This window comes from Ningiella ruwaisensis, assembly GCF_004798935.1.
GTDB lineage: Bacteria > Pseudomonadota > Gammaproteobacteria > Enterobacterales > Alteromonadaceae > Glaciecola > Glaciecola ruwaisensis.
Genome location: NZ_RAHT01000001.1, coordinates 230,687 through 288,357, shown reverse-complemented (window position 1 = coordinate 288,357; position 57,671 = coordinate 230,687). Strand labels below are relative to the sequence as shown.

Sequence of the window (57,671 nt, the reverse complement as noted above, 5' to 3'; positions counted from 1 at the left end):
CATTGTTTGACTGAAGCTGCGAATTGTATTGATCAAACCACGCAACAATATTACCTACTTTTTGAATCAGATGACTAGGGCGTGCTGCAATCCCGTGAGACGCGCCAGGAATGCGAACCATCACCGACGGAATTTCTTGCAGACGCAAAGCGTGGTAATACTGCTCAGTTTCGCTGATCGGCGTGCGGTAGTCTGCATCCCCTGTTAACAGCATCGTAGGTGTTTTAACATTGCCGACCAAAGACAAAGGCGAATATTTCCAAAGGTGATCTTTCACTTCCCATGGCATACCCGGCATCCAGTATTGCGTAAAAAACGGATACATATCCGCAGTAAGCGCAAAGCTTAACCAGTTAATTACGGGTTTTGCCACTACGGCGGCTGAAAAACGGTCGGTTTTTCCAATACTCCACGCGGTGAGCACGCCACCGCCAGAACCACCCGTAATAAACAGATTATCTTGGTCAATGTTTGAGCTTGCTATGGCAGCGTCTACCGCATCCATCAGGTCATTGTAGTCTTCAGAAGGATAATTATGGTGAATGGTGTTGCCAAATTCTTCGCCATAAGACGAGCTGCCGCGAGGGTTTGACCACAATACTGCGTAACCTTTTGCAGCCATTAGTTGAACTTCCATCGAAAAGGTATCGCCGTAGGCAGCATGCGGACCACCGTGAATTTCCAATATTAGTGGATACTGATGCTTGATGTCTTTTTTATAGCCTGGGGGATAGGCAATCCACGCGTCGATATTGCGACCATCTACACTTGATGTAACGCTTAGCTTTTCAATCACAGCCGTTTCGATATGAGCAAATACATCTGAATTCAGATCACTAAGCTGCGTTCGCTTATTACCGTTAATTAAGAAAAGATCGCCAGGTTGATTGCTGTTGTCTTGCACAATCACAATGTCACCATTTTCAGCCAATGCAAAATCGCCACTTGTATAAGGCCTGCCTATGGATTGTCCGCCCAAATTGGCCTCAAGTTTCTTAAGTTTTCCACTTAAACTTAATTCGGCAAGCTTCGTTTCACCGCCATCAATGTAGCTGAACACGATATCGTCACCTTGGTATTGAATATCCTGAATTTGACGATCTAAATCAGGCGTAAGGGATTTGGCATCTTTAGGAGAGTCAAGCGGGGCTATCATAATTTGGCTGACTTGATATGCCAGTTTTCTATCATTGACCCACTCGAAAATAAGCTTTTCACCGTCTTCACTGATGATGGGGTTGGATTCTGGGCCTGCAAAGTCTGTTACTTGCTCAATTGCAGAGGTATCAATGTTCACACTAAAAATATTGGACTGATTTGGATTTAACTCCCAATTTGCTTCTCGCTGTGCGCTAAAATAAATGAGCGGCTTTTCGCTATGCCAAGCAAGTTGCCCCTGATGATGAAAATCGCCGCTTGTAATCTGACGAGGAGTGCCGCCGTCACTTGGAACGACGTAGAGCTGATTATAGCCGTTTTTAACATACCCGCCGCCGTCTCGTCGATAGAGAGTTTTATCAACCACTTGAGCGCTACCCGCCCAGTTGGCTCCTTCAGGTTTTGCCGGTAAGTCACTAAATATTTGACTAGGCTTACCTGGCGTGAACATTGAAAATGCCAGTTGTTCACCTGAGGGTGACCAAGTTATGTTGCTTGGTGATTCGGCTAAGCTGGTCAGTTTTGTCAGGCTAAGGTTATCCAGATAAAGGGTAAATATTTGCGGCCCTTGACTGTCGTTTGCCACAAACGCTATGCGGTCGCCACTAGGGGAGAGCACCGCATTTCTAGGGTTGCTGGCTTCACTATTTCCAAGCAGAAGTGGTGTATGTCGCTTGGTTTTGAGGTCAATTTTCCAAAGCGCAGTCTGACGCGCATCTTTCATAATATCCATATGCTGACGCTCGTAAATGATTTGCTTGGCGTCTTTCGTAAAGATTGGATTTGCAGCAAATTCCAAATCGAATACATCCGCATAGTCTAATCGTGCTTCAGCTAATACCGACTCCATCTTGCTTTTACTGGCGTTTTGCTGGGAGCCTGTTTCTTGCGCATAGGCAGACACAACTAGCGAGGCTGAGAATAATAAATTCGCACCTATAGCCAAGCCTTTCAGGAACTTATTGATGATTGTTGGCGTTGTTTTATTCTTGAACGTTCTATTCTTGTACATTTTATGCTGAGTTTGATAGTTGGCGAGCATTAAACTTTCCTTAAACGCTATGATTGAGTGATTTGAAATTGCTATAAAATTTACTGGCTAATGGTTTCATACATTAAATTGGAAAGTATAGCTTGTAATAAATCGAAGAGAAAAACAAAGCACAATTAATTTTGCCAATTGGGTGTATATGCAAAATCAACCAACACAAACTAGCGCATCATCGTTATCTCCATCAGCAGCGATATCATCAATGCCGGCTGCAAGACCACATATTTCGCCACAACATGCGAATGCTGATCATAGCACTCAGGCAATGACTGAAGTGGCTTTAGGCTTATCCATGGCTTTTTTTGCTCTATTGATTCTGGCGCTCATTTCAATGGGAAGTGGATTGGATGCCGGAGCTATGCGCGCCGCATCATCAGATGAAAAACATGATACAAATGCAGATGCGTCGCTGCGCTACCAAAAAGGTATCTATCTCGAAAAGGAGTTAACACCAGATTTAAGAAAAGATGCAGAGCAAATGAATGAAGGAGAAAGACAAGAGAGTAAGCGCTCAACACTTGCGCTAAAGGATAATCAATTGTTTATTGTTTTTGCAAATGAGCAGTTTTTTGATGCCAACTTACAGCCAATAAAGCCTGAACAGCTTGCTAATGATCAGTCATTGGTGCTGGCTGTGTCACCGGAACTCTCTTTTGACAAACTCTTGACGCTCAAGTCTCGCTTTACTCAACAAGATATTCATATTACCGCTTTAAACGAACAATGGTTAAATGCTCTCGCACAAAGACATGATGCTGGCTTTCCTTAAAGCAGATGAAAAAAGACAATAAAACGCAGCATGACGGCGAATAGCAAATCAGGAACCGCTTATGAAAATTAGAAGTTATGTGTTCATCATTACCTTTTGCTTTGTACTCGCGACGGTTTTATTTATTTTCCGCAGTTTTTTTATTAATAGTCAAAGCGATATTTATAGCGATAGTTTTGCACATAATTTAAAGCATCAGCGCTCACAAGCGAATTTACAAGCGCACAGTAACAAAGAACTAGAGGCGCATCTCAAGCGCTTGTCTACGCTAAAAATGCAAAATGCGTTGCGCTTTACGTCTGCACAGAGTCAGTCTCAAGATACCGCTCGACTGCAGAACAATCCGATAAAACACGAAGAGTATAGAACTAAAGTTTACGACGCTATTGACGAACAAACCGATGCAGAAGTCTATGCAGAAAAAAATGCGGAAGCCAATGCGGAAATTTCTGCAAAAATCTTGCAGTGGGAAGGCCGCTTTCTTCATCCTGATACAATCCATCATTAGGCACAATAAAAAACTGCCGTAAGTAAACTTTTGCAAGTAGCCAAATATAAAACTAAGTCAAATCAGCATGAATTTTGCTTGTATTGATAAATAAGCGCCAAATAAGCACTAAATAATCATTCACCAAAAAAGATGCAAAAATATAAGCCTACGTATTCTTTGAGGTGAACGGTATAATCTGCCTACAGCAGACAGTATTTATTCTTGCGAGCAAATTGAGTATTAAGCGAAAAGACTACCAAGATTTACAACACCTAAAAGTTAGCGACGATTGTGAGGTGCTAAAAGCGCAGCATATTCTGTCGGGTCAGTGGCACGTCTTAAAAAAAGCAAAGACCGAAGCTGGACGAGTCAAACTGCATCGGGAAGTATTGGCACTCAGGCAAATAAAAGACAGCGGCATCGCGCTTGAACCACTTGATGCTGTGAATGATGAACACGGGACCAGTCTCATTATATACCCCTTTGTTGAGCTAACACTTCGACAATTCATCCAAGATGGAAGCAAAAACACTGCATTTGAGGCGCAAAGCATTCTGCGTTTATGCCTTGATCTTGTGCAGCAGGTAATAAAATTGCATGCCTTAGGCTGGCGACATGGAGATTTGCATCCTGGCAACATTGTTATTGTTGAACAGAAGCCCAGGCTGATTGATTTTGCTAACAGTTGGAAGGAAGACGATAAGCAACTGGGCCCAAAGCCAATAAATTATGGCGCGCGGCCTTATGCCGCGCCAGAAAAGCATTCACAAATAGTTGGTTCTGAAACGGCGGAAGAGCAGGCGGAAGTTTATAACCTTAGCGCGATCATCGCTGCTGTTTTGGGACGTTTTACTTATGTAAGAGAGCGACAGGATCTAATAAGACATTTAGACCAATCACCCGTCGCAATCTTGCCTGATCTTTTGAAACTACTTCATAAAGGTCTGTCAGTAGACGCCAAGTCAAGATTCTCAAACCCCGCTGATTTATATGAAGCACTATATGAAGCGCTCAATGAAGCGCTCGGCAGCTTCATTGACACCCAGGTTGAACCTTCAATAGAGCCAAAGCTAAAAAATAGCAAGCGAGGTCAATTTTTAGCGGCGCTAGACAGTCTTTACGAGCTACCTTTAGACAAGAAAAACGCATCCTTTAGCGCGGGATTTGATGAACTAGAAACACAAGCGCTTAACCTTAATTTTACGCTACGTGAAAGTGAGCAAGTTGCCCAGCTTAAAAACGCATTAGAAAAGCATATTTTGCAGCACGGCAAAGTAGAGGACAAAGCAGCTAAAAAATACGCCAGGCAATTTCTTGGTGAAATAAGCGATGAGCAAAAAGCCCTTATTTTAAATAATCTCCTTGAGACCTTGCCAGAGATAGAGGCGGCATCAACGAATAAGTCACCCGGAAAAACACTCTTATCTATAATGATTTTAGGCGCGATTTGCCTTACATATCTGGCAAGTGTTTATCTGCTTGGACAAAGTCACTTTATTACAAAAACTCAAAACGATGTGTCTAACACTGCTGTTAAGCAAGATATATCAGCGAGCAGAGCGCCAGCGCCCTCGCCATCTCATTTTTCTGTATTACCTGAAACAGGCGAACTGCCGCAAAAGAGCGAAGCGCTTATTCGTTTTATGATTTCAGCGCCTCCTTCTCAATATACCCCTGCTCATAATAAAAGCGCCCGGCATTCAGACATAGAAATAAGCTTTATGCGTATTGCCTACGAGCAGGCACTCCCGCAAGACAAGAATGGAAAGGAACTGGGAGCCTCTAACGCGTCATCGAGTGCAAAGTATTTTTATGTCATGACAGAAGAGGTCAGTCAGGCATTGTGGCAAAGCTGTGTTGATGCGGGGGCGTGTGCAAATCGTCGCCTTGTATCCACTTCAGCCGAACGTCAGAATTTGCAGTTGGCAATGCATCCCGTGGTAAACGTGAGTTGGTATGACATTAGCAATGGGTTTTTACCATGGATAAATAAAATCCTGCAAAATCAACTGAACGAGAGGTTCTCATCTGCCTCTTCATCTGCCTCTTCTTTTGCCCGGGCTCAGCTTGCTTTGCCGACTATGCAGGAATGGTTGCGCTTTGCCTACGATCCAATCATTGCAAATAATCAGGGTAAGCAGCGACTAAAAATTGCGCCAAGCACCCATTGCGCAGATTGCCAAGGAGCATCAGGTTATACAAGCGATTCAGAAGAAGAACTCACGACGCTGCCGATAAATAGTTTAAAGGCAAATTCACTGGGTCTATATCATGTACATGGAAATGTGCAGGAGTGGTTGCAAGACTGTTGGCAAGACGTCAAACTACAGTTAGAAAGATGCGATCAAGCACCTGCAGTCGGTGGTCATTGGATGCAAAATAAACAAGCGATTGAACAACAACCCTATCAACGATTACTTAAATCAGCGCGTTCGATTAGTACTGGATTCCGATTGGTCATCCGTGATGGTAATGAATAGTTTCTCCTTCGTACGCAAAGTGTATTTTGTAGTTGCTCTGCTGTTTTGTTGCGTGCATGCAAACGCAAAAAACTGGCAGGTGATGCTTATTCCGAGCGCTCAAACTTTGCCTGAAAACACGGGCACCCCCCTAAATAAAACGCCAGTTGAGCCTCTAGCACCGAGCTATTCAATTATGCGAACGGAGCTGGAAGCCGCGTTACTGAAAGATTTAAATCGTGTTATCAGCCCGTCTCGCGTGTTTGAAAGTTGTGAACGCAGCCTATGTGGTGCCGACTCAAAAAAAGCCCTTGTTCAAGCTGTACAAACTGGCGTACCAGAGCTCGAATTGCTCATTGTGTTTGCGCTTTCTGAAGGCACTGATCATGATTCTTCTTTTATTATGAGCGCAGAGCTTATTGATCCGCTGTCTTTTCAGATTCTGCATTCCTTGCAAATTCCTATTTTAAGTAGTGGACAAACAAAACCTTCGCAAGCGGCTATAAAAAGCATCAGCGCAGATTTGGGCTCCTTAATTGCTCGAACACTGAAGCAGAAAAATCGAGAGCAACAATTTAAGCTAACGCTTGAAGGTTTTACTTTGGACGAAATTGCGCCGCTAAGTACCTATGTTCTCACCCGAACACAAAATGTAGATATGCGTTTGATCAGGAGTCAGAAAAAAGACGGCTTATTGAGCAACATGTTTCCCATTATGCAAACACAGTTTTCCGTTGCAACACGTATGACGCCCGCACAGTTTAACTTGTTGATCATGGAATATTTCAGCCAACAGGACATCGATGTCGTAAGTGAATATCAACGAGATACTGCGATATTTTCATTGGCGCGGATAGGCAATCCCTATTTGCCTTCTTTCGTTTCGAGCATCGTTTTGTTTCTTGTACTGATTTTGATACTTGCCATGCTGGTAAAACGCCAGATGTACCATTACCGTTTAGCTAGCTTTGCAGATCGTAAATCGGTAGACCAATGGTTAGAAACCTATAACAGCGTCAGTTCGCCGTGGTATTTTCTTCAACGTAAGTGGGGGAAGCAACTGGGATATTGGCAGCGTCTGCAGCGTGAATCCAACGACTTGTCAAAACAGGCTAAGATTTTTTATGAAGCGGGAGATGTCACTACCGCCAAATTGTTTATCAGCAAATCTTTAAACTTAAATAACGATGATAAACAGGCACGAAAACTTCTGAGCAAAATAGAAGAACATGCTCAGTCGAAAATGGATTTAAACGAAAAAGAACAAGCTGCCAGAAACAAAGTGGCAAAAGCAGTTAATAACTATCGGGCTAATAAACCTTTAAAAGCATTGCGCCAGGCCTATCAGGCACTCGCTGAAATTGCAGATGAAAAACAGCTAAAACGTCAACATAAGGCCGTCAAACGACTGATCAAAAAGTTAAATTATGAATGTTCTCAACACCAGTCGTCCCTTTTCTTTACTGGTATGGGCAATTCAGAAACTGTCCTTATCACACGTTCTCCGCGTCTACAGATTGGGCGATACGCAAATAATACATCTGAGCTAATGGTGATAGGAGAAGATAAGTCGATATTTGAGCTTAATCACAAGGCGCTTTCACGACTTGGTAAGCAGTGCGTCGTTTTTTACCAACATTCTGATCATGAACATTCTGCTTGTGAAAATTCTGGCTTTTTTATTCAGGATGAGGGGAGTACTAACGGCACTTTTCTTAACTCAAAAGCGCTCGAAGATGAGTGCGCTCGGCCCTTAAACAATGGCGATACAATTCTGTTGGGAGATAGCAGTGAATTAAAAGCGGTAAAACTGACGTGCCATATTCAGGCCTCACATCAGAATCTGCATTTACGCGTAGATACTCTCATGCAGCAAACCGTTGATTTAGCCGATTTAGTTAAAATATGGCCAGACTATATCAAAGCGATGCAATCATCTGTTTTGATGACCCAAACTCCTTTACTACTGTGTTTTGATTCAAACGAACAAAAATTTACCTGGCTCTCTGAAGACAGCCTTCAATCTCGAACTCACTTGCATGCATTGCTTCTGCTCTCTTTAGGTGAGTCAGCAAGTATTTCTCCAGTTTTACAGGAGGCAAATTCAGATGCAAACATTGAGGTGAATGGAGAACTATTGTTAGGCAAAGTTCCGCTTATTTTACCGTGTGAGATAAAATGGCAAGAGCGACGCGTCAGGCTAGAGCATGCTAGCTATAGGAAGCGTGTGTAGATGAGCAGTACGCTTAATTCAAATCCGCAAGAAAGCTCGTCTTTTATTTATTGCAGTGAAACCTTGCAAGGGGAATTTGCATTACTCAAAGAAATCACTTTTTTTCAGACCAAAAACGATTGTCAGCGCAGCAAAAGGTCAAGCAAAGAGCATCATTACGAAGAAGATAAGCGCAGCATTTTTCATAACAGAAAATTTAGTGAGCGCAGCGTTAAGCTTCTAGCCCAACATATTGTGTGTCGTCATTATGCCAATTTGAGCTACGAACTGGCGCACTGGATGTGGGCGGTTGTGAACATTTCCATTGACGAAGACGCGCAAAGTGCTTTGTTTAACTGTTTCTATCTGGAAGAAAACGTGACATCTCAGCGGGCGCTCGCGTTTTTGCGGTCTAGACTCACAAAAACAAATAATGCCTGTAAGTTGTCCTCTGCATCGGTTTTACTGGTGGATGATAAAACGGACGAAGCATCAAGGCATTTAAGCGCAGATGGGAAAAATTCAAAAATGTTGAAAATAAGTATTCATCAACATGTGTTTTATTTACACCTGTCTCGCATCAATCTGCTTGCCTGCTTTGTAGAGTGGTTGCTTGGTTTTGTCCATGATGCCTTTTTCACATGGTCAAGCGAATTGGATGGAAGAGGATTAAATGCAATACAGGCTACAGCTAAACGCATTCAAAAAGATGTGTATGAGTATTTGAAAATGCATTTGCAAGGGGCTAAAGCCTTGTCGAAGTATCAAAAAATGCAGTCTTTTTTGCAGCAGCAGTCGAGCGGCGTTTTTGATGATGATTTAATTTTGCGCTTTTGGCTGCAGCATCATGCCCAAGAGGGATTTACGCGTTTTACTACCGTGGTAAATGATATCTTTCAATATGAAATTAGTCAGGAAACGGCTGCACTTCAGTCAGCGCATCATTTTGCGCAGCAGTTTAATCACAATGATACAGGCAACGAGCATCGAAACTCGCTGCCAGAGTCTGAACATGCTTTAAAGATCTACTCTGACGCTGTTATACATGAGTTAGAAGAAGGACAGACAGGTGCACAGAGTTTTTCAAGCTTACAGACGCTAGAAAACGAACGATTTGATATAGAAGCATTAACGCAGGTACCAAAAATGCTTAGCAAACAACAATCAGCACGCTTTGTATTGATGGCTGAGTTTCCTCGGCAAGTTAGCCGTTTTCCGCTAAGCTACTTGCGCTTTATCGCATTTTCTAAACTACAATCTGCACATATTCAGTCGCTTCGAAACAAACAGCCATTAGACAATGATTCTTTAAATGCGCGTTGGCTTGAGACCGAGGACTATTTGTCTGTTGCTAGAAAATGTGCCGCTCAAATACAGGTGAATTTTCAGACTTTATTGTCGATTTTTTATATTTTGCGACAACAAATAGAAACAAAAAACGCCCATCAAAGCGCTCCCTTACTACTAGAGTTTGTTTGTGAACATCAGGAACTTCTGGACTTTTTGATTGAGAAAGTTGATTTTCAGGAGCAAGTGCCTACCCTAGAAGATGTGAACAACAATTCAAAACTCTTTGAACTTATTATGAACTCTGAGCCTCTCATAGTCGCACTTAAACAGGCTTTTGCAAAGAATAATCGACAGGGATTTACACCCGACTCGATATTAAAGGATGTCAATGCGTATATTGATAGTGCACTTTTGTTAGGACGTTTAAGCGCGGTATTAAAGCGGTTTTTGCATAAAAACCGACCTTTATTAAATGATAGTGAAAGCCTGCAGGCAAAATTCCTTGCTGACGGTTGCATACTTGTAGATGAGCTATCAAAAGGAATAACACATGACTAGGCAGCAGAACCCAAATTCGAATAAAAATAATGCGCTTGAGACCTGCGCAAAAGCAAGCTTTTTAGCTTTAAAAGGTATGCAAGACTTAAGTGATGCAAGTTCGAATTCAGCAGATTTGCTTAGCTATTCACAGATTGTTCATGCCGTTCTCTCACCTGCAAGGCCTTCAGCAAAGAATGTCCTTACGATCATCAATCGAGATTTAGGTTTGCGGCGCAAATACCTGAATGTACTTAAGCAATGTGCAAAAGCAGAGGGACCGATGCAAGTGGCCGCCTCTACACATTGTGACGATTCACAAGCCTTGACTCAAAAAGAAATGATAAGGCATGAAGCAGAATTTGATGTAAGCGCCCATACACGTGACAATGGCGATGTGCAACTTATCGTCACTCTGCAAGCCAGTCTCCAGCATGAACAAGACACAATCCATCTGTTTATAGAAAGTAATCAAAATCAAACAATGCCTCAGAGCGCAAATGCATATGACCTGGATAAATCCATCATGCACCTTCAACTAAGCATAAAAAGTCAGGGTGTTTTTGAAACCAATTTGTCTCCAGCCCAAATTGAGTCGAATTTGATTTTCCATATTTTTGATGTTAATTCACATCTATATTTGCTGTATTAGGGTTTCATGCTTCCACTCGTTCACGTATTTATTGCAACAACTCACGGTTTAGTAAAAATTCAGCAAATAAGAGCCCGCACAGGTGATGCACTTGCGTCGTTTGTCAGTATCGCAAATAGTGCGCGAGTCAGTAAAATCACGCCTCAGTTCAGGGAATTTGTTGATCCTCAAACGAGCCCTGTCGCCAGCTATTTTTCCAAAGACAGTCACCATATGATTATCGATAAAGATATTCAAACCGGTGAAAGCTGGCAATTGGCTTGTTGTATCGCTCAACGACTTTCTCTATTATCGCGCCTTGCAGAATCGCCAGTACAAGCAAGTGATTCGATTATTATTGCTACCGGTCAAGTAGATCACAAAGGCGCAAGGGTTGCTATGATTTCCCATTTAGCGCAAAAGTGTTTACAGGCCCAATCAACTATTCTTTCTTGGCAGAAGATGGGATGTGACATCCGGTTTTTTGTACCAAATGAAAATTTAAGGCAACCTTTACCCGACATACGCTTTTCTCTTAGCGGCGTGTCTTCTTTGAGCGAGGTTGAGGCGTATTTTGTTGAAAGGGCGTGGTTGGCAGAGAGTGAAGTCTATATGCTTGGCTCAAAGGCGTTTGCAGAAAAAATGGCACCACCAAGAAACGCATTAGCACTCGCTGAAATTTCAAAAGGAATTTCCAAAGCAATTTCAAAAGCACCGTCTATGCGACGTCTGCTAAACCAAAACAGGAACAAAACTATTGCTCCTAAATCAGTCATTTTAAAAGGAACAGATACTAAGGGGACGAGTCGTGTAATGCCCAACAAGCGAAAGCTGGCATTTATGACTTTATCCGTTTTATTTTTACTTGTTTTGATGTTAGTCGGCGCCTGGTTTGGGCAAAATGCGCCTCCCAGTACTCATCTTGATTACGCGATTGACCTTGCAGGTAATTGTGATAATACATCCAGCCTAGCGCTTGTTAATCAGCATCAAGCGTCTCAACCTGCTGCAATTCAGGAGTTTCAGTCACTGAATCTTGATAATTTGTGTGAGCTTCATGTGCGATTTGAAAATCTGGAAAATATACCGGCTGATGTTGTACTGGTTAGCGATTCTTACCTAGCCTTGCCACTGGAAAAAACAGACGAAGCGACTTGGGAAATCCCACTTCCTGAATTTAAAGAAGCCAATCGTCGCTATATCTTACTGGTGCTCCCAGAGACGTTTGATGCAGCCGATATACAAAGCCTGAATAATTATCTGGAAACGCTCTATGAGCAAGGATTAACCGTTAACATAGAGCATTTGGCTAATTGGAGCACAAAACAATCTTTGTCTGTGAATTTTATCCAGCAGGAATTGGTTAAAGGGTAGTCTGGCTGTTTGCATTACATCAAAAGAAGTCATGCTTATAAAATCACATTAAGCAGTGTTACTATATATTCTCGTAATTACGCATCTCATACAGAACCACGGAGAAATCAGCATCGAGTATTCAAATCTTATACAATGGTGTGCAATTATTATTGAGCTTATAGGCTTAGTGTTGATCACTGTCGAACTCTATTTTCCCAAGACCTCTGAATTCCTTAAAGATACGTTTGAAGAAACCAAGCCCAAGTTTATGAGAAACAAGACAGCTTGGATAGGGAGTTTTATCTTTTTTTGGATTGCAGCAGTGCTTAGCCTGTCTGCCTGGGACCCTTCAATGCTATTTTTTGCCAATGTATTTTTTAGTGCAATTACTGCCTTAGTGCTTCTCATATTGAGCATCAGTAAAGTGCTTGTACGCTTAGGCGTTGTGCTCGGTCGGGGAAACTCTGTAGGAGGCGTTGGATTAGTCTTGGCACTAATCGGTTTTTCAATAGAACTTATGCAATTGGTATAAGTTGGTCGTTTTTAAAAAGGCGCGGAGTCCTAAAACTAAACATATAGTGAATTTCTGTTTATGGCATCGCAAGTTGTTATGTCCAAGATGCTTAATAGACGGGGTTTTTTTCACTCATTTTCTAGTATTTTTATAAAATCAAAAAAATTTGCCAAACGGTTTCATACCCCTAATTGTATTTCAAACGATATAGTAACAGGGGACTTCCATGCTTCGTTTTACCTCCAACCGCAGCTTCACTGAGCTAAGTACATTGGGGAAAAATCTCAACAAAATGTTACGCGCTTTGTGTTCCGGCAATTGGCGCTATTTACGCTCGGCAAGTGTAATCTTTTTAAGTGCAAGTTTCTTAAGTGCCTGCGGCAGTACACAAGTGCCGCAAAGTGCCGTAGTTGAGCAGGCTTTTCCAGTGGGTCAAAGGCTCGATACGCAATGTGTCGAGCAAGTAAAAGCGCGCGAAAAAGGCATTCAAAGTAGCGAAAGTCATGCGCAATATCTTGCGCTTGCAAATCAGGCTCAGCGCTGCTTGCAGGGTATTCGATTTTTCGCGCAGCATCCCGATAATCAAGAAGCGATGAGGCTTAACGCGCTTTCAGTTGTTAATTTTATAAAAGGGGGAGACCTTGATGCAGCCAATCGCTCATTAACCCGCTTTAAACAGCGATTTGCACAGCAAGATCTTGTGTTTGAGGATTACACCTCTTTTATCGATACCGCTACGGCCATGCTAAACCCTGATTTAAACGCAAGACAACTTGCCATGCTTAATATCAATCCTGTTTTGCGCAATGAATTATCACGCACGCGCCAATGGTCAATGCAATAACTTAGGATCATCTTATGTCTATATTTAACCAATATTTTATTAAGCCTAAGACTGGCAAGGTTCTGCTCTTGGCTTCTTTCGCGTTGTTAACAAATGCAAATGCTTTTGCGCAAACACAAACGCCAAATAACTGGGAGCCTGTTGCAGCTGAATCTCTCATCGAGCTGCCCGCCAATCTCATTGAGAAGCGAATCCAACAAGATTTTAATATGTCTGCAAGTGCAAGTGCTTTGCTAAAACTCGAACAGTCTATTGCGCAGCAGAGTGCGCAAATAAAGGCGCTTCAAAGCGTTGTTGCTGATGCTGCTCAAGGTGAAATGATTGACGATAAAGTTAATCTGGTTCAGCTAAAATCTAATTTTTTAGATGATATGCAGCAAGGCCATGAACTCAGACGGGATGCTCTGGATAAAAAAATCGGCTTGTATCAGAAGGTCTTAAACAAGTTATACGACGCGTCCAATCGGGCCAGAAACCAAGAAACCTTTGTGCTTAAAAAACAGCAGGAGGCTGCTCGTAAGCGTATGGAAAAAGTAATGGAAGAGGTTGACCAAAGCTTTGCTGCGCAAGGGTTTACCGAGCAAAGTCCTTATGCGAATGAGTTTGCACAAAATCTGGCAAAGATTGAGCAGCTAAAAGCAAAAATATCAGAACATCAGGCGAATATGTCGGCAAAAGTTGATGGCATAGAGGTAACGACAGAAGAATACATTCGTCAGCTATTAATTCAGGCTTCGAGCGAACAGTCCTTATTGGATCAAGAGGGTTTAATGCTGAGCTACATGAGTAAATTGGTCGCGCTTGATGCACAGGCTCTCGAATATGCAATTGCCGAGCAGTCTTTAGAAAATGACGACTACGCGCAGCCAATGATAACTCCTGCAAACGCTGTCGACTTATTCCTCTAAAAGGTGTCATAGCGGCTGTCTTTGGATGAAATGGTTTGGATAAATACGTCTTGGAGAAACAAAATGAATATGCAAAAACAAAAGTGCGGCGACTTGGCGAAGACAAAGCACTTAGCTTTAACACAAACAACAAAAACGTATCGCTCGCTTGTGCAGTTGTGCATGCTAGCCATCGTCAGTTTAGGTATGAACGCTCCATCTCTTGCTGACGATAATATTTTATCGTTAAGCAATTTGGAGCGAGAGCGAGCTGCGCTGATTAATGACCTCCTAAATCCGGCGCTGGATATTGAACAGCGTATCGCCCGACTCGATAAACGGGAGCGACAGCTTACCGATATGGAGCGTATGGTGATCCGCGATGAGCGTTTGCTTAACTCAAATCACCATCTTGTTAAACGTGCCTTTGCTAACTATGAACTAACTTTTTTGGTTCACGCAGGGGCTGAAAGCAAACAAAACGCAACTTCACAATGGTTGAAGCAAGTGAGCTTTGACTCGCAAGATATCTTTAAGGCTAAAGCGGGTTATCGTTAATGTCTGTTTTAAAGCGCAGTAGCCCAGTATCTGTTTTATATGGCGTATTGGGTATTAGCATTATTATTTTGGCGCTTGCCAGTTTTGTTACGCAATTGACACTCCCTGAGCTGATTGCTCATGCGCAGCGCTTGTTTGGCGTAGGTTTTATAGTGATTTACCTTGCTTTGCTAACGTGTTTTGCATTTGCGATTTTTAAGCTGCATCACCAGGATTCAACGACCTTGTGGACAGAAACAGGCTTACAGGCGGCGAATGGGATTTCTACACTCGCGCTTACTTTTACATTATTGGGTATTAGTTTGGGTATTGGTAGTTTGTCTGAACAAACGCTGACGCCTGAAAGCGTGCACAGCATTATTCAAAGCTTGACCAAACAATTTTCAATGGCGTTTATGACGACTGTGGTCGGTTTGCCTACCGCGTTTATCTGTCGGGCCTGGATAGGGATTTTGTCTGCCAAACACCTTGAAAAGTCTCAGGCGCAGGAGCATCACGCTTTTATTGATTGGCAACAGGAATCAAAGATATGAAAATTTTATTTTTTGTCGTTACCTTAACCGGATTCATTTATCTGCTTTTCACCGCTGTTAATGATACGGCTTTGACTGATATCGATAGTATCGACCACGCGCTAACAAAAAACGATATTGCGATGTTTGATACCTCAGCATCGGCACATTCTGACAAGCCCAGTCAAAATGAGCAGGAAAAAACGCAATATTTAGAAAATCAGTTAAAGGCTCAAGCTGAGCAGATTAAAGGCTTACAAGCGTCCATCCAGACCTTGAAAGTGAAAAACGAGGTGCTTGAAACGACTGTCAATAATCTTAAAACACAAATACCAGAGCCCGCGCAAAACACAATGGCGCTACAGACACCTTCGCCGATGGCAAGACCGAATCTTCAAACTTCTGTTCTCCCTGTTTCAGGAGCGGCAGTTTCAGGAGCAACAGAAGCATTCAATAAAAATGATTCTGACGATGCTAGCGAGATACTGTTAGAGCCCCTTAACACAAAAAACACGCAGGAGCAGAAACGTTTAGAGCAACAGGCAACATTGCGAGAGCTTGCAGAGCGACGCCAGATTGCCGCTATCCATATGATTCGATAGCTAGCAGGTAAAATCGAAATAGATAATCCGAAATGAACAAGCTATTTGACATAAGTAAGCAAGACTCGCGTTGGGCGTTGGCGAGTCTTTTACTCGTAGTTTGTTTTGTGTTTTTAGGTGAGATAATAGTCGAATTAAGACACCTGCCCGAAGCGTCACCTGAAATGGAATATCAGCTGCAGGAGAGCTTTGAAGAAGCTGACCAAGAGCCAACAGCGCTCGCTTTAAATTATCAAGTTCAATCAAACCCACCTCAAAGCAAATTATCGCTTTTCAGTAATTTTGAGCTTCCGCCTGCACCTTTTATTGTGAGACCTGCAGCTTCAAACCCTTTAGCTTCAGAGCCATCAATTCAAGGTTCAGAGCAATACGATGATCCAACAATAACGGAGATAATTAACGCTCGGGCATCGCAAGTATCCCGGTATGAGAAATCGTCTGCTACTACGATATATGCAGAATCAGAACAAAAAAATGCTAGTGAGCATGTTGATAAGATTGAAGCAAGTCTGCATAAAGCCAACATGACTATACACTTGCCAGAGAACCCTTACGAGCGCGAAAAAATTTACCGAGTGCTATATGAGTGCGTTGGTGTGGGTTTAGCGTCTGTTAACAAGAGAGGCGAGGGGATTGAGGCATCTTATGAATTGATGCCTCTAAGTGCATTACCTAAACAAAAGAGTAAACTTCTGCGAAATTTATCGGGCATTATTTCAAACAAAGAACAACAGTTAAAAGCTGCCTATGCGCCACGTTCACGAGTTGTCAGAGTATATCCGGCATCCTTTGATCGTTTACTGTCTATGTTTATTGCACATCATTTGCAAGATGAGCCGTTAAAACACTTGTCAGCACGATATGCGCTAGTGGGTCGTCAGTTGCGGATACGCGACATACGCCTAAATAATAGTTTCATTGATGGAGAGTGGACACTTTACAATGGTCTTTCTCATGCATGCGTCATATAATTCGGATGCTCAAATAAGCTAAGATAATAAGATACAGGAGGCTCATATTAAAACCTCAGGTCGAAAAGTGAAAAAGCTTAAAACTTGCAGTGATGCTTGCCGGTCGCTCGTGCTATGCGGGCTCATGCTTGCAGCTAGTGCCAATGTGCAGGCTGTTGACGTCTCTGAAGGTTATGTCATCACCTTTGACAATTTTTCTCCTGTACAAGTGAATCAGGTGATGGTTTATGCCACACGTTTTAGCGACTACGAGCAATATGAAATTCTTATGCAGCGCGGCAAAGATACAAAAATGCATTATTTGTCTGAAATTCAGGCACCGCTTTTAAGTCACAATTTTCAACAGACCTTTGAAGAACTGAACTGGGAAGTGATTAGCCAGCAAGAAGCTAATCAATATCAATTTAGTTTTGTAGGTGAAAAACCGAAACCCATTCCGTACCGTGTTTGGTAGCGTTTAAAGCCTTCATCCATTTTTAAGGTACTTTTCTGACTAAGCTTGTCTAAACGATAAGCGAAATCAAAAATAAACTGCCAATTAAGATAGGTTGGTGCAATAAGTAAATTGACAAGCTATGTTGCCCCGGCCAAATCAAACAAGTTTTAATGCTGTTCGTGCTAATTTTTGCAAAGCTTGCCTTGAGCGGATCGTTTTTTAAGATTGTAGAATGCCCTAAGCTGATACCAAAAAACACCATGCCTAACCAGGGGATAGGCGCAACGTAATCATTGGTATAGTGTGGTAAGTTTTCGAAGAAGAGCCGAAAAGGAAAACGATTTGTCAGATATTGAAAGCTGGCAAGTGCAAAGCACAGAAGACCTAAACTAAGGCTAAGAAGCGGTTTGCGAACAAAAGCGATGGTGACAAGACTTGCAAAGGCCAGAAAGTGAAGCACGCCAAAAAATATCCAGTGTTCATTGATAAAAATGTAGCTTCCTACAGAAATAAGCAAAGCAGATAGCGCAATTTGCAAGACACGGGTGATAAATTTACGCGCATTGAATTGTTGCGAGTGCGCAAAGACCAAAGATACACCTAAACATAGGAAAAACAAGGTGATAATTACCCACCTGAATTCTCGCCAGGGTGAGCCATCTGGTATATCCCACTTTACATATCCAAATAGCTTTAAATCGTAGATGAAATGGAAAATGACCATCGCAGCGATGGCAACAGTGCGGGTAATGTCCAAAGTAATATTACGTTGCATACACCGCTAAAATAACAAAAAAAATGCCCTGTTGATACGTTTATCAGCAGGGCATTTTGCTTATAGTGTTTGCTTTACTCCATTTCTTCTTCTGGAACAGGGCCTAAAGCATCAGCACTTAATATTAATTGCGGACCATCACCTTCCATATCACCATCAACGGCCAGGGCAGTATATACATCCCCTCCGTTTAGGCTTAATACGTCGGTCTCAAGGGCAACTGTTTTGGTGCCAGCTGGTGTTACAGAAACAACATAATCACCCGGCGCCAGTTGCACATATCCCGTGCTTACCAAACCTTCAGCAGAATAAGGTACTTCTGTGAACGCTGGGCTTGCCTCGTCAATTTCCCCGTCTGCCGTTACATAAATATCAACAGCTGGAGTAGAAGGAGAAGCGTGGAAGATGCGCACTTGTGCAGCCGTTGCAAGGGGGCGAACATCATCAACAGCTACATCAAGATTGATGGTAGCAGGGTCTGATGTCAACATTCCGTTGGCAATTGCGGTGTAACGAACACCTGGCATTACGCTTAAGGCAACATCGTTAATTGCCACAACTGAGTTATCTGCATCAGCAACGACATCAATGACATAATCGCCGCCAGCGACTTCAATGTATTGCGTTACGCCTTTAAACGGCGCAGCGTCAAACAATACAATATCGTCGCCTTGGGGGACAACGGCAAGTACATCTACAGCAGGTGCATCAGCAACAGCGTGAATGGCGCGGACTTCCGCAGGTGTTGCTGCATCTAAAATCACCGATGATGCGCTACCGTCTGCAACGACCAAGGATACAGGGGATGAACCTGCTCCCACATTTTCTGTTGCGCTAATAAGTAAGTCAGCTCCGGCAGGTAGCGGCACTGTTCCAGAGTCAAATACTACCGTGCTTGCGTCGCCTGCTGGTGTAATGCGGATTCGATAATCACCCGCCGGTACTTCTACCTGACCGGTGTTATCTTTAAACGCTAATGTAGCAAGCGGTTGGGCACTCATTAAATCGTCATCCGGTGCGGTGACATAAACATCAACTGTGGGTGCGTCAGGTGCCGCGTGAAGCACTTGCGCGCGTACGTTGCCATCACCAACGTCAGTTTCATCGTTAACAATTAAGAATGCCTCAAGATTCGCCGTATCACCAATGGCAACAACGTTGTATTCTTTGTCTTCTTCAATAGTAGCGTCAACGGTTAGAACTGTAGCACTTCCTCCGGGCGTTTCTGCGCGAACATTGATCGTATATGAGTTAGACACCAGTTCAATAAAGCCTGATGCTTGCTGGTAGTCTAGGTCCTGCAATGCCGCTATTGCTGTACTTCCACTAAAGATATCAACCACAGGCGCATCTGGAGAAGCATGGATAACACGGACTTCCCCGGTTGTTTGCACAGGTGGTGTGGTTATTGGCGTGAAGTCATCATCATCATCGCTGTCGAAACAGCCTGAAATTGATAAACTAAGTAGTGTCAGTGCAGATAAGCTTATTGTTTTTTTCATAACATCCTCTTTAAGTTGTATTGTACTCTGCACATAGAAATACACTCGTTATGAGTCAATGGTTTAAAACGAATGTTAATAAAAGATTAAACTTTGTTAATGAATTGACGCTTAAAAACTATTTGTCTGCAGAACGGGTAGTTTATATGTAAATGATAGCTGTTAGATTCTTGATTTCGCATGGTACTAAAGCAGCATTAGAAGGTAATTATGCTCCCAAACTCGCAAGAACTCTGGTTTCTGCCACTTGGCGGAACCGGAGAAATAGGTATGAATCTCAATCTTTACGGTCATAGCCAACAATTTATTATGGTAGATTGTGGTGCAAGCTTTCAATCGCCTCTGGATATGGCAGACGAACATAATCCAAAAGCAAAGCGCTATGACGTTGTTATGCCCGACGCTAGCTTTATAGAAGCACGTAAAGATAATTTATGTGCAATAGTGCTCACGCATGCACATGAAGATCACATCGGCGCGGTGACTGAAATTTGGCCAAATTTAAGATGTCCAATTTATGCCAGCGCATTTACAGCTGAAGTTCTGCGCCGCAAATTTTATCAGCAGGGTATCTACGAAGATTTACCTATTGTTGAAGTTTTGCCCAACATGCAGTTGGACATTGGTCCATTTACGGTAAAGTGGCTAGATATCACCCATTCTCTGCCTGAGCCACAAGCCTTGCTTATTGATACGCCGCTAGGCAGTATTTTCCACACTGCTGACTGGAAAATTGATTATGACCCTGTCATTGGCAATGCCTTTGATAAGCATAAATTTAGTCGATTAGCTGATCAAAATATCCTGGCCATGGTTTGCGACTCAACCAACGCTGTTAAAGAAGGGTTTTCGACTTCTGAAAAAGCGTGCGAGCAAGGATTGGGCGAGATTATTTCAAAAGCAAAGGGCAGAGTACTGGTCACTTGTTTTGCAAGCAATATCGCAAGGTTGATCACGCTGGTTCGCATTGCCAATATGACAAATCGCTATGTGGCTCTTTTTGGTCGTTCACTGGAGAATATGGTGAGTGTGGCAAGACGCTGTGGCATATGGCCTGAAGATGCAAAATTGACTCACCGTCGTCACATAGGTTATCTGCCCAGACACGAGGTGTTAATCATTGCAACGGGAAGTCAGGGAGAGCCTCGAGCCGCATTATCCCGTATGGCGCAAAATGCTTACCGCGATTGCGATCTGGATGAGGGCGACACGGTTATCTTCAGCAGTATTGTGATCCCGGGTAATGAAGCACCGATTTCTAAAGTCGTAAACCTATTAAAAGACAGAAATATAGACGTGTATCAGTCTGAAACGTGTGAGCAGACTATTCATGCCAGCGGTCATCCCAACAGAGAAGATCTTAAGCAGATGTATCGCTGGGTAAAGCCCGCTATAGCGATCCCTGTGCACGGTGAAGCCGAGCACATGCAAGCTAATGCAAACGCTGCGAGAGAGGCGGGTGTAGCAAAACAAATGCTTGGGTTTAATGGAGATTTATTTATCCTTAAACCAACGAGGCAAATAAAACGAAAATTTGTAAAGACGGGACGTGTAGCGATTGAAAATCGCTAAATTCAAGGTTTTAGCTAGCCTTAGATAGATATATAGGTATAAATGCGTATATAGTTGCCTTAACAAAGTCATTTACAATAAGCATCACAGAGAGTTTTAATCGATAAAGGAGTTGACCAAAGCGTGCATATATTTGCTGTTTATGTGCTCATTTGTAAATCTATGATGAGCGTATTTGCTTACCGACTGAAACCATCCAAGCCGGGTTTGTCGCTGATGTCGCTTTTTCTTCTCTTTATCGCTTCAAACAGTCTTGCTCAAACTGTCATTCCAGACTATTCACCCAGTATTCAAGCCCCAAAATTGTCTTACCTTGACACAAGTAATGGCTTAAGCCAGGACTCAATTGAAGCTTTGCACGTGGACCAGGAAGGCTTTTTATGGCTAGGTACTGATGAGGGACTTGACAGGTATGACGGGTATAATTTCCTGCAAGTGTCAGGTAGTGACGGTATGCTTATCGGCAATTCCGTTTATTTTATATACGAGCACAATGAACGGTATTTTTATTTATCTACTGCACTGTCTGGAATCGTAAAGCTTGACAAAAAAACCGGTGAGACGTTTGAGGTATTAAAACGACCCTATCGCTTTGATGAAGACTGGTCACAGTACTCTGACGCGATCATTTCGTATAGTGAGAATGAAATATTAATCGCGCTTAATGAAGATATTTTCTTATTGGACACAAATGATGATACCTACCAAAAAATCTATTCTTTCAGCGATCAGCAAATTAACGCCGCTGAATCTATCCGAACCATTTTTTTAAGAGATACGCTTTTATATATCGGTACAACGCAAAATCTTTGGGTGCACGATCTAAACACTGATATTAGCTATCGTTTGCGTCATGTGCCCAATCCTAACGAAGTAAATTCAAATATTAAATTACTTTATTCTCCCAACAATGAATCACTCTGGGTTGGCACCGTTGAAGGCTTATACGCGATGTCTTTTGAAGAAATTGAACGTCATCTTTATGAACACTGGGATGCACCTGCAATAGAGGTTATTGACCCAATTCGCAATATTTGGGACATCGTGGAAGTTGGCGAAAATGATATTTATATAGGAACGGATAAAGGTCTATTTCTAACAAATAAGGATAACTGGGAATTCACCTACCTGTTTGGCCTGATTAAACATTTTGAAATTATTTCTCACCCTGACGTGATGCATTTGGCCCTGGATAAAAGCAAACAATTATGGATAGGTACCTTCAGAAGCGGCGCAATGCTGTGGGCGCCGCAAAGTCGAGATTTTACAAACGTCTATTCAGCCGTTTTCAATACGCCAGAGGCCAACTTAAGCAATAACGTGGTACTGAGTTTACATCAGCAGAATGCAGATTCACTGTGGGTTGGGACCGCAAATGGACTGAATGAATACCGGCTCTCAGATGGTCGAATTAATAGCTTTGAAACGACAAACATTAATGATGCTGCATATTCCAGTTCACACATTTATCAGATAGAGCGTGCGTCAAACGACCGACTATGGGTTTTAAATGGCGAGCGCCTGCAGGAGTTTGATACGCAATCCGGGCAATATCTGTCTAACGAGCGTTTTTCACCCAATATTCAGACCATATTGAAGGATTATATTTACTCTTTTTATTATCAGCAGCCCGATATTTTATGGGCAACAGTTCCTGACGGCATTTATCGAATCAACCTTCGTTTACAAACAAGCGAGCTGTTTGCGTTGCCTGGCCAGGAAATAAACACGCAAGATGCAAGTGCTGATCATCTGATTATTTTGGGTAAAGATGACTACTCTCAGAAGCTTTTTATTTCGGGGCCGGCCAGCTTGTGGCAACTTGATACGACAACATATGAATTTACTTTGTTGCACAGCTCTTCGTCAGAGGGAGCAAGCCGCGCTACTATCGTCAATAGTTTTGTTCGTGATAATCAAAATGATTTGTGGATAGCGTACTCAGGTGTAGGTCTATATCACTTAAATAAAGACACGATGCAAACCAAAGCGTTTTACAATAAAAACACGCTGTTGCCTTCTAATATTGTGTACGATCTTGCTGTAGACGAAAATAACAACATCTGGTTCTCTTCGCATTCAGGTATTCATTCTTTTCATGCTGAGCGCCTTACCCTTAAAAGCTATGGCTTCTTGCAAGGTTTAGCTTCTTCAGAGTTTAACGATGGTGCATTTGAGCTATTATCAGATAAGCGCTTTGCATATGGGGGGAATCTGGGGTTTGCGCTTTTCAATCCTGAGAAGCTTCAAAGTTCAGCAGATAAGCGCGTATTTAAACCCGTCATCACAGAAGTCAGGCTCGCGACCCGGCCTTTAAATGTTTCTTACAGTAATTTAGATGGCGAAAAAATTGAATTAAAGCCTGACGATCTTGGCTTATCATTGCGTTTCTCCAACTTGAATTTCAACTTATCGATTGCGGATAGATTTCGTTATCGAATAAAAAGCGATGATAAAGTCGTAAACTATCCGCCTGTCACGAGCAATGAAATAGTATTACCGGCCCTTAGCCCGGGTGACTACACCATTGAAATATTCGATGCTGCACTGGATACAAGCCTATTAAAAAACAGCGATTATTATGCCAGCTTACGTGTCAGCGTGCCGTATCCGCCGTTTGCTTCACCTTTTGCCTTTGTGTTGTATGCATTGCTTGTGGCCAGTTTGCTGGCTTTATATATGTATCGTCGTCACCGCACACAAACAATAATAAACAGGGCCAATGAGAAGGTAAAAGATTACAACACCAAGCTGGTCAATGCTCTTCAGGCAAGTAATACGAGTATTTGGGAGTGGCATAGTGCAACAAATACAACATCAGCATCACGATTAACTGACGAGCTGGGATTTGACTTTGAATCCGTTTCATTAGAACAATATATTCAAAAAATTCACCCTGATGATAAGCAGACCTTCATTGATAAGTGGAACGACTTTATTGAGCAATATGACGACCAGTTTGATGTGACTTATCGCGTGATGGCGAAAAATGACAAACCTCAATGGTACCGAGACGTAGCAAGCCTTCAAACGCAATCTGACGGAAGCTTAATTGTAAGCGGGACGTATAATAACCTGACTGCCTCGGTGGCAGGGCGAGAAAAGCTTAAGGTGTTCGGTGAGGCGTTTAACAACACCCGAGACTGGGTACTGATATTCGATAAACACCTCAGGCCAATCGCAGCAAACCCGTCATTTATGAAAGCCTTTAACGTAAATCCTCGACATCAGCTTGGACCTCAGATAAAGCGCGCCAATAAAGAGTATGAAGAGGAATTAAAACTACTTTCTAATCGTATGCTGAGTCTCAAGGCAGGTGAAAGCTGGAAGACAGAAGCCAATCTGCAGATGCAAAATAGAAGCATGACGGTGCTGGCGGATATAAAAGCAGTGCAGAAGCGTGATTCCAACACGCAGATTGATCATTACCTGTGTATTTTTACTGATATTACCGAACAAATTGCAGCTCAGAATGAACTGCAAAAATTATCTAATTACGATTTACTGACAGGCTTGGTGAATAGAGGCCTGCTTCGTGAAAGGCTAAAACAATCAATGCACTTTGCAAAAAGAAGGCATGAAAAGCTTGCGATCCTGTTTTTGGACCTAGATCGATTCAAGCCGATTAACGACAATTTCGGGCATGAAGCTGGCGATAAAGTCCTTATTGAAATTGGCAGACGTTTACAGACAAAATTCAGAGAGCAGGATACAGTTGCCCGTTTTGGCTCAGATGAATTTGTAATAGTACTTAGCGAAGCAAATCAAAAAGGCAATGTGCTCAGCATCGCGCAAGATATTATTCAGTTGCTAACTAAACCCATTTCTCTGGGTAGTCAAAATATTGAACTGTCGGTCAGTATTGGCGTAGCGATGTATCCCGACGACGCTATTGACGCTGATAATCTGATTCGAAATGCCGACATTGCTATGTTTGAAGCAAAATCTCGCGGCAGTAATCAGGTTGAGTTTTTCCACGAGGATATGAACAAGAAGGCACATGAGGATATTGTGCTTGAGAATCGCCTGAAAGTGGCTGTGATGCAAAACCAGCTCACCAATTATTATCAACCAATTATTGATTTGCACACAGGAAAAACAGCGGGTTTTGAGTTGCTGTTAAGATGGTTCGATAACGATAAGCTGATTCCGCCAAATACCTTTATTCCAATTGCGGAACGAAACGGTAGCATTTTTAAATCGACCGAAAACGCCATCGAACAGGCCTTAATTGATATGCGTAGCTGGACTGCTAAAGGATTTGACGGCTACGTGGCGGTTAATCTATCTGCTAAACATTTTCGTCAGAAGTTTGATACTCAGATCATTAAGCAGTCGCTTCGAAAACACGGCTTGCCGCTATCGTGTATTCGCTTTGAAATTACTGAAAGCCTGTTAATGGAAAACAGCCAGGACAGCATTGCTTATCTCAAGGATTTGCAGTCAGAAGGATTTAAAATCTCCCTCGATGATTTTGGTACAGGTTATTCTTCGCTCAAATATGTCAAAGACTTCCCAATCGATGTCTTAAAAATAGATAAATCATTCACCGATGATGTGTTGACAGATGCATCTACCAAATCAATTGTTTATTCCACGTTAATCATGTCTGAATTGCTTAAAATATCGACTGTTGTAGAAGGGATCGAAACCCGGGAGCAAGTTGAATATTTTCAAAGCACCAAGTGCCGATTGTTGCAGGGGTATTATTTTTCTCGGCCGGTGGCGGTTAATGATACGTATCAGATGCTTTCTAAGCAGTGGCTAGAGGCTAAAGCCAGCGCTGGTAAAAATATTGTCAATTTTCGAAACGATGGGCTGGACAAGTTTTGAGCATGCTGAATGGTTTTTAACCGAAATTCTTACTTTATGAAATTATCACTAAAAAAACTTCGTTATTATCATTAAAAATCAGTTGTTAATAATGAGCAAACTTGCATTAATATGCGTATGTGAATGCAATGTAAATTTTTTGAGAATAAATCGGAATGGTCATGCCTTTAGATAATTTAGATCTTGGTCGAACAAATATGCAGTCTGTTAACGTCACATCGCCGTTAGCAAAATTATACGAATGGGAAAAAAAGCACCCGAGCCAACACTATATGACGCAGCCTCTTGCAAATGGAGAAAAGCGTACTTATACCTGGGCTCAAACTGCTTTAGAAGCACGAAAAGTCGCGGCCCGCTTGCGTACCTTCGGATTTGAGCCTGGTACACGCATTGCGATCCTCGCTAAAAACTCAGCGGAATGGGTGATCAGCGATCTGGGAATCATGATGGCGGGGTGTGTGTCGGTGCCTATTTTTGCAACAGCAGGAGCTGACACCATTGCATATGTCCTTGAGCATGCAAATTGCCCCTTAATGTTCATCGGCAAACTGGACAGCACTGATGCGGTAGAAGAGGTGTTACAAAAAAGCAATATAAAAACGGTTGCCTTTCCCTATGATGGGACACCAGGCGAACAAGCTTGGTCAGACTTTATCAAGATTGAAGCGATGCAAGCCAGTCCAAGTGTGGACATGAACGACATTATGACCATTATCTACACCTCGGGTAGTACCGGTCAGCCCAAAGGTGTTGTTCATACTTACAATACAATTTGTTGGGCCGCGGAAAACTCTCTAAATGCGCTGAGCGTCTCAGATCAAGATCGCGTGATGAGCTATTTACCGCTAGCGCATATCACCGAACGTGTGTTAGTCGAACTGGCAAGTTTTTACTCTGGCATGACCTTGCATTTTGTTGAATCACTGGACACCTTTACTCGCGATGTAAAACATTGTGAACCTACTCTGTTTATTTCTGTTCCCCGCTTGTGGACAAAATTCCAGATGGGAGTGTTGGCAAAAGTACCTCAAAAGAAATTAAACTTTTTACTGAGTATTCCGTTTGTTGGCAAAAAAGTAGCCGCCAAAATACGCAGTGAACTTGGCCTTGGTTCTGCTCGTTTATGGGCATCAGGTTCAGCACCTCTGGCGCCGGCAACAATTGAATGGTTTAGTAAAATTGGCGTCAACATCTCTGAAGGCTGGGGAATGACAGAAAACTCCGCCTATGGCACAAGCTCGGTTCCATTTAGAGCCGATAAAATCGGTTCTATTGGACGGGCATATGAGGGGGTTGACTTACGAATTGCTGAAGATGGCGAAATTCAGGTTAAATCACCTTGCAACATGGTTGGGTATTACAAAGATCAAGAAAAAACCAGTGGGGTTTTTACCAACGATGGATATCTGCGAACGGGCGATAAGGGCGAGATAGACGCCGAGGGCTATGTCAGGATAACAGGTCGATTAAAAGATATATTCAAAACAGAAAAGGGCAAATATGTCACGCCCGCCCCCATCGAAGCAAAAATTATGGAAAATCCAATCGTAGAACAAGTATGCGTAACGGGGACTAATTTGCCTCAGCCTATCGCGCTGCTGGTACTATCAGAAGATGCTCGTGCGCAAAACAAGGAAGAAATTTCGGTGTCGCTAAAGTCGACTCTTGAAAAAGTAAATGCAAAACTGGAAAGCCATCAGAAATTAGACCGGATCGTGGTCTTTTTAGAGGAATGGTCTATCGAAAATGACTTGTTGACCCCGACATTGAAAGTTAAGCGCCACGTCATTGAAGAACGCTTTAAGCCGGTAATTCTGGGCGATTACTCTGACCAGATTGTGTGGCATAGTAACTAGTTTTTAGCGTAGCCATATTTTCATTTCTCATATCCACAGGCAGACACGGATGTCTGCGTATTTAATAATCATGTATTAATATTCATACCATAGCCAGTTAATCCCAATGGTACATTCCGCCCGGAACACCATAGGGGAACATAAACATGTTGAAAACTTTTAAAGTCACGATGGCAAGCGCGATGCTTTGCTTGAGTGCCTTTTCATATTCACAAGTCGTAGTTGTGGTCAATCCAGCAAACGACGCATCTATAGACGCAAAAACCGTTCAGCGAATTTTTTTGGGTAAAGAAAAAAAGTTTAGTAATGGCAATGCCGCTATTCCAATTAACCAAACTGCCGATAACTCAGTGCGAGCGCAATTTGACGAGAGCATTGTAGGGCGCAGTTCAAGCCAGGTCTCTGCTTACTGGTCAAAACTCGTGTTTACCGGAAAGGGAGTGCCGCCTGAAGAATTATCAGGCGATGCCGCTGTAATCGAAGCGATTGCTAATAATCCAAATGCGATTGGCTATGTAGACGCTGCTTCAGTCACTGATGCAGTGAAAACTATCCCTGTAAACTAGTAAGGAGAACAATATGAGACATTTACATAAAGTGGCGCTAGCTACTGCACTTGCTCTTTCTGCTAGTGCCAATGCAGACGTAAGAGTAAACGGTTTTGCCAACTTGGTGGCAGGCTATAGCGATACAGATTCCTCGTTATTTGACTATGAAGACAGTGTCGATTTTAGTACAGATAGCTTATTTGCCTTGCAATTAAGTGGTGACATTACAGACAAACTAACCGCAACCGGGCAAATTGTTGCGCGGGGTGCTGACGACTATAAAGCAGACTTTGAGTGGGCGTATCTGACCTATACGGTCAGTGATAACCTGGATATTTCGGCTGGTCGCTTGCGTCTACCCTTATTTTTGTATAGTGAATCATTAGACGTTGGCTATTCTTATCACTGGATCACTGCACCAAATCCGGTGTATAGCATCGCATTTAATAACATTGACGGTGTCAAAGCCGCCTATACAGGCTATGCAGGTGGCTGGGATTACACCTTAACCGCATCTTATGGTGTTATCAATACGCCTGACTTTGCGCTGGATGCGGGTCAAACCGCTGATATTAAAGGCGACAATACTATTTTAGTATCTGCAGAAATAGTCAAAGACGCCTTTAGAGCCCGTGTTGCTTATGGGCAGGCAAAAGCAACGCTGACAGTTGCAGCCGTGGATCAAATTCTCGCAAGCTTTGCGCCATTGGCACCAGAGTTGGCTGATAGTCTTGCCTTTAATGACGATACAGGCGTTTTTTACGGCGCGTCAATTGGCTACGACAATTTTGATTGGTTTGTTGCAGCTGAATATACCCTTAACTCCAACGACGATACGTTTTTCCCGGATGACCATGCTTACTATATAACTGCTGGTTTCAGACAGGGCGCATGGACGCCTTCAATCACGTGGCAAAAACGTGATGGCGAAGATGAGCTTAAATTCTTGGACCAGTTAGCAGCACTGCCTCAACCGATTCAAGAGGCTATTGCTCCGGCGGTTATGGGGATTCAAATGAGTCAGCTTGAAAACTGGAATAACTGGACACTGGGTCTGCGCTACGACTGGAGCACTCAAACTGCACTTAAAGCCGAATTCATCACATATGAAGACGATTTAGATGACAGTAACGACGCCAATCTCATTCGATTTGCCATTAACTACGTTTTTTAAACAAAACGATGCAGTGCACTCTTGCACTGCATTTGGTTTTAATTTTTTTAAGGACACACACCATGTTAAGAAAAGTGACCCTCGCTTCCATGCTCTTAGCATTTGCGTCTTTTGTGAGTGCTGAATTAACCATCATTGTTAATCCGGCCAACAACAGCGCAATTGACGACAAAACCGTTCAGCGAATTTTTCTGGGTAAGGAAAAGAAGTTTGGTGACGGCACTGAAACCATCCCGGTAAACCAGGTAGCTGACAGCGCGATTCGTCAGTCATTTGACGAAAACGTACTAGGCCGCAGCTCTTCACAGGTGTCTGCTTATTGGTCCAAACTGGTTTTTACTGGTAAAGGCATTCCGCCAAAAGAAGTAACAAGTGACGCAGAAGTTATTGATCTTGTCTCAAAAAATCCAAGCGTCATAGGCTATGTCGATTCAGCCTCAGTTACTGATGCTGTGAAAGTAGTCAATTTATAAGGAATGCCATCATGAAAAAATACTTATTACCGATTTCACTTATGGCACTAAGCGTTTCAACAGCCGTAAATGCTGATGTGCGCATCAATGGCTTTGCCAATTTTACCGCGGGGATGACAACTGACGAAAGTGGTCTATATGGCTACGATGACAGCGTTGATTTTAGTAATGGTTCATTGTTCGCGCTTCAAATTTCTGGAGATGTGAATGAGAACGTGACAGCAACTGCACAGATAGTGGCAAGAGGTGCTGAAAATTACGAAGCGGAATTTGAGTGGGCCTACCTGACTTATGCAATCAACGATACAAGCAGCATAAGTGCAGGCCGATTAAGAACGCCAGTTTTTAGATATTCATCATCTCTTGATGTTGGCTACTCGTATCATTGGATCACAGCTCCACGTTCGGTATATAACGTGCCATTTAATAATTTTAATGGTGTTCGCTATGACTACAGCAGTTACCTTGGAGACTGGGAAGTTGCTTTCCAGCTTTCACTCGGGGAATACAATGAATCTGTGAGCGGTGGCTCGGTCGAAGCAGACGAGTTGATCAATCTAAGTCTTGAAACCACCTATGAATCATTTAAAGCACGTATCGTCGCGGGTAGAGCGAACAATAGCTTCTCACAAGTTTTGGTTGATGGTGCTATTGCAAACCTGGCTCCTTTGGCGCCGGGTTTAGCAGATGACTTAGCTCTCGTTGACGACCAGGGTGTCTTTTTAGGCCTTGGATTAGAATACGATAACTTTGACTGGTTTGTTTCCGGCGAACTGACCTCAGTTGAAACGGAAGATTCGTTTTCTCCTGAAGATATCGCATGGTATGTCACCGCTGGCATGCGCTTAGGCAAGTGGACGCCGCATCTCACTTACGAAACGCGTGATGGTAATCAGGATTTTAAATTCCTGGACCAAGTGGCTGCATTTCCACCTGAGTTTCAACCCGGTTTAATGCAAGCTGTAGCGGGGCTTCAGGGCTTCTTTATGGAAGAATTCTCCATGATAACTGTTGGCCTGAGATACGACTTTGATACTAATGTAGCGCTTAAAGCTGAAGTCAGTCGTTATGACAATAAAATTGATAATCCAGCCGATATCAACACAGCTGAAGACACTACTTTGATAAACATTAGCGTAAACTACGTGTTTTAAACGAGATTGTGAATTAAAAACCCGCCTTTTTTTGGCGGGTTTTTCCTGCCTACTACTTCGTGCCTGATGAGCCAAAGCCACCTTCACCGCGATCGCTACTTTCAAAGTCATCAACCACTACAAAACGCGGTTGAATAACCGGTAAAAAGACCAGTTGCGCAATACGCTCTGCAACTTCAATAGTGTAGCTTTCCTGACCTCGATTCCAGCAGGATATAAAAAGCTGTCCCTGATAATCTGAATCAATTAGCCCAACCAAATTGCCAAGTACAATTCCTTTTTTATGTCCTAAGCCCGAGCGAGGTAAAATCGTCGCCGCCATATTTGTGTTTTTCATGTGAATGGCGATGCCTGTTGGAATCAGCTCTGTTTGACCAGGTTTAAGCGTGATCTCCTCATCAATGCATGCGCGTAAGTCGACACCTGCGCTTCCTTCTGTCGCGTAGGTCGGTAGCGGAATTTCCTTGCCTATTCTGTCATCTAAAATTTTGACTTCTACTTGCTGCATTGTTTTTCCTTCTTTTTGTTCTTAAGGTATTAAAATCGCAAAAATAAACATGTCTTGCTTGATGCTGTCGACATTTGTGCTGACTTATATGCCAATTTATGCGCTGTTTTGTATGCCGAGTCACTTACAGTGTTAATTGTACAGCCCGATAGTATAAAACCGAAATATAAAACAAGATGATAAATCGTGGCGCAATTTAGGTGCAATTTCACCGCAGTTTGCACCAATTTGGAGATAAGCGCCGAGCTAAGTTTTGCACTCAATCACTAAGTTTATGATTATGCTTATATTTAAATATTGGCAACGAATTTGCAACTGCTTAAGTGTTGTGTGTGCTTTGACGTTAAGCAGCAAGGAATGGTGCTTCGTTAAAGTTTTGGCTACACGCTTGCTCGTGTCCTGTAAGCGTGTAGCCTCCTTCATGTTTATTCCAGTCTGTTGATTAATTTTGCCCCGCTCGAAGGGTATTACTCTGTTAAAAATGCTTCTGATATGCCATATTGATTCTGCATAGATTTTTCGCTTTTATATCGCAACAGGATGCGTAATGCTGTACTTATACCCCTCTAATCGGATAGAACACCTCGTTAGCCTACTCGATGCAGTGCTTGCTAATAAGCCAGTTTCCGTTTTTAGCCCTCGAATGCTATTGGTTCAGCATACCGGCATGCAGCATTATTTATCCTTGTCTCTTGCGCAAAAGCGGGGAATTGCCATGCAGTTTGATTTTCCTTTACCCACTCGCTTTATCTGGGAAACATGCCGCAGCATTTTAGCCAATCAAGCAGTTGTAGAGGGTAGTTCAGTTGAAAATGCAACGACGCGGGTACCGCAACAGTCTCCCTATAAACGCGAGGTAATGGTGTGGCGCATCTTAAGCATTCTTCACAGCGATGATTTTAAGCAAAGCCCGTATTTTGATGCTATCAATCAATTTTTTACACACGAAGATGACGCTAATCAAGCGACGCAACGTCAGTCTGAACAAATACTGAAATCTCAAAAGCAATTTCGCTTTGCAATGCAACTTGCCGACCTGTTTGAACAATATTTGGTTTTTCGTTCGGATTGGATTGTGGCGTGGGATAAGCACGAGGATTTTTCGTTAGATAACAAGGATACATTTTCTGCTGTTTGCTATGAATGGCAGAAGTGGTTTTGGCACACACTCACGTCGTCTGTACCCGAACATCCTGTTTCACTCCAGCTTGAAGCCATGCGTTTACTAGAAGCACCCATTCAATCCGATATGCTTGATGGTGTATTACCTAAAGACATTTATTTGTTTGCCATAAATAGTCTTCCACCTATCTATCTGCGTTTTTTTGATGTCATTGCCAAGCATATCAACGTTCACTGGTTTCATTTAAATCCATCCATAGATTACTGGGCCGATGCCAAGTCTGACAAAGCAATTGCTGCTCAAATGCGTCGCAATAAAGCGCAAAATTGGGCTGACGAAATCCATGTGCACCCCTTACTTCGCAACTTTGGGCAGCAAGGCCGTGATTTGCTGAAGCTTTTACTAGATTGCCAACATCATGAATTCAGTGCGTTTGAATCGCCAGCAGAAAACGATACGCAAGCCAGGCACTTACTGCAGACCCTACAGCAAGATATTTTAAATTTTGCGCCTGACCAGTCGCAGGCGCTCGATGAAGACAAGGCCTCCTCTCTTAATTCCAGGCAATTTAATGCTCCAAGCAATATTCATGTGCATGCCTGTCATCATCAGGTGCGTGAATTACAGGTTCTAAAGGACTTTTTATTTGCACAATTAAACGAAGATGCTGAATTACAGCTTAGCGACATAATTGTTATGTGTCCTGCGATTGAACAATACAGTCCTTATATAAAAGGAATATTTGAAAGCCAGGATGCACTTAGCCTAGCCACCAGTATTTCAGACCGCAAGCCGATTGAATCGCAGTCGACGATCAACGCGTTTATGATGCTCTTAAATTTACCGTCCTCACGCTTTAGTGCTGATCAACTTTTACAACTATTAGAAACGCCCAGCCTCATGCAAGCCTTTGATTTGAGCGCCACAGATACTCAGTTTTGTCGGGCTTGGGTTGAACAAGCTTGTATCAGCTTTGGTTTAGATGCGACACAAAAAGCACAAACTATGGGTGTAGATAAAAGCGTTGCGCATGAAACCCTTGCGAACGAAACCCTTTATAAACATACCTGGGATTGGGGCTTAACGCGGCTTTTAAATGGCACCTTGCAACCGCGTGAAACCTTAATTGCCAATCAGCTTGCCATTGCTCACTGTGTAGAAGGGCAGGCGCAACAAACACTTGGTAAGTTAATACGCTTTATTGCCCATTTACAAAAGCTTAGTCATAGTTTACAGATTGACAGAAGCATATCTGATTGGCATGCATACCTTAATCAATTGCTTGAAAAAAGCTTTTTTCAAAACGAAGAAAGTGAATTTGATTTTGTGTTGCTTTCCCGAGCCTTTAAAGCTATTTCAGAAAATGCCTTGCTTGCAGACTTTGATAATAAAATTAGCTTAAGCGAACTTAAACTGGCCTTGCAACAGGGGCTTTCCATTCCCGAGACAAAATCTGGCTTTATGGCAGGTAAAATTACCTTTTGCTCGATGATGCCGCTTCGAACAATACCATTTAAGATAGTGGCAATATTGGGACTCAATCAAAATAGCTTTCCTCGCCATGCCTATCCTTCTGAACTTGATTTGATGGCAAAAGCATCTGGCAGAGTGGGAGATAGGTCGCGCCGTAACGACGATCGGTATTTGTTTCTGGAAGCACTAATTTCGGCCCGCAAACATTTGTATTTAAGCTATCAGCATCGAAACGTACAAACAAATGCTAAGCAATCACCCAGTTTGGTGCTTCAGGAGTTGGTGAGTCATTGTCACAAGCACTATGGTGAACAATCCATCCGGATAATAGAGCACCCCTTGCACGCCTTTAGTTTGAAGGCTTTCTCCGGTGATGAGCATTGGCAAGGTTCGTTTGAATCTGGATGGGCGAGACATGCAAAAAGTTTATACCGGCAAACAAGCGATGAAAGAGAGAATAAGCCAGAGCAGTTAGAAGAACTCAATCACAAGCCTGAGACAGTTGATACTGAGTCGCGCCAGTCGGACACAAATTATATTGACGCTGAAGAATTGGTGCATTTTTTTAAGGCTCCCATGCAGTATTTCGCAAACAAGACGCTAAACCTGCATTTTTCAGAGCTAGACGAAAATGAATTTGAGCAAGCCTTTGATTTTAGTCCTTTAAGCGAGTACAAAATGCGCAGTCATTTTGCACAAATTCTACAATCAAGATTGCAATCAACATTGAGCACAAACGCTTCTGACGCAGAAACGGAGGATAATTGGGCTAAGCAGAGTCTGGCGTTGGAACAGTGGTCTCGATACTTGCAATTAAGCGGTGAACTGCCCGATTTTGCAGACATCGAGAACAACATTGAGCAACACAGGCAAGAGATAGAAGAGCTCATACGAGAAGCCTTTGAAAACAGACGCCTAAGCGTTTTTCAAAACGAGTTTGATGTCGCAATTCCCTTAGCTTCTGTCCAGCAGCGCTATACGCTAAAAGTGCAATGCCAAGTCGATAACGAGTCAAATTTCGTTCACCTTATTTATAAGCAAAGTCTAAAAACAAAAGATAAAATCACCGCTTGGGTTAAATATATTGTGTATTGTAATTCGCTCATATCCTCCCAGGCAGAATTTGCTTCCAAGAGCGACCATTCTTTGTTGCCCGCTGCGAGTATTATGTTCGCCAAAGCATACAGGGGAAAGATAAAAGTCTTTAACGAGCCACTACCACGACTTAACCCTGCGCAGGCTAAAACCTTGCTCTATTATCTTATTCAGTGGTTTTTAAAAGGTAAGCGCAAGGCGCTTTTTGTCAACCCGCTTTTAATTGATGAGATGCTGAAAATATTTAAAAATGCCCATACTAAAAATGAAACCAGCGATGAAAACACCAGCGGTTTTATTGCCAATCATCAAAATACTGATGCACTTTTGGCTAGCAAGACCTTTCAAGGTGTGTGGCAAAAACAGGCAGAAAATGCAGGTAAACATACGCCTTATGACGCGCTGTGTAAGGATCCTTATTTTGACTACCTTTTCGGTAAGGTCATGAAACTCGAAAGGCACTTATTGAGCATATATGAGCAGGTTTATCTGCCTATGTTTGATTTAGGTATTCCGGCACTTGCTACTGAGCAACTTGATGCTCTTTTCCCCGATATCCAACAGGGAGTGTCTCATAATGCGTAATGACAAAGCAGTAAAGGCGCTTAACCCGACGACGCTCCCATTAGAAGGCAAGCATCTCATTGAAGCAAGTGCTGGCACGGGAAAAACGTTTAATATTACTCGTTTATATGTGCGTTTGTTAGTTGAGCGCAATTTAAGTGTTAATCAAATATTGGTAATGACCTTTACCGAGGCTGCCACAGATGAAATTAAATCCAGAGTGTCAGAGTTTATCGATGAGGTGCTTGATAAATGGCATACTGAAGATGAGTTTGTCAGGCACCTTAAGCAAGCGGCTGAAGAAAACGAAGCCTTCAATCGCTTACAAAGTGCTAAATTAAACATCGACGATGCATCAATATTTACTATTCACGGGTTTTGCCAACGCGTGCTAACGCAATTTTCTGCCAGCTTACAGCATGATGCAAATGCGCAAGTTACGCCGGACATTTCACGCCTCTACCAGCAATGTATAGGCGATTATATTATTGCTTTACAAAAAAACAGCCGCGATTTTTTATTGCTTAAAGAGCAAGCTTGGCATACGCCCAGGCACTTTTTTGACGTATTTCAGACGGTTTTTTATCATCAGGGTGAGTTACGTTTAACTCGCCCTGATGAAGTTTGGCACGAGTTTGTCGCCGAAGCGAATGAGCATTGGCAAGCTCAGCGATTCTCCCGAGATTTGCTTATCAAACATTTACGCGAGCAAGATTTTTGGTTTGCCGGGCTAGTGGATAATCCAAAAAATAGAAGCAAGATTCAAACTGAAATTAATCAAGCCCTAGAGTGTTTAAGTCAAAGCATGTTTTTAAATGAGTCAGAGGCTGAACAACTTTACGAACAGAGCCTTGAAAGTGGTTTTGAATCTTCTTTAGCAAGTCAGATAACGCACAAAAGTCTAGAAGCTTTACTGGGAAGCAGTCGGCGGAAAAAGTATCCCGATGCATGGCAGGATAAATTAACGACGCTTTATGAGAGCATCTATACACCGATTATTGATCAAGTAAAACGAGATAATAAACAACGCTTAGACAGACGTTTACGTAATTGTCTGGCACTTGAAAGCGCGTATTGGGTCATTGAAAGTGTCAAAAGTAAAGTGCAACACATGATGCAAGACCAAAGTTTACTTTCTTTTGATGATTTAATTCGCCTGGTGGCGCAAGCGTTAGATGCGGATTCGACAGCAGAAAATAAACAAAAGCAAACAGCGGGTTTTATCTGTAGCCAGCTACAAACGCAGTTTCCGGCAGCACTTGTAGACGAATTTCAAGATACGGATGCTCAGCAGTACCAGATTCTTGCCAGTATTTATCAAACTGACAATCAGCCGCATGATAAAGGTGTGCAAAATGATGCAGAATTTAAGCCACTTCTCATTATGATTGGTGACCCCAAACAAGCCATTTATGGCTTTAGGGGAGGGGATGTATTTACCTATCTTAAAGCAGGTAGCGAAGCAGAGCATCATTGGTCGATGGATACTAACTGGCGTTCAACTCCGGATATGGTTGATGCCTATAATTTTGTATTTAACGACAAGCAAGGATCCAGTTTTGACTTCACAATAGCATATCATGCGGTTAAGGCAGCTCAAGGAAAGCTAAAACCCCAGAGCGCGCTTGTTGTAAATAACCCGGCCTTTGAGGAAAAGCACAGGCAGTCGGCATTACAACTCATTTGTGCAGATGTTTTTTTAGAATCGAATGAAACAGCTGATGACCGACAGCAAAGCGATGATATTTCTGTTAAGAAAGATTGCACCAGTATTGATGAGCAGCGTCATCAAATACTCGACTGGATGGTGAAAGAAATAAAATGCTTATTGGCAGACGGGCAAATACACGAAGATATTTCACAAACTTCGTCTCATAGGGTAATTAAGCCTGTTGAAGCAAAAGACATTGCGATACTTGTGCGCGCAGGATTTGAAGCAACAATGATTAAAGACTTTTTGTCTGCCAATGGCTTATCAAGTGTTTATTTAAGTGAAAAGTCCCCATTATTTGAGTCAAAGGAAGCTAAGCATCTTTACTACGTGTTAGATGCGATCCACACAACGAATAATCAACGCAAGTGCATTGCTGCTTTAAGTACCGGGCTGTTTTATCTCAACCCATCCATATCGACGCAGGAACTCATCAACGATAATACTCATCCACATTGGCAAAACATTTACCGAAAAACAGCAGATTATCATCAGTTATGGAAGCGAAAAGGGATATTCGCACTGCTTAACGAGCTTATAAAGCACGCTTTTGATTCGCAAGCTATGCCCTTTTCGGTAGAGCGCGCATTAACTAACTATCAGCATTTAGCCGACATCATGGCTCAGGCGGCTGTTACCTACACCACGCAAAGTTCGCAATTAAGATATCTCAAACGCCAAATCAATGGTCTTGAACAAAGTGATACTGCGCAACTTCGCCTGGAAAGTGACGATGGGCTAATTAAAATTGTCACGCAGCATAAATCAAAAGGTCTTGAGTACCCGATTGTTTTTCTCCCATTTGCCAACACGCTAAGAAGTAAAAGCACCAAAGTCGCGCTGAGATATCACGATAGCAATGACGCCTTGGTTATGCGTTTGGGGCCTACGCAAGCAAGTGAGGAACGCGCTGAGCGCGAAGACATAGCAGAAGATACTCGCTTATTATACGTGGCTTTGACTCGCCCAATTTATAGATGCTATTTGGGCATGCTCGTGAGCGAGAACATGCATGAAAGTGCTATACACCGACTGTTTGCCTTAAGCGAATCTACAAACGAATTGATAAATGCCAAAATAAATGCCAATAAACAGAGCGATATTTTAAATAAATCGTCTGACCAAACTGAGCCTCAAATTAATTTCGGGGCAAAGTTAGCACATATGTTTGAACAAAAATATCTTAGCTCTACCGAGGTAATTAGCATGCGCATGGCAAGTGATGTATGCCAGCCTGTGCATAAAGCCCCTGTAAATGATGAGGTCGAAATTCGAGTGAATACGCTCTCTCGCAGTATTACACAATCGTGGTTTATGAGCTCATTCACACAACTATCAAAATCCATGCATTTGCAAAATCAGCTCGATTCGACTGATAGCGCGCTTTCATACACCAATAAAGACCATGAGGATGAAGTGTCGCAGTCAGGTATCAAAGAGCAAGTGGAAACCGAATCAGAAACAATGCGTTTTAGTATGATAAAAGGCGCGCTCAGCGGCAATATCTTGCACGATTGTTTGGAATGGCTGGATTTTTCTCAAGCAGATTATGATGAACTTTTGACTAAAATTGAGCAAAAATACCCTAATTTTTTAAGCACTATCGCAGGTAACAAGGCGAGAAAGACACAACAGTCGTTATTACTGAACGAAGCAGATACTCATTCCCTACAAAAAGCGTTTGCTGATTGGATGCAAAATATTCTAAACGCCACTGTAATTCTTAGTTGGGAAACGCAGCCCGATGTGCAGGCAAAAAATACGCTTAGCTTTTCGCTCAAACACCTTGATAGTAATAAATGTTTGAAAGAAGCTGAATTTTATCTACCTATTCAAAAACTTCATGCAAAAGCACTGCAAGCTTGTTTGAATCGCCATCGTGATGCTGTTAGTCAGCATTATCGTTTTTCTAAAACGCCTGCCAAGGCGATTTCTTACGACCAATTAGATGGAATGTTACACGGCTTTATTGATTTAAGTTTTGAATACAGGGGGAAGTTCTATGTTTGTGACTATAAGTCCACTCATTTAGGCAATCGCTTCGAGGATTATCTTCCCGACAAGATTGCCCGGAACATTCAAATGCATGACTACGACTTACAATATTTACTTTACAGTCTTGCCATGCACCGCTACTTGAAATCTACGCTTGAAAACTATGAATTTAAGACGCATTTTGGCGGCGTTCTTTATTTGTATCTTCGGGGGATGCAGGCTTGTGAGGAAGATAAGGCAAGTGTCATCACAGATGTAAATAAGCAAACAGGTATATATTTTACCGAGATCCCCCTTGAGTTAATTGAAGAGCTCGATCATGCATTCGCGGCAACTACGCATGATAACAATAAAATAACCGAAGGATAATTGAGAGACTCATTCATGGGTATTTTGCATACAGAATTTGGCAGCAAGAACAGGTTAATCAAGCTCCCTTTCGAAAGTGTCGATGAAATGATGCTTGTGCTTCAGGAAAGTATTGAAGACATCGAAGCTATTGACTTCTATATGGCGAGTTATTTGACCGGACTTTGCTTGCAGCACATTGAGACTTTGCCTTCTATTTCGCTTGCAAACGAAAGGCCCGCTGCTGATAACTTGCAACAAGACGCACATTTTCTGTTTTATTTATTTATCGCCTTAAATATTGCACAAAGACGAGGCAATACCTGTTTAGCGTTTAGCGACCTTACTTCACCTGATTTTTGGTCAAGGGGCGAGTCACAGAGCGTTTTTCCACAAGACTTCAGTGACATAAAGGCCCTTGAGCAAAGACTGTCTGGTTTAAAAAATGTATTAAGTGAAGTAGACGGAATTACACTGAGTGAAAAAGCGTTATATACGCGACGATTTTGGGTATTTGAACAATCTTTTTGTGCGCAAGTGCGCAGACGTTTAAATATCAATTGCTTTGAAAGCGCCTTTAGCGAAAAACACTTTAAGGATTTATGGCCCCGACTTTTTAAAAGGAGTAGTGATGAATTAGAAACTGATTGGCAACAAGTTGCAGTAATGCATGCTTTATATAATCAGTTTTCGATTATAACCGGCGGAGCAGGTACCGGAAAAACCTATACACTGAGTCGCTTGGTAGCCTTTTTGTTGTGCGCCAGCGAAAGCAAAATACACGCGTCAAAAATAGCTTTGTTAGCGCCAACAGGGAAGGCGGTAAATCGTTTGTTTAACTCGATGCAACATGAATTTACAGCATTGGAAAAAACGCTTCAAACTCCACTACTTCAGCAACTCGCTCAGATGCAAATTCAAACCATTCACCGTTTGCTTGGGATCAACCCCAGTCACGGTGGCAGCAAGTATGATGAATTTAGAAAGTTAAATCTTGACTGTGTCATTGTAGATGAGGCATCGATGGTTGATTTGGCCTTAATGCATCGGCTTTTCAGTGCGCTTCCTGAAGACTGCAAAATAGTGCTGGTGGGAGATCCTAATCAATTACCTTCGGTTGAAACCGGAAGCCTTCTTGCCGATTTAGTTGCCATTGCGCCAAAGACAATTTCAACGAGCAGACTTGCCAAATACTCCAGCCAGAATCCCTTTTTAATTGCCAGGTGCGATGATGGTCAACCCAAGGCATCTTTAGATTATGTGGTGCGTTTGCAAGCGGTAAGGCGAAGTAACGGTGAAATAGTGAGATTAGCTGAGGCCGTGTTAGAAGGAAATGTGGCTGACACCATGTCTTGTCTCAAGTTGACATCTCAGGCAGCTGCTTCAGAACCAAATGCTCTTTACGCACAATGGGTTCAGCAACACATAAGCCAAGTCAACTCAAGCGCGCTAAGTAAACTAATCACTGACGAACTGCTGCATAACTACCATGCCTTGTTCACTGCAACAAGCCTCGAACAGGCGTGGCAAGCTATTTCATCGTATGCTTGTTTGCTTCCTAATCGCAGGGGTTTTGCTGGCACTGAGCATGTAAATCAACTCATTGAACAAGGGCTGGCGACAAGGTATGCACAGGTGCAAGTGGGTCAAGCTTATTTAGGCAAACCGATTTTGGTGACACAAAATGATTATAATTTGGGTTTGTTTAACGGCGATGTAGGGTTTTTATGGCATGACGAAGCATACAATTCGCTTGAACAAAAAGAAGGTATGTCTAAGGCGGCTGATTTGTGGGCTTTCTTTCCCAGTAAATCAGGAGATGGCTTTGATAAATTGTCGATATATACCTTGCCTGCCTACGAACTGACCTATGCTATGACTATACATAAAACGCAGGGTTCTGAGTTTAAACATGTAGATATTATTCTGCCAGAATCATCTCAGCGGTATGCCACGCGCGCTCTGCTTTATACCGGCGTAACACGAGCAAAAGACTCAGTGCGAATTATTGCGGATGAGCAAACCTTAAAAAGCGCAATTAAAAAGCAGGTTCATCGAGTGAGTGGAATTAAAGAATATTTGACCTAATCTAATGAGTCATCGTTGCGGTACTTGAGCGCATTTATCAGTATCAGTATCAGGCGCTGGCAAAGGTATGTGATTTGCCATCCGCACAACTAAAGGTAAATAGCTGCTTGGACTTGCTCATAGCAGTGTCTACATGATGCAAAATGAGACGTTGAGAGAGTTTGAGTTGATTGGATTCTGCGTAAAAATAATGACTGGCTTCCAGATAGTGTCGCGTATGAGTAATGCAAGCAAATTTTGTTACATCAACGTAATTCAGCCAGCCTAATACACAACCTTTTTCCAGGATCTTTCCAACTAAGGTATTGATATCATCACGAATAGTCACCGTTGCGCCAAATATGGGTTTGTCTGCCATCGCAATATCGGTTTTTTCATCAATAACGAGCGTGAGTAGCGCTTGGGAATGAGTTGATTCAAGCTTAGCGTTTTCAAGCTTGCTGGCGCTTGATATCTGACGCACGTTGTCTGTATGGTGATTGTCGGTCATACTAGCTGATACCTGCCTGGTGGTATATCTGCTTTTTAGCTTAGGCTAATATAAGGCTTAGGTGGCATTGAAGTGATGATGCAGATCAAAGCAAGTGCACTTATCTTGGTAAAAAGTAGTGATAAGAACGTTTCGACGAATAAGTGATTAATAAAAAGAGGGATAAACATTGAAAACTAGCGCACCGATTAAAACGCTGAGCCGCGTTTTTGCTTTACTTAAGATAATTTTACTGATCAGTTTGTCTTTAGTGCTTTTTAGCGTTAGAGCAAATGCTCAAACAACGCTTCAGGAAGGCTTTATTGATATCATTTATGATGCAAAAACAGATGCTGTATCGTTGCGATTAGATAAGTCACAACTTGAGCAGGAAATGATTTTTCAAAGCAGTTTACCTCGCGGAATCGGTTCAAATGATATTGGCCTGGATCGCGGTCAATTGGGAGAAACCCGGCTCGTTAAATTCTCTCGTTTTGGTAATAAAATCTTATTGGTACAAAGCAATACCGCGTATCGCGCAAATACCTCAAATGCTGCTGAACGCCTGAGTATTGATGAAGCTTTTGCAGATTCTGTAATTGCCGGATTTACAGTATCACAAGAAGATGCGCAGACTGTGCAGTTTAATTATACGGACTTTTTGCTGTCAGATATTCACGGTATCAGCGAGCGTTTAAATACACGAGGGCAAGGGAGCTATGCCGTTGATTCAAGCCGAAGCGGAATATACTTAACGCGCACAAAATCTTTTGAAAAAAACACGGAGCTTGAGGCGCTCGTTACCTTTGCAGGAGAAGCTAAAGGGCAATACATTCAAGATGTTACCCCTGATGCGAAAAGCGTGACTGTTCATTTACACCACTCTTTTATTGCCTTGCCTGACGATGATTATACGCCTCGCGCTTTTCACCCATTTTCCGGATTTTGGAAGCATAGTTATTTTGACTATAGCGTAGCAATTGAACAAAACATGGAGGTGAAATATATTCCTCGTCATCGTTTGTCGAAAAAAGATCCTTCAGCAGAACAAAGTGAAGCCGTTGAGCCCATTGTTTATTATCTTGATCCTGGCATACCTGAGCCAATAATGACCGCGCTTAAAGATGGGGCGCTCTGGTGGGATCAAGCCTTTGAAGCTGCTGGCTATAAAAATGCATTTCAAGTAAAAGTGCTGCCTGAAGATGCCGATCCAATGGATGTCCGATACAACGTAATCCAATGGGTGCATCGAGCAACGCGCGGCTGGTCATATGGTTCGTCGGTAGTTGATCCACGAACCGGTGAAATCATCAAAGGGCATGTGACTCTGGGGTCTCTGCGAGTAAGGCAAGACTACTTGATTGCATTAGGATTAAGCAGCCCGTTTGACTCAGAGAATGCGGATACGAGTGAGCAAATTAATTTGGCACTGGATAGAATACGTCAATTATCGGCCCACGAAGTAGGGCATACCCTCGGTATTGCGCATAACTTCGCTGCAAGCGAAAACGACAGAGCGTCGGTTATGGATTATCCGCATCCGCTAGTAACACTTGAAGACGGCAAAATCAATTTCTCTGATGCCTACGATAAAGGCATTGGTGAGTGGGATAAATATGTTGTGGCGTATGGATATCAGGATTTTCCCACATCGGTAGATGAAAAAGAGGCATTGCAGGCATTAGTAGATGAGGCGAAGGAGAAAGGTTTTCTGTATAAGTCTGATCCGGATGCCCGTATTCCAAAAAGAGCGTCTGCCGATGGGCATTTGTGGGACAACGGCGCAGATCCGATTGCTGAATTTAAACGCATAAGCGAACTGCGTAAGTTTGCGCTTAATAATTTTGGCGTTAATTCCCTGCCGGTTGGAGAAGTTTACTCCTCCCTTGAAGAGCGCCTTGTCCCTATTTATTATGCGCATCGCTATCAGTTAGATGCTTTAGTAAAACAGATATCCGGCATAAATTACGAATATGCCGTGAAACAAGCAAACGAAGAGGCACCTTCGGTAAGCGCGGTAAACGCCGACATTCAAAAACAAGCGCTTGAGCTTATGGTGCAAAGTGCCAGCGTTGAGTATTTATCTTTGCCTCAGAACTTGCTCAATCTCATACCGCCTAAAGCGTATGGGAGTGCACGCAATCGAGAGTCTATGGGGTCAAGAATGGGGATTGCATTTGATCCGATAACGGCAGCAGAATCTGCCGCAGGATATTCTATGACGATTTTATTAACACCAGAACGTTTGAATCGTTTGTATTACCAGCATAGTCAGAATGAAAATATCCCGAGCATAGAAATGCTGCTTGAACGCGTTTTTGATGAGCTCGTTCTAAAAAGCGATAAGTCAGGCAAGAATGAGTCTCAAGCTGCGGCGCTTGCAAATCGCATACGATACGTCACGCTAAGCGCCTTTTTTGATGCTTTAAGCTCAGATTTACTGGCGCCTGAAGTAAAAGTCGCCATGCAAGCGCAGTTGATGGAATATGAGGACAGCTTAAGTAAAATGCGCAGAAATGCCGAAGCAAAAGTCTTGCTTAGGCATATCGCGCATTATTGGGAGCATGGAGTATGGCCATTAGCGACGCAAATTATACCGCTACCGCCAGGTTCCCCAATTTAAGGTTTAGATAACGCGTGAGTAGCGCATTTGATGCAGAGGTTTGTCTAGATATTCATCAAAGCTCATGCAGATATTGCGCACAATTAAACGCCCTCTGTCATGAATAGTGATCGCTTCGTCACTATTCGTGACAAGTTTGTCGTCTATAAAAGTTGTCAGATTGCTTAAACTTTTTTCAAAATAGCGGTCAAAGTCGATATCATACGCGTTGGAAAACGTCGCTTTGTTTATGTGAAAATTACACATCAATCCATGTATCAATGCCCGGCGGATAAGATCATCTTTACTCATTACCAGTCCTTTGGATTGTGCGTGAGAGACTTCATCCATTTGTTGATAATAGGCTTTTAAATCTTTCTGATTTTGTACGTACACATCATTGATACTGCTTATGGAAGATACGCCCAATCCTAAAGTGGCGTGAGCTGCACTTGTGGTATAACCCTGAAAATTTCTGAAAAGGCGGTCTTCGCGTTTAGCGATACTTAGCTCATCACTTGGCAGGGCAAAGTGGTCCATCCCAACGGCGTCATAACCAATTTGTGTTAAGAATGCGACTGCTTGACGAAACAATGCAAATTTATTAGCGGCATTGGGCAGCCACTCGTCTTTGATTTTACGTTGAGCGGCAAATAATTGTGGCATATGCGCATAACTGAAAAGAGATATTCGATCAGGGCGCATGATTTGCATCTCTTCAAGCGTGTGTTGAAAGCTGCACTCAGTTTGGTGAGGCAAACCGTATATAAGGTCAAGGTTAACTGATTTGAAACCAACCTGTCGCGCGCGACGAATCAGTGCACGAATAAAGGCGGTACTTTGCGTTCGGTTAATGCTTTGCTGAACTTTTGCATCTATATCCTGAACGCCGATACTTAAGCGAGAGAAACCAAGCTTGGCCAAACCATCCATATAGTTCAGTTCGATTTCGCGAGGATCGATTTCAATGCTCATTTCTACTTTGTCAGCAAATTCAAAGGCTTTTTTGCAGGCATCCAGAAGGCGTTTTAGCTGAGCAATATTTAAAAAGCTGGGAGTACCGCCGCCAAGATGTAGGCTATCAACTTTACATCCTTTTGCAGCAGGGCCTCTGGCCTGTATTTCTTTAATTAAATAATCCAGATAAATGTCGGCTTTGTGAGCATGACGGGTCACAATCTTATTGCATCCACAGTAGTAGCAAAGAGAATGGCAAAAAGGAACGTGCATATACAACGACAATCGCTGGGCATCTTTTGAACATGACAATTGACTTAAGGCCTTATCTATAATGATGTCTTGGTGAGGTTCCGCGGTATCCAATTCAGTAAAGGCAACCGCAGTCGGATACGATGTATAGCGGGGGCCAGCTGTATTGTATTTTCTCATCACTTGCTGGTCGAAGTAAGCATCGATTTTAGGATCAGTAGTATTGGCCTTAGCGAATAAGCTGTTTGTCATGGATATATCAGCGCCTTTGGGTATTGCAACAATAATAAGCCGCTAGTCTACTCATATTTTAATCATAAACTTTGATCTTGATTAAAGAAGCTGGCTATTTTGCGGTGTTTGTTTTTACGATGTTTATTTTCGCAATGAATGAACGCCTATATAAATTATCAATTACACTTATTTGTTTAAAGGCATTACCCTCTATAAAAGCGTCTCGATAAAAACGTTTGTGCATAGATAATAAAACGCAAGCTACTTAAATGAGTAAGAACAATGTCAGAGCTATATTTAGTAAGACACGCCCAAGCGTCATTCGGAAGCGAAGATTATGACAAGCTTAGCGCAACCGGGCACACACAATCTCGATTGCTTGGTGAGTATTTTAAAGCCCGCGATATTCGCTTTGACAAAGTGATAACAGGGGACATGTTAAGACATAAAGAAACGGCGCAAGGAATTTATGCGCATACTGAACATGGGAGTGAACCAGGTTCCTTTGTTACCGATAAGGGCTGGAACGAATTCGATTTTAATGCGGTTATCTCGGCATATTTAGAAGCGCATCCGGAGCACAGGCCAGTCGAAAATGCGCCACGAAGTGATTGGTATCGGGTACTGAAATCTGCGATGTTAGCATGGTCAAATAAGCGAATTACCACAAGCAATGAAGCGTGGCTAGATTTTGAAGAACGCGTCAAATCTGCCGCCCAGCGGGTGTATCAAGATAAAAGTAAACGCATTTTGGTGGTAAGTTCAGGTGGGGCGATTGCGGTTTGTCTCATGCAGATTTTAGGTATCAACATCCAAAAAGCCGTTGATTTTAACCTACAGATAAAAAACACCAGCATTCATCATGTTTATTTCAATGAAAACAGCCAGCAGTTGAGCAGTTTTAACAATGTGCCTCACTTAGATATACCAGAATATTTGCATCTCGTAACTTACAGTTAAGTGTTATGTTGCGGGTGTAACGTCTGCTGCCTGTGTGATGGGCATCATTTAGAGGGAAACCCTTATGAATTTTGATTATTCTCAGCCGACGCAAGACCGTCTTAAAAAACTCCAGTCATTTATGCAAGAGCATGTTTATCCCATTGAAGCTCGCTATCATGAAATGGTGGAAAAGAATCCTTTTAAATGGCGAACGCCTGCCTTAATGGAAGATTTGAAAAAAGAAGCAAAGCAAGCCGGTTTGTGGAATTTGTTTTTGCCTAAAGAGTATCTGCCCTACGGGGCAGGTCTAAGCAATTTGGAATACGCCCCGCTTTGCGAGCAAATGGGACGCGTATTGTTCAGTAGCGAGATATTCAACTGCAGTGCGCCAGATACCGGCAATATGGAAGTTTTGGCAAAATATGGAAGTGATGAACAAAAAGCACAATATTTAGAGCCGCTGCTTGAGGGAAAAATTCGCTCTGCATTTGCCATGACCGAGCCTGACGTTGCGTCATCAGATGCAACGAATATTCAAACCTCTATTAAGAAAGAGGGAGGTGAGTATGTGATCAATGGTCGCAAATGGTACACCAGTGGTGCGATGAATGAAAATTGCAAAATACTGATTGTCATGGGCAAGACCGATCCTGATGCGCCCCGACATCAACAGCAATCGCAAATTCTCGTTCCTATTGATACTCAAGGTGTAACGTTAATTCGACCAATGGCTGCCATGGGCTATTTGGATGAGCCAATAGGACACGCAGAAGTGCTATTTGAGAATGTTCGAGTCCCGGTCGAAAATCTTATACTAGGTGAAGGGCGAGGTTTTGAAATTGCTCAGGGACGTTTAGGCCCCGGTCGTATTCACCATTGTATGCGCCTTATTGGATGTGCTCAGCGTGCATTGGATATGGCTTGTGAGCGAGTTGAGCAACGCGTTGCTTTTGGCAAGCCTTTAGCCAAACAGCAATCTGTTCGCGAAAGTATTGCGCAAATGCATTGCAAAATAGAGCAGGCCAGACTGCTTACCCTAAAAGCCGCCGATCATATGGACAAGTATGGCAATAAAGTGGCTAAAAACATCATTGCGGCAATAAAAATCGTTGCACCGAAAATGGCATGTGAGGTTATTGATGAAGCCATTCAAATGTTTGGTGCTGCGGGAACGTCGCAAGATACGATTTTATCGGCTACGCTTGCTTATGCTCGCACGATTCGATTAGCCGATGGACCAGATCAAGTTCATATGATGCAGTTAGGACGTGATTTAATTGCGAAACAAAATCAAGCCCAAGCTTAAGTGCTTAAATGACAATAGTAATATTACATAGGAGAATGCATGAAAGCGATTGTATGTCATGAGTTTGCGCCAGTATCCAAACTTAAATTTGAGGACTTTCCTGATCCGCTTGTAAAAAAAGGCGAAGTGCTTGTTGAGGTAAGTGCTGCAGGTGTCAATTTTCCTGATAGCTTACTTGTGCAGGGCTTGTATCAGCTCAAGCCAGAGCTGCCTTTTATTCCAGGCAGTGAAGTGGCCGGTGTCATTGCTCAAGTAGGTGAGGGGGTTGAACACTTAAAAGTGGGAACAAAAGTGATCGGTATTTGCCGTTTGGGAGGCTATGCAGAGAAAGTTGCCATTCCTGCTATGCAAGTGATGCCCATTCCCGATTCTATCCCCCTTGATGAAGCATCTGCGTTGGTCACAGCCCATGCAACGGCGCATCATGCTTTAAAACAACGTGCTCAAATTAAGCAAGGCGAAACATTATTGGTCACAGGAGCGGCTGGCGGAACCGGTTTAGCTGCGGTTCAAATCGCTAAACAAATGGGCGCGAAAGTCATTGCGGCGTGCTCAACGGATGAGAAATGCGAAATTGCCAAACAAAACGGTGCAGACGAAACCATTAACTATAACGAACATGACTTGAAAGACACAGTAAAAACCTTGACCAATAATAAAGGGGTTGATGTGGTATATGAATGCGTTGGCGGTGATACCTTTCATGCATGTTCAAGGGTGATGGCCTGGGGAGGGCGTTTGCTAGTGATTGGATTTGCAGGTGGCGAGATACCCAAGTTTCCAGTAAATCTTGCACTGGTAAAAGGCTACTCCGTTGTAGGCGTATTTTGGGGCTCCTTTATTCAGCATCAGCCACAGGATTTTCTTGCTAATATGAAAGAATTAGTAGGCTGGTATGCGCAGGGCAAAGTGAAAGTGCATGTAGATAAAAAGTTCGCGCTATCGGACGCAATTGATGCCCTGAATAAGGTAACAAACCGCGAAGTCAAAGGTAAAGTGGTGCTTATCCCTTAACATATGTTCCTTAAACGCGTTCCTCAACACATGTTTCTTAAAACCAAATCAATAAACGCATTGATGAGTATACATATAAAAAAGTGGCTCCGGGGAGGAGCCACTAAAATGGCAAAGTTGCCTTTGCCTACCATGTTGAACTGGTTATCAACTGGTGTGATAATCGATTAAATTCGATCGAGCAATTCTTTTGCGATAGGGTTGTCTGCAAGGCCTTGTTCATTAATCCAGGCTTGCAAGGCTTTACCGTCTTGTACTTCCGGTTCCGCTAAATCCTTTTTTGGCATTTTCTTTACCAGCAAAGTGCCAGCCTCCACAGCATTATTTTGTATGGCTAGCTTGATCATGCTAGTACCGTTACAAGTAATACCGCTGTAGTAATCGCGCAAACGAAGGTTGTAATCGTTTCGCACGGTTTTCATTTTTTTACGTAGTTCGCCTTTGTCATCTGTTTTTACAATTTCACAGATATTGGCAAGGGCAGTTTCAACGTCTGCACTAGCGTTAGCCGAGAACATCATTGGCACAAGCGCACAGAACGGGATAGCTATCTTTTTCAACATGATAAAGTCTCCGTAGGTGATTTCGGAAGTAATCTTAAAACACTTTGAGGACCTTAAAAGACGCTGAGGTGATACTCAGGTATGCAAGAAAATACAAAAAAAATACTAAAAAAAAGAGAAAGCAGGATGACCTGGCCAAGTGAACAGGCCTCCAAGAGCTTAAATGCTTATAATAATTTGAGCTTTAGCGCGCGCTCTGCTTACCAGGCAGTTACTCCGCCATCTACAGCAATACTTTGACCGTTCATGTAGGTATTCGCAGGGGACAAAAGCAACACCATCACATTAACAATTTCGTCGATTGTGCTGATGCGTTTCATCGGGCTACCCATTCCAAGCTTTTGTTTATCTTCCTCGCTCGCCAAGCCCTCTATGTTCATAATGTTTGTTGGACTAAAAAACGGACATATAGCATTAACACGCACGCCATAGCGCGCGTATTCGACTGCGGCCGTTCGGGTAAGCCCGATCACTGCATGTTTAGCTGCGCTGTACGCTCCGCCTTTTGGTGCGCCGCCTAAACCAGCCAGTGAGCTGACGTTAAGTATGTGACCTTGCTTTTGTTTTAGCATGGCAAGGCTTTGGTATTTCATGCCAAACCCTACACCTTTGACATTTACATCGAACTGTCTGTCATATATATCAGCCGTCATTTCATGAATGGAGGCTTGTTCATGCGCAACCCCGGCATTATTAACCGCAAAATCCAATTTGCCGAAGCTTTCAAGCGCTAAATTTACACTGTCGTTAGCACTTGTCTCCAAAGCGACGTCAGCTTCGATAATTCTGGCATTTTCAGGCGTATCTAATGCTTTAAGAGAATCCTCCAATGCCAACTTATTTATATCAGTCATTATTAGTTTTGCGCCGCGTTTGTTAAGCGCAATCGCTAAGGCGCGGCCAAAGCCTGTTCCGGCGCCTGTAATTAGACCTACAGAATTAGAAAAATCTAAAAGCGGATCCATCTTATCTCCCTTATTCTCTTTGATTAAAATTGCGCCTGTCACGCTAGGAACACGTCCTAGTTTTGCTGTTTCTCAAAAAATGAAAGTGCGATGGAAATCAGCTCATTTCCCACATCTTCTTGCAAAAAGTGGCCACCGCCCTTTAAAGTAGTATGCGCTTGACCCTTGCATCCGGGAATAAGGTTTTGAAAGACTTTATCGCCGCCTGCTGTTATCGGATCGCTATCACTAAATGCCGTCAAAAAAGGTTTTTTATAGTTAGATAGATTTTTCCACGCTAAACGATTATTTTCTGACTCAGGATTATCGGGTTGGGTGGGAACCAGCATAGGAAACTTGCGTACGCCGCATTTGTGAGCTTCGCTGGGAAAAGGTGCATCATAGGCATCAATCACTTCTGGGATAAGCTCATTAACGGTGGCCTTTTGAATAACTTCTCCGACAGGGAATACGTCGACTTCTTGCGAAAACTGTTGCCATTTAAAAAATGCGTCTGGTGTTTTATGGTCACCCGTTGGCAGCATTGTGTTGGCAGCAACTACTGATGAGAATGTATCTGGAAATTTAGCCACCAAGCGCAGACCGAGTAGTCCTCCCCAATCCTGACAAATCAAATGCATGTTCTGTATTTGCAATTTTTCAAGCAAGGTTTCCAGCCAGCGCAAGTGGTTCGCATAAGTATATGCATCCTGTGAATCAAATTTATCTGACTTGCCAAAGCCTATTAGGTCGGGTGCTATTACTCTAAAGCCTTGGGCTTGCGCCTGACAAATCATTTTGCGATAAAGGTAACTCCATGTCGGTTCACCGTGAAGCATCAAGATTAGGGGCGCATCTTTTTTACCGTAATCGACATAATGCATTAATAGCTGTTGATGGCCGATTTGAGCTTCCTCAACACCGGCAACATTGATATAGGCAGCTTGAAAGGAATAGCCTGGTAAGTTATCAAAACGTGATGCAGGTGTTTTAAGTATCTTCATATTTACTAATAATTAACAATTTATTTACAGTATACGGTTGACTGATTAAACAAGCCAATTCATTAAATTTACTTTTGCTTATTAATTTATCGTATTTTAGATATTAGCTAATCTTATTTTGAATCATTAAATCAATAAATTGGGATGATAATTCGCTTTACTATAATCTCTTTGCCACATCCATAAAACGATAATGAAGTGTCGCTACATTCGATACCTTGGAGAGGGCAATAGATATGCAGGCTAATAACCATAACGACCAGTCAGATAAATCGCCAGTTGTTCAGCTTACCTTTAAAGACAGGTGCGCGTTAATTCAATTATGCAATAAGCCGGTAAACGCCCTATCTCAACAGGTACGCAGTGAATTGCTCGACGCAATTAAGCGAGCTACTGAAAATGCGGATTGTCATGCAATTATCATTACGAGCGATTTGGCCTTATTTAGTGCAGGTGCTGACATCAGTGAATTTTCTACAGGCAATCTTTCGCCGATGTTGCCAGAGGTATTAAACACAATTGAAAACTGTCCTAAACCTGTTATTGCTGCTGTGAATGGCTCAGCATTTGGGGGAGGTTTGGAGCTTGCTCTTGCTTGCCATTACCGAATCAGCTTCGCAAAAAATAAGGTAGGTTTGCCAGAAGTACACCTGGGCATACTGCCAGGTGCTGGTGGCACGCAACGCCTACCGCGTTTACTGGATACTCAGTCTGCACTTGATATGATTGTGAGTGGCGCGCCGACTCCGGTGAGTGCGATTAACAGTGTATTTGATAAGACGCTTGATTCCGCACAAGAGGTAGTAAAAGCCGCTTTCGACTTTATTGATGAGGCAATAAGTAAAGGACCTCGACCAACACGCGCAGTGTCATTATCCATGAATGAGGAAAAAGCCGCGCTGTTCTCTCAATATGCAGAAGGCGTGGAACAAAAAGCAAAAGGCTTTTTCGCGCCCTTAAAATGTGTTGAGGCCGTGAAAGCTGCCTACGAAAATAATTTTGAAGGTGGCTTAAAACGCGAAGCAGAGTTGTTTATGGCCTGCATGGAAACGCCACAGGCAAGAGCGCAACAACATTTCTTTTTTGCCGAGCGCGCTGCATCTCATCTGGCCGATATTGACAAAGCGCTTGAGACAAGAGATGTCAAATCCGTTGCGATTATTGGAGCGGGCACTATGGGCGGCGGCATCGCTATGAACTTTGCGAATGTTGGTATTCCGGTCAAATTACTCGAACTCAAACCCGAAGCGCTGGATAAAGGTCTTGGAATCATACGTAAAAATTATGAAAACTCCGCGAAAAAAGGCAAACTCACCGCCGAGCAAGTAGAGCAACGTATGTCATTGCTTAGTGGCACTACATCATATGATGATCTTGCGGACGTTGATCTAGTTATTGAAGCCGTTTTTGAGAAAATGTCGGTCAAAAAAGAGGTCTTTTCGGCTTTAGATAAGGTCTGCAAACCGGGCGCTATTTTGGCCAGTAACACCTCCACTCTAGATATCAATGAAATTGCGCAAGCGACATCACGCCCCGAAGATGTAATTGGTCTTCACTTTTTCTCACCTGCCAACGTAATGGAACTGCTGGAAATTGTGCGGGCTGAAAAAACGGCAGATGATGTCATCAAAACGGCTATGCAATTAGCAAAAACTATCCGCAAAGTGGGAGTGCTTGTTGGCGTTTGCTTTGGTTTTGTCGGTAATAGAATGATTGAGGTGTATGGCAGAGAGGCAAATCGCCTTATGCTGGAAGGGGCAAGTCCTGAACAAGTTGACCGAGTGATTACAGAATTTGGTTTACCCATGGGGCCTTTTACGATGGGTGATATGGCTGGATTGGATATTGGTTATTTTGTCAGACAATCGCGCCAGTCTTTTATCCAACATGATCCTTCATACTGCGTGGTAGCCGATGAACTGGTTGAAGCTGGTCGCGTGGGCTTAAAGGCAGGAAAAGGAGTTTATTTGTACGAAAATGGTAGTCGTAAACCTATTCCCGATCCGCAAGTAATGGAAATCGCCAAACGTAAAGCGCAAGAGCTAGGCATTGAGCAGCGTGAAATAAGCGATCAGGAAATTCTTGAGCGATGTATTTATCCCCTTATTAACGAAGGCGCAGAAATACTGAAAGAGGGTATTGCCCAACGCGCCAGTGATATCGATGTGATTTATGTGTATGGCTATGGCTTCCCTGTGTTTCGAGGTGGCCCTATGAAATATGCAGACGAAGTAGGCCTTGAACACATACTAGCGCGCATGACGCATTATCAGAACAAACTGGGCGATTATGGTCAGCATTGGTTTGAAGCGTCTTCTCTACTTAGAGAATTAGTTGAAACTAACAAAGACTTTTCATCTTTAAATTAATCAGGCACTGCGCCAAAAAGATTTTGAATAACGCCTTGTTTACGTGTTTTGCTCACAAACAAGTGCGATAAAATGAGACAATATTATGCAAAATTATAAAGCTACTCAACGTGATACCTTGTTTGTTACACAAGAAGTGTTCGATTTAGAAAATCATTATCAGCAACTGGGATTTGAAGATGCTACGGATGATCTTATTCGCGCAATTTATGCCGAGGCAGCTAAATTTGCTGAAAATGTACTTGCTCCAATTAATCAGATAGGGGATGACGAAGGTTGTACCTTTATCGATGGAGAAGTAAAAACGCCAAGCGGTTTTAAAGAAGCGTATCGGCAATATGTGGACGGGGGATGGCCGTCAATGGCGCATCCCGTAGAATTTGGTGGTCAAGGCCTACCTTATTCGCTTGCAACCTCCATGGCGGAGTGGTTTTCAGGTGCTAATCATTCCTGGGCGATGTATCCTGGCTTGTCTCAAGGCTGTATGGAAACACTGAAAGCCCACGGCACAAAAGAGCAACAAGACATTTATTTAAGTCGTTTAATTGAAGGCTCATGGACAGGTACCATGTGCTTAACAGAACCTCACTGCGGCTCTGACTTAGGTATGCTCAAGTGTAAAGCGCAGCCAAGTGATGATGGTTCTTACCGCTTAAGTGGAACCAAGATCTTCATATCTGCCGGCGAGCACGATATGTCTGACAACATTATTCACATTGTATTAGCGCGTTTGCCTGATGCGCCTCAAGGAACAAAAGGCATTTCCTTGTTTTTAGTGCCAAAGTTCAATGTGGATGAAAACGGCGAAATTATTGAACGTAACACCGTAAAATGCGGGTCTATTGAACATAAAATGGGCATTAAAGGCAGCGCGACGTGTGTGATGAACTTTGACGAGGCGAAAGCCTATCTTATTGGTGAGCCCAATCGTGGTCTTAACTGTATGTTCACGTTTATGAACATTGCTCGTATTGGCACTGGCATGGAAGGTTTATCTGCAACTGAGGCGTCATTTCAGGGCGCGCTCGCCTATGCAAAAGACAGATTGCAGTTTCGCTCATTAACGGGTCGCAAAAATCCAGACGGCGCAGCCGATCCGATTATTGTGCATCCCGATGTGCGACGCATGTTACTCACACAAAAATCATTGGCCGAGGGTAACCGAGCACTTGCAACGTATTGCATGAAATTAGTTGATACCACCCTGTATTCATCCGATGAAAACAGTAAGAAGCAGGCAGAAGCTAAGCTAGCTCTTCTTACTCCTATCGTGAAAGCCTTTTTGACTGAAACAGCGCAAGAAGCAACGAGCTACGGTATGCAGGTTTATGGTGGTCACGGTTATATAAAAGAGTGGGGGATGGAGCAGTTAGCTCGCGACACGCGAATCTGTACCATGTATGAGGGGACGACCGGCATTCAGGCAATTGACCTTTTGGCCCGAAAAATTATGGGCTCAAATGGCGAGCTACTGAAAATTTTCGCCACAGAAATAAAAAGCTTCTGTGCAAATATTCGCGGTAAATCCCAATTTAATGCTTGGGCAAATGCGATTGATTCACACGTTGATGAATGGATACAAATGACTAATGATATTGGGCAAGCTGCACAAAATAATCCCGATGAGTTGGGAGCCGCAGCCGTTGATTATCTCATGTATTCCGGCTATGTCAGTGTCGGGTATTTTTGGTTGCAAATGGCGGTTGTTGCTCAGCAAAAGCTGGATGAAGGAACAAGTGATGAAGCGTTTTACCAAGCTAAATTGATGACGGCCAAATTTTACTTTGATCGTATGTTGACTCGCACGCGGTCTCACGTTTCTGCTATTCAGTCGGGTGCAGATAATTTAATGCAAATGGATGAAGCGCTCTTTGCGGTAGGCAGCGAGTAATGACAAAGCAGGTGCTGACAAAAATCGTCCAGCGGCATATGGACCTAAACAGTACGCGGCTTAATTATCTTTGCATGCAACAAGGGATTGCTCAAAAGAGCAAGCCCTTACTGATTTTGCTTCATGGTTTTCCTGAAAATGCCTGGACCTGGGAACGCTACTTGCTCTCCTTATGCGATGACTACGAAGTAATAGCGCTCGACCTGCCTGGTTATAACTTTTCAAGCGGCTTCATGCGAGACGAGCAATATAATCTTCACACACTTGTCGAAACCTTGGCTGAGGCAACCGATGCGCTTGTTGAACAATATGCGCCTGGCACCAAGGCGCATTTGGTCGCGCATGATTGGGGAGGAGTGATCGCTTGGCCGCTTGCCGCGTTCTACGGTACTAAGTTCGCTTGCTTGACTATATTGAACGCGGCCCATCCGTCGACCTTTACACGTGAGATGGCAAACAATCCCAAGCAGCAGGCAAGCAGTGACTACATTGCAGATTTAATTAGTGATCACGCTTTTGATGTAGTATCTCAAGATGATTTTAGGATGTTAAAACGGCTATATGGAGGCTGGTATAGCAAGTTAAGCGAAGAACAACAGTCTCACTTTGAAGCGCAGTGGGCAGACAAGCACTCAATGCAACAGGCTTTTAACTATTATAAGAACATGCCACAGTTGGTAACGAAGCGAGTTAAACAAAATCTTACGCTCAAAATTCCTGATATTCGGATAGATATTCCCACACAAGTGCTTTGGGGTATGAAAGATACCGCATTTGTGCCAGAAGTCCTCAACGGTATGGAGGATTGGGTAAAAGACTTACATTTACATCGTTTTAAGGATGCAGATCACTGGTTGCATCACCAAAAGTCAGAAGCGGTGATGCAATATATTCGGGCGTTTCACTAAAACGCCGATTGACACAGCGGGTAAAAATCGTTTAAACAAAAAGGCTTTAGTCAGGATTATACGCCTTGGCAACTTCAGCGATTTGCTCGCGCATCCATTGATGCGCGCTATCGTGATCTGCACTCAAATGCCAGTATAAGAAATACT

General features: G+C 42.8%; 42 protein-coding genes (2 of these 42 running past the window's edge). 32 read left to right on the top strand and 10 right to left on the bottom strand.

The annotated features are described in order from the left end of the window. Positions 1–2,200, bottom strand: the 5' portion of a protein-coding gene (locus tag D6V41_RS01175; protein WP_241664384.1) for a S9 family peptidase. It extends 8 nt beyond the left edge of the window; only the first 2,200 of its 2,208 coding nucleotides appear in the window; the start codon lies at positions 2,198–2,200; its stop codon lies beyond the left edge, outside the window. Positions 2,201–2,348: 148 nt separating this feature from the next. Here D6V41_RS01175 and D6V41_RS01170 point away from each other — a divergent pair, with 148 nt between their 5' ends. The 15 genes from D6V41_RS01170 to D6V41_RS01100 all read left to right on the top strand — a co-directional run bounded on the left by D6V41_RS01170 (position 2,349) and on the right by D6V41_RS01100 (position 17,295). Next, on the top strand, positions 2,349–2,978 hold the full coding sequence (locus D6V41_RS01170; protein ID WP_136249663.1) for a hypothetical protein: 630 nt from the start codon (positions 2,349–2,351) through the stop codon (positions 2,976–2,978). A 61-nt stretch (positions 2,979–3,039) separates the two neighbouring features. Then, positions 3,040–3,486 carry a hypothetical protein gene (locus D6V41_RS01165; protein WP_136249662.1) on the top strand — a complete coding sequence of 149 codons (447 nt, stop codon included), beginning with the start codon at positions 3,040–3,042 and terminating at the stop codon, positions 3,484–3,486. 215 nt (positions 3,487–3,701) lie between these two features. Beyond that, entirely contained in the window at positions 3,702–5,948 is a 2,247-nt protein-coding gene (locus D6V41_RS01160) for an SUMF1/EgtB/PvdO family nonheme iron enzyme (protein WP_168710923.1), read from the top strand. Beyond that, a complete protein-coding gene (locus D6V41_RS01155; RefSeq protein WP_168710922.1) occupies positions 5,941–8,160 on the top strand; it encodes an FHA domain-containing protein in 2,220 nt (739 codons plus the stop codon). The genes D6V41_RS01160 and D6V41_RS01155 overlap by 8 nt, the downstream gene beginning before the upstream one ends. Continuing rightward, on the top strand, positions 8,161–9,987 hold the full coding sequence (locus D6V41_RS01150) for a hypothetical protein (protein ID WP_136249659.1): 1,827 nt from the start codon (positions 8,161–8,163) through the stop codon (positions 9,985–9,987). Continuing rightward, complete coding sequence (locus tag D6V41_RS01145) at positions 9,980–10,618, top strand: hypothetical protein (protein WP_136249658.1); 639 nt, start codon at positions 9,980–9,982, stop codon at positions 10,616–10,618. The genes D6V41_RS01150 and D6V41_RS01145 overlap by 8 nt, the downstream gene beginning before the upstream one ends. A 6-nt stretch (positions 10,619–10,624) precedes the next feature. Then, complete coding sequence (locus D6V41_RS01140; protein WP_136249657.1) at positions 10,625–11,971, top strand: hypothetical protein; 1,347 nt, start codon at positions 10,625–10,627, stop codon at positions 11,969–11,971. Between the two features lie 172 nt (positions 11,972–12,143). Beyond that, complete coding sequence (locus D6V41_RS01135) at positions 12,144–12,485, top strand: hypothetical protein (RefSeq protein WP_136249656.1); 342 nt, start codon at positions 12,144–12,146, stop codon at positions 12,483–12,485. A gap of 208 nt (positions 12,486–12,693) precedes the next feature. Continuing rightward, positions 12,694–13,311, top strand: coding sequence for a hypothetical protein (locus tag D6V41_RS01130; protein WP_136249655.1), 618 nt, complete (start codon positions 12,694–12,696; stop codon positions 13,309–13,311). Positions 13,312–13,325: 14 nt separating this feature from the next. After that, entirely contained in the window at positions 13,326–14,219 is an 894-nt protein-coding gene (locus D6V41_RS01125; protein WP_136249654.1) for a hypothetical protein, read from the top strand. Positions 14,220–14,282: 63 nt separating this feature from the next. Next, complete coding sequence (locus D6V41_RS01120; RefSeq protein ID WP_241664383.1) at positions 14,283–14,756, top strand: hypothetical protein; 474 nt, start codon at positions 14,283–14,285, stop codon at positions 14,754–14,756. Continuing rightward, the gene (locus tag D6V41_RS01115; protein ID WP_136249653.1) at positions 14,756–15,289 is read left to right on the top strand and encodes a hypothetical protein; all 534 of its coding nucleotides are present in this window, start codon (positions 14,756–14,758) and stop codon (positions 15,287–15,289) included. Before D6V41_RS01120 ends, D6V41_RS01115 begins: the two co-directional genes overlap by 1 nt. After that, a complete protein-coding gene (locus tag D6V41_RS01110) occupies positions 15,286–15,870 on the top strand; it encodes a hypothetical protein (RefSeq protein WP_136249652.1) in 585 nt (194 codons plus the stop codon). Before D6V41_RS01115 ends, D6V41_RS01110 begins: the two co-directional genes overlap by 4 nt. Positions 15,871–15,902: 32 nt before the next feature. Continuing rightward, a complete protein-coding gene (locus D6V41_RS01105) occupies positions 15,903–16,841 on the top strand; it encodes a hypothetical protein (RefSeq protein WP_136249651.1) in 939 nt (312 codons plus the stop codon). A gap of 124 nt (positions 16,842–16,965) precedes the next feature. Then, on the top strand, positions 16,966–17,295 hold the full coding sequence (locus D6V41_RS01100; protein ID WP_136249650.1) for a hypothetical protein: 330 nt from the start codon (positions 16,966–16,968) through the stop codon (positions 17,293–17,295). A gap of 49 nt (positions 17,296–17,344) precedes the next feature. Here D6V41_RS01100 and D6V41_RS01095 read toward each other — a convergent pair whose 3' ends face one another. Both D6V41_RS01095 and D6V41_RS01090 read right to left on the bottom strand, forming a co-directional pair. Next, positions 17,345–18,052 carry a heparan-alpha-glucosaminide N-acetyltransferase gene (locus D6V41_RS01095; RefSeq protein ID WP_136249649.1) on the bottom strand — a complete coding sequence of 236 codons (708 nt, stop codon included), beginning with the start codon at positions 18,050–18,052 and terminating at the stop codon, positions 17,345–17,347. A gap of 74 nt (positions 18,053–18,126) precedes the next feature. Next, entirely contained in the window at positions 18,127–19,554 is a 1,428-nt protein-coding gene (locus D6V41_RS01090) for a DUF4397 domain-containing protein (RefSeq protein WP_136249648.1), read from the bottom strand. 210 nt (positions 19,555–19,764) lie between these two features. On the opposite strand from D6V41_RS01090, the gene D6V41_RS01085 reads away from it, so the two are divergent. The 7 genes from D6V41_RS01085 to D6V41_RS01055 all read left to right on the top strand — a co-directional run bounded on the left by D6V41_RS01085 (position 19,765) and on the right by D6V41_RS01055 (position 31,164). Then, positions 19,765–21,126: a ribonuclease J gene (locus tag D6V41_RS01085; protein WP_136249647.1), complete on the top strand. Its 1,362-nt coding sequence runs from the start codon at positions 19,765–19,767 to the stop codon at positions 21,124–21,126. 123 nt (positions 21,127–21,249) lie between these two features. Beyond that, a complete protein-coding gene (locus D6V41_RS01080) occupies positions 21,250–25,959 on the top strand; it encodes an EAL domain-containing protein (protein ID WP_136249646.1) in 4,710 nt (1,569 codons plus the stop codon). A 161-nt stretch (positions 25,960–26,120) separates the two neighbouring features. Continuing rightward, positions 26,121–27,815 carry an AMP-binding protein gene (locus D6V41_RS01075; RefSeq protein ID WP_136249645.1) on the top strand — a complete coding sequence of 565 codons (1,695 nt, stop codon included), beginning with the start codon at positions 26,121–26,123 and terminating at the stop codon, positions 27,813–27,815. A gap of 146 nt (positions 27,816–27,961) precedes the next feature. Continuing rightward, the gene (locus tag D6V41_RS01070) at positions 27,962–28,381 is read left to right on the top strand and encodes a type 2 periplasmic-binding domain-containing protein (protein WP_136249644.1); all 420 of its coding nucleotides are present in this window, start codon (positions 27,962–27,964) and stop codon (positions 28,379–28,381) included. A 13-nt stretch (positions 28,382–28,394) separates the two neighbouring features. After that, positions 28,395–29,537, top strand: a complete 1,143-nt coding sequence (locus D6V41_RS01065; RefSeq protein WP_136249643.1) for a porin — start codon at positions 28,395–28,397, stop codon at positions 29,535–29,537. Between the two features lie 62 nt (positions 29,538–29,599). Then, complete coding sequence (locus D6V41_RS01060) at positions 29,600–30,010, top strand: type 2 periplasmic-binding domain-containing protein (RefSeq protein WP_136249642.1); 411 nt, start codon at positions 29,600–29,602, stop codon at positions 30,008–30,010. Positions 30,011–30,021: 11 nt separating this feature from the next. Continuing rightward, on the top strand, positions 30,022–31,164 hold the full coding sequence (locus D6V41_RS01055) for a porin (protein ID WP_136249641.1): 1,143 nt from the start codon (positions 30,022–30,024) through the stop codon (positions 31,162–31,164). A 52-nt stretch (positions 31,165–31,216) separates the two neighbouring features. Here the strand turns inward: D6V41_RS01055 and dut are convergent, their stop codons facing one another. Beyond that, positions 31,217–31,672 carry a dUTP diphosphatase gene (gene dut, locus D6V41_RS01050; RefSeq protein WP_136249640.1) on the bottom strand — a complete coding sequence of 152 codons (456 nt, stop codon included), beginning with the start codon at positions 31,670–31,672 and terminating at the stop codon, positions 31,217–31,219. Positions 31,673–32,219: 547 nt separating this feature from the next. Here dut and recC point away from each other — a divergent pair. From recC to recD, 3 genes are read left to right on the top strand one after another with little or no spacing between them, the layout of a single operon-like run. Further along, on the top strand, positions 32,220–35,948 hold the full coding sequence (recC, locus tag D6V41_RS01045) for an exodeoxyribonuclease V subunit gamma (protein ID WP_136249639.1): 3,729 nt from the start codon (positions 32,220–32,222) through the stop codon (positions 35,946–35,948). Continuing rightward, a complete protein-coding gene (gene recB / locus D6V41_RS01040) occupies positions 35,941–40,002 on the top strand; it encodes an exodeoxyribonuclease V subunit beta (protein ID WP_168710921.1) in 4,062 nt (1,353 codons plus the stop codon). Before recC ends, recB begins: the two co-directional genes overlap by 8 nt. A gap of 15 nt (positions 40,003–40,017) precedes the next feature. Beyond that, positions 40,018–42,069 (top strand): exodeoxyribonuclease V subunit alpha, encoded by a 2,052-nt coding sequence (gene recD / locus D6V41_RS01035; RefSeq protein ID WP_136249637.1) that lies wholly within the window; start codon positions 40,018–40,020, stop codon positions 42,067–42,069. A 49-nt stretch (positions 42,070–42,118) separates the two neighbouring features. On the opposite strand, the gene D6V41_RS01030 is transcribed toward recD, so the two are convergent. Continuing rightward, positions 42,119–42,559, bottom strand: coding sequence for a hypothetical protein (locus D6V41_RS01030; RefSeq protein ID WP_136249636.1), 441 nt, complete (start codon positions 42,557–42,559; stop codon positions 42,119–42,121). A 169-nt stretch (positions 42,560–42,728) separates the two neighbouring features. Between D6V41_RS01030 and D6V41_RS01025 the strand changes: the two genes are divergently transcribed. Next, a complete protein-coding gene (locus D6V41_RS01025) occupies positions 42,729–45,161 on the top strand; it encodes a zinc-dependent metalloprotease (protein ID WP_241664382.1) in 2,433 nt (810 codons plus the stop codon). 3 nt (positions 45,162–45,164) lie between these two features. Here D6V41_RS01025 and hemN read toward each other — a convergent pair whose 3' ends face one another. Further along, complete coding sequence (hemN, locus tag D6V41_RS01020) at positions 45,165–46,601, bottom strand: oxygen-independent coproporphyrinogen III oxidase (RefSeq protein ID WP_136249635.1); 1,437 nt, start codon at positions 46,599–46,601, stop codon at positions 45,165–45,167. A gap of 264 nt (positions 46,602–46,865) precedes the next feature. On the opposite strand from hemN, the gene D6V41_RS01015 reads away from it, so the two are divergent. The 3 genes from D6V41_RS01015 (at position 46,866) to D6V41_RS01005 (ending at position 49,845) form a co-directional block, all read left to right on the top strand. Continuing rightward, on the top strand, positions 46,866–47,543 hold the full coding sequence (locus tag D6V41_RS01015) for a histidine phosphatase family protein (RefSeq protein WP_136249634.1): 678 nt from the start codon (positions 46,866–46,868) through the stop codon (positions 47,541–47,543). 64 nt (positions 47,544–47,607) lie between these two features. Beyond that, the gene (locus D6V41_RS01010) at positions 47,608–48,831 is read left to right on the top strand and encodes an acyl-CoA dehydrogenase family protein (RefSeq protein WP_136249633.1); all 1,224 of its coding nucleotides are present in this window, start codon (positions 47,608–47,610) and stop codon (positions 48,829–48,831) included. 39 nt (positions 48,832–48,870) lie between these two features. Next, a complete protein-coding gene (locus tag D6V41_RS01005) occupies positions 48,871–49,845 on the top strand; it encodes an NADPH:quinone oxidoreductase family protein (protein WP_136249632.1) in 975 nt (324 codons plus the stop codon). A 167-nt stretch (positions 49,846–50,012) separates the two neighbouring features. Here the strand turns inward: D6V41_RS01005 and D6V41_RS01000 are convergent, their stop codons facing one another. The 3 genes from D6V41_RS01000 to D6V41_RS00990 all read right to left on the bottom strand — a co-directional run bounded on the left by D6V41_RS01000 (position 50,013) and on the right by D6V41_RS00990 (position 52,356). Continuing rightward, positions 50,013–50,408, bottom strand: a complete 396-nt coding sequence (locus D6V41_RS01000) for a DUF3718 domain-containing protein (RefSeq protein WP_136249631.1) — start codon at positions 50,406–50,408, stop codon at positions 50,013–50,015. Between the two features lie 200 nt (positions 50,409–50,608). After that, entirely contained in the window at positions 50,609–51,373 is a 765-nt protein-coding gene (locus tag D6V41_RS00995) for an SDR family NAD(P)-dependent oxidoreductase (protein ID WP_136249630.1), read from the bottom strand. 56 nt (positions 51,374–51,429) lie between these two features. Continuing rightward, positions 51,430–52,356, bottom strand: coding sequence for a haloalkane dehalogenase (locus tag D6V41_RS00990; RefSeq protein ID WP_136249629.1), 927 nt, complete (start codon positions 52,354–52,356; stop codon positions 51,430–51,432). A gap of 236 nt (positions 52,357–52,592) precedes the next feature. Here D6V41_RS00990 and D6V41_RS00985 point away from each other — a divergent pair, with 236 nt between their 5' ends. The 3 genes from D6V41_RS00985 (at position 52,593) to D6V41_RS00975 (ending at position 57,524) form a co-directional block, all read left to right on the top strand. After that, complete coding sequence (locus D6V41_RS00985) at positions 52,593–54,725, top strand: 3-hydroxyacyl-CoA dehydrogenase NAD-binding domain-containing protein (RefSeq protein WP_136249628.1); 2,133 nt, start codon at positions 52,593–52,595, stop codon at positions 54,723–54,725. A gap of 85 nt (positions 54,726–54,810) precedes the next feature. Further along, entirely contained in the window at positions 54,811–56,616 is a 1,806-nt protein-coding gene (locus tag D6V41_RS00980; RefSeq protein ID WP_136249627.1) for an acyl-CoA dehydrogenase C-terminal domain-containing protein, read from the top strand. Continuing rightward, positions 56,616–57,524: an alpha/beta fold hydrolase gene (locus tag D6V41_RS00975; RefSeq protein WP_136249626.1), complete on the top strand. Its 909-nt coding sequence runs from the start codon at positions 56,616–56,618 to the stop codon at positions 57,522–57,524. Before D6V41_RS00980 ends, D6V41_RS00975 begins: the two co-directional genes overlap by 1 nt. Before the next feature lie 46 nt (positions 57,525–57,570). Here D6V41_RS00975 and D6V41_RS00970 read toward each other — a convergent pair whose 3' ends face one another. Next, positions 57,571–57,671, bottom strand: the final stretch of a protein-coding gene (locus tag D6V41_RS00970) for a LysR family transcriptional regulator (RefSeq protein WP_136249625.1). 802 nt of this gene lie beyond the right edge of the window; only the last 101 of its 903 coding nucleotides appear in the window; the start codon falls outside the window, past its right edge — the gene reads right to left on this strand; its stop codon occupies positions 57,571–57,573.

Excerpts from the sequence above, each read along its gene's own strand:
- D6V41_RS01170 (WP_136249663.1), top strand. The coding sequence starts at position 2,349 with ATGCAAAATCAACCAACACAAACTAGCGCATCATCGTTATCTCCATCA.
- D6V41_RS01165 (WP_136249662.1), top strand. The coding sequence starts at position 3,040 with ATGAAAATTAGAAGTTATGTGTTCATCATTACCTTTTGCTTTGTACTC.
- D6V41_RS01155 (WP_168710922.1), top strand. The coding sequence starts at position 5,941 with ATGAATAGTTTCTCCTTCGTACGCAAAGTGTATTTTGTAGTTGCTCTG.
- D6V41_RS01150 (WP_136249659.1), top strand. The coding sequence starts at position 8,161 with ATGAGCAGTACGCTTAATTCAAATCCGCAAGAAAGCTCGTCTTTTATT.
- D6V41_RS01145 (WP_136249658.1), top strand. The coding sequence starts at position 9,980 with ATGACTAGGCAGCAGAACCCAAATTCGAATAAAAATAATGCGCTTGAG.
- D6V41_RS01140 (WP_136249657.1), top strand. The coding sequence starts at position 10,625 with ATGCTTCCACTCGTTCACGTATTTATTGCAACAACTCACGGTTTAGTA.
- D6V41_RS01130 (WP_136249655.1), top strand. The coding sequence starts at position 12,694 with ATGCTTCGTTTTACCTCCAACCGCAGCTTCACTGAGCTAAGTACATTG.
- D6V41_RS01125 (WP_136249654.1), top strand. The coding sequence starts at position 13,326 with ATGTCTATATTTAACCAATATTTTATTAAGCCTAAGACTGGCAAGGTT.
- D6V41_RS01120 (WP_241664383.1), top strand. The coding sequence starts at position 14,283 with ATGAATATGCAAAAACAAAAGTGCGGCGACTTGGCGAAGACAAAGCAC.
- D6V41_RS01115 (WP_136249653.1), top strand. The coding sequence starts at position 14,756 with ATGTCTGTTTTAAAGCGCAGTAGCCCAGTATCTGTTTTATATGGCGTA.
- D6V41_RS01110 (WP_136249652.1), top strand. The coding sequence starts at position 15,286 with ATGAAAATTTTATTTTTTGTCGTTACCTTAACCGGATTCATTTATCTG.
- D6V41_RS01105 (WP_136249651.1), top strand. The coding sequence starts at position 15,903 with ATGAACAAGCTATTTGACATAAGTAAGCAAGACTCGCGTTGGGCGTTG.
- D6V41_RS01100 (WP_136249650.1), top strand. The coding sequence starts at position 16,966 with ATGCTTGCAGCTAGTGCCAATGTGCAGGCTGTTGACGTCTCTGAAGGT.
- D6V41_RS01095 (WP_136249649.1), bottom strand. The coding sequence starts at position 18,052 with ATGCAACGTAATATTACTTTGGACATTACCCGCACTGTTGCCATCGCT.
- D6V41_RS01090 (WP_136249648.1), bottom strand. The coding sequence starts at position 19,554 with ATGAAAAAAACAATAAGCTTATCTGCACTGACACTACTTAGTTTATCA.
- D6V41_RS01085 (WP_136249647.1), top strand. The coding sequence starts at position 19,765 with ATGCTCCCAAACTCGCAAGAACTCTGGTTTCTGCCACTTGGCGGAACC.
- D6V41_RS01075 (WP_136249645.1), top strand. The coding sequence starts at position 26,121 with ATGCCTTTAGATAATTTAGATCTTGGTCGAACAAATATGCAGTCTGTT.
- D6V41_RS01070 (WP_136249644.1), top strand. The coding sequence starts at position 27,962 with ATGTTGAAAACTTTTAAAGTCACGATGGCAAGCGCGATGCTTTGCTTG.
- D6V41_RS01065 (WP_136249643.1), top strand. The coding sequence starts at position 28,395 with ATGAGACATTTACATAAAGTGGCGCTAGCTACTGCACTTGCTCTTTCT.
- D6V41_RS01060 (WP_136249642.1), top strand. The coding sequence starts at position 29,600 with ATGTTAAGAAAAGTGACCCTCGCTTCCATGCTCTTAGCATTTGCGTCT.
- D6V41_RS01055 (WP_136249641.1), top strand. The coding sequence starts at position 30,022 with ATGAAAAAATACTTATTACCGATTTCACTTATGGCACTAAGCGTTTCA.
- dut (WP_136249640.1), bottom strand. The coding sequence starts at position 31,672 with ATGCAGCAAGTAGAAGTCAAAATTTTAGATGACAGAATAGGCAAGGAA.
- recC (WP_136249639.1), top strand. The coding sequence starts at position 32,220 with ATGCTGTACTTATACCCCTCTAATCGGATAGAACACCTCGTTAGCCTA.
- recB (WP_168710921.1), top strand. The coding sequence starts at position 35,941 with ATGCGTAATGACAAAGCAGTAAAGGCGCTTAACCCGACGACGCTCCCA.
- recD (WP_136249637.1), top strand. The coding sequence starts at position 40,018 with ATGGGTATTTTGCATACAGAATTTGGCAGCAAGAACAGGTTAATCAAG.
- D6V41_RS01030 (WP_136249636.1), bottom strand. The coding sequence starts at position 42,559 with ATGACCGACAATCACCATACAGACAACGTGCGTCAGATATCAAGCGCC.
- hemN (WP_136249635.1), bottom strand. The coding sequence starts at position 46,601 with ATGACAAACAGCTTATTCGCTAAGGCCAATACTACTGATCCTAAAATC.
- D6V41_RS01015 (WP_136249634.1), top strand. The coding sequence starts at position 46,866 with ATGTCAGAGCTATATTTAGTAAGACACGCCCAAGCGTCATTCGGAAGC.
- D6V41_RS01010 (WP_136249633.1), top strand. The coding sequence starts at position 47,608 with ATGAATTTTGATTATTCTCAGCCGACGCAAGACCGTCTTAAAAAACTC.
- D6V41_RS01005 (WP_136249632.1), top strand. The coding sequence starts at position 48,871 with ATGAAAGCGATTGTATGTCATGAGTTTGCGCCAGTATCCAAACTTAAA.
- D6V41_RS01000 (WP_136249631.1), bottom strand. The coding sequence starts at position 50,408 with ATGTTGAAAAAGATAGCTATCCCGTTCTGTGCGCTTGTGCCAATGATG.
- D6V41_RS00995 (WP_136249630.1), bottom strand. The coding sequence starts at position 51,373 with ATGGATCCGCTTTTAGATTTTTCTAATTCTGTAGGTCTAATTACAGGC.
- D6V41_RS00990 (WP_136249629.1), bottom strand. The coding sequence starts at position 52,356 with ATGAAGATACTTAAAACACCTGCATCACGTTTTGATAACTTACCAGGC.
- D6V41_RS00985 (WP_136249628.1), top strand. The coding sequence starts at position 52,593 with ATGCAGGCTAATAACCATAACGACCAGTCAGATAAATCGCCAGTTGTT.
- D6V41_RS00980 (WP_136249627.1), top strand. The coding sequence starts at position 54,811 with ATGCAAAATTATAAAGCTACTCAACGTGATACCTTGTTTGTTACACAA.
- D6V41_RS00975 (WP_136249626.1), top strand. The coding sequence starts at position 56,616 with ATGACAAAGCAGGTGCTGACAAAAATCGTCCAGCGGCATATGGACCTA.